Consider the following 57,201-nt stretch of genomic DNA (forward strand, 5'->3'; position numbering starts at 1 on the left):
GACAGCGGCGCGGCGCTGCACAAACTCGACCAGCTGGTGGCGCGCACGCACGCCCTGGCCGCCTGAAACCCGCAGCCCTGAAAGCATCCGCATGAGCGACATCCTGCAAAAAATCTGCGCCGTCAAAGCCGAAGAAGTGGCGGCGGCGCGCAAGAAAATCTCCCTCGAACGCATCCGCGCCGACGCCGAAAGCCGCGTGCTCACGCGCGACTTCGTCGGCGCCCTGCGCGCAAAAACCGCCGCCGGCCAGGCCGCTGTGATTGCCGAAATCAAAAAAGCCAGCCCGAGCAAGGGCGTGATCCGCCAGGGCGAATTCATCCCCGCCGACATCGCGCAAAGCTACGCCGATGGCGACGGCCGCGTCAGCGCCGCCTGCCTCTCGGTGCTCACCGACCGCCAGTTCTTCCAGGGCCAGCCCGACGACCTCAAGCAGGCGCGCGCCAGCTGCAGCCTGCCGGTGCTGCGCAAGGACTTCATGGTCGATGCGTACCAAATCTATGAATCGCGCGCCATGGGGGCCGACTGCATCCTGCTCATCGCCGCCTGCCTGGACGACGCGCAGCTGCACGACTTTGAAGCCATCGCCCGCAGCCTGGACATGGCGGTGCTCGTTGAAGTGCACGACGGCCCCGAGCTCGAACGCGCGCTGCGCCTGCGCACGCCGCTCGTCGGCATCAACAACCGCAACCTGCGCACCTTCGACGTCAGCTTGCAAACCACCCTGGCACTGCGCGCGCAGGTGCCGCCCGAGCGCATTTTGGTGACCGAATCGGGCATTGCCACGCCAGCCGACGTAGCGCAAATGCGCACCGCTGGCATCCAGGCTTTCCTGGTGGGCGAAACCTTGATGCGCGCCCCCGACCCCGGGCTGGCGCTGGCAGAATTGTTCGCCTGACGGGGCCGGGTGGCCCCGTCGCCCCCCCCCTCACCCTTGCGCCCTGTGCCCACTTCGCCCTTGACCCTGGCCCAGCGCAGCGCCCGTGAATGGCGCTGGTGGGCCTTGGTTTTTGTGCTGCTGGGCCTGGTGCTGGCCATGAACCTGTGGCAGTCGCGCCTGCAGGCCGAGCGCAGCGAGCGCGTGCGCCTGGCGCAGCAGGCGCGCACCGTGCACGACAACGTCGCCCTGCAGCTCAAGTCTATCGACCGCACCCTGACGGGCATTCTGGGCCAGCTGCCGCGCTGGCGTGCGCGCGGCGACGAGGGCATACCGCTGAACGAGCGCCTCGATGCCTTTTCCGACGCCATGGTCGGCGTCACCGCGCTCAATTTGGTCGATGCCCAGGGGCGCGTCCTGGCTTCAGACCGGCGAGAGCTGGTGGGCGCAGATTTCAGCCAGCGCCCCTACTTCATCACCGCCCGCCAGATGCAGGGCGAGCACTTGGTCGTCAGCCCACCATTCGAGCCCTTTCCCGACCTGTGGGTGCTCACCCTGGCGCGCACCGTGTCCGGGCCCGATGGTGGTTTTGGCGGCGTGCTCGCAGCCGCGCTCGATGCCGAGGCTTTTCGCACCCTGGTGCAATCGGTGATCTACGCCCCCGACATGCGCGCCGGCCTGGTGCACGCCGACGGCCAGCGCTTCATTGCCCAAGGCGCTGACGCCAGTTTGCCCGGCGGCGCCAACGTGCGCCATGCCGGCTTGCTGTTCGATCGCTTTCGCCGCAGCGGCCTGAGCAGCCAGGTGCTGCAGGGCCAGGGCCTGCCCGGCGGCAAGGAATACATGGCGGCCTACCAGCTGATTGCGCCCGCGCGCCTGGACATGGACAAACCCCTGGTGGCCGCCGTGGTGCGCCAGATGGATGCCATCTTGGCCCCTTGGTACAGCAAAGTGTGGCTGCAAACGGGCTTGTACGGCAGCGCCTTGCTGCTCACGGCCCTGGGGCTGCGCCTGCAGCAGCTGCGCCGGCGCCAGCTGGCGGCGCAGGAGGTGGCCCTGCAAGAGCGCTGGCAGGCGGTGCTCGAAGCCACGGGCCAGGGCGTGTGGGACTACGACTTGCGCACGGAGAAAATCTTTTACTCCCACGTCTGGAAAACCATGCTCGGCTACGACGAGGCCGAAATTGGCGACAGCCTGAGCGAATGGAGCAGCCGCGTGCACCCCGACGACTGGGATCGCGCCGAAAAAGCCTGGCTCGACCACCTGCAAGGGCGCGCGCCGGTGTACGAGTGCCTGCATCGCATCCGCTGCAAAGACGGGCATTACCAGTGGATTTTGGACCGGGGCCGCATCATCGAGCGCGACGCAGCCGGCCAGCCGCTGCGCGTGGTGGGCACCAAAACCGACGTGACCGAACGGCGCCAGCTGCAAGAGCGCCTGGACCATCTGGCAGAGAACGTGCCAGGAATGCTCTACCAGTTCTGCCTCTGGCCCGATGGCCGCACCAGCTTCCCCTACGTCAGCCCGGGGGTGCAGCAAATTTACGGGCACAGCGCCGAGGATTTGCAGCAGAGCGCGCAGGCGGCGTTTGAGCGCATCGTGCCCGAAGACCAAGAGCGCGTTCACGCCAGCGTGATGCAATCGGCCCTTGATTTGAGCCCATGGCGCGACTTGTACCGCGTGCAATTGCCCGAGCGTGGCGAGCGCTGGCTCAGCGGCCAGGCGCAGCCCCAGCGCATTGAGGCTGGCGGCGTGCTCTGGCACGGCTACATCCACGACGTGACCGAGCAGCAGCAGCAAACCCTCAAGCTGCAGGAAACCGAGCGCCTGCTGCAGCACGTGCTGCAAGAAATGCCCCTGGCGCTGTGCATGGTCGATGCCCAGGGGCAGTTTTACTTCCGCAACCGGAAATTTGAGGAAATCTTGGGCTACCCCCATACCCAGCCCCTGACCCTGCTGCAGTGGTGGCAGTCGGTGTACCCCGATGCCGCCTACCGCCAGCAGGTGCTGGTGCGCTGGCAGCAAAGCCTGGAGTACGCCGCCGAGCACGACGGCGTCATCCCGCACCATGAGTACCACATCCACACCTGGAAGGGCGAGGCGCGCACCATGGACATCAGCGGCCTGGTGTTTGGCGGGCACTTCATGGCCATGTTTGAAGACCGCACCGAGCAGCGGGCGCAGCAAGAGGCGCTGCACCGCCTGGCCTATGTGGATGGCCTCACGGGCATTGCCAACCGGCGCCACTTCGATCAGCAACTGCAGGCCGAATGGCGCCGCTGCCGGCGCAATCAGCAGCCGCTGGCGCTGCTGCTGATCGACATCGACCATTTCAAGCAATACAACGACCACTACGGCCACCCCGAGGGCGACGCCTGCCTGCAGGCCGTGGCCAGCACCTTGAAAAACGAGCTGACGCGCTCGCACGACCTGGTGGCGCGCTACGGCGGTGAAGAATTCGTCTGCCTGCTGCCCGAGTCCGACCACGCCGGCGCACTGCACAAATCCCAGCAGCTGCTGCGCAGCGTGCAGGCCCTGGAGCGCGAGCACGTGCAGTCCGGCGCCGCGCCCGTGGTCACCATCAGCGTCGGCCTGGCCTGCCTGGTGCCCAGCGCCGAGAGCAGCCCCGAAGCCCTGCTGGCGCAGGCCGACGCCAGCCTCTACCGCGCCAAGCAAGCCGGGCGCAACCGCGTCGATACAGACGCAGATTTGCTATTAAAACAATAGCTGCTTTCGCTTGCTGGATAAGCGCTAGAGGCATTTTTTATGAATTCTTTATTCGATACGCCTGGTTCCCCGTGTGGGGATTGCCTGCAGCAAGCGCAGCCCCAGGATTGGCCCGTAGCCCCGGGCTGGCAGCCGCTGGTGCAGCATTTTTTTGCCAGCCCCCAGGGGCGGGCGCTGCAGGGTTTTTTGCAGGCGCGCCTGGACGCCGGGGCGGTGGTGTTCCCGCCGCAGCCGCTGCGTGCGCTGGCGCTGACGGCGCCCGAGGCGGTGCGCGTCGTCATCCTCGGGCAAGACCCGTACCACGGGCGCGGCCAGGCGGAGGGGCTGGCGTTTTCTGTGGCCCCGGGCGTGCCGCTGCCGCCGTCGCTGCGCAACATTTTCAAGGAGCGCGAGCGTGACCTGGGCCTGCCGGCGCCGGCGTTCCCGCAGCCCGGAGGCAGCCTGGTGGACTGGGCGCGCCAGGGCTGGCTGCTGCTCAATACCTGCCTGACGGTGGAGGAGGGCCAGCCCGCCAGCCACGCCGGCCAGGGCTGGGAGTGCTTGACCGACGCCGTCATTCGCCACATCGCCCAGGGGCCGCGCCCGGTGGTGTTCATGCTCTGGGGGCGGCACGCCCAGGCCAAGCAGGCGCTGATTGCGGCGGATCGGGGGCATTTGGTGTTGTGCGCCAACCACCCCTCGCCGCTGTCGGCGCTGCGCCCGCCCGTGCCTTTCATGGGCTGCGGTCACTTTGGCCAGGCGCAGGCGTTTATCGACGCGCAGCCATAAAAAAAACGCCTGGCAAAAAGCCTGCCAGGCGTGTGAAAAAAGCAGCCCGCAAGGGGCTGCTGGAGGGGAACGCGGTGCTCAGTGGCCTGATGCGCCGGCGGCGCCGAGGCCGGTTTCCGAGCGCACTTGCTGCGCTGCAAAACCTGCGCGGTCTTGTGCGGCGCGCTTGCTGTTGTCGGTGATCGAGAACAGCCACACGCCGACGAAGCCGATGGTCATGGAGAACAGGGCCGGCGAAGAGTAGGGGAACAGGGCCGAACCAGCGGGGTTGCCAAAGGTCGCTTCCCACACCGAGGGCGAGACGATGGTCAGGCCCACCGAGGAGATCAGGCCCATGAAGCCACCGACCACGGCACCGCGTGTGGTGCAGCCCTTCCACAGGATGGACAGGATCAGCGCCGGGAAGTTGGCCGAGGCGGCAATGGCGAAGGCCAGCGACACCATGAAGGCGATGTTCTGCTTCTCGAACAAGATGCCCAGCACCACGGCGACGGCGCCCAGGGCCAGGGTGGTCATGCGCGAGACCTTCAGCTCAGCGGCGCTGTCGGCCTTGCCGCCCTTGATGACGGTGGCGTACAGGTCGTGCGACACGGCGGAGGCGCCCGACAGCGTCAGGCCGGCGACCACAGCCAGGATGGTGGCAAAGGCCACGGCGGAGATGAAGCCGTAGAAAATGTTGCCGCCCACGCTCTTGGCCACCAGCACCGCAGCCATGTTGGCCGTGCCAGCGCCGCCCTTGATGACGCCCTTGACGGTGTCCGCCATTTCGGGGTTGGTCAGCACCATGGTGATGGCGCCAAAGCCGATGACGAAGATCAGGATGTAGAAGTAGCCGATCCACACCGTGGCCCAGCCCACCGACTTGCGTGCTTCCTTGGCGTTGGGCACGGTGAAGAAGCGCATCAGGATGTGCGGCAGGCCGGCGGTGCCGAACATCAGCGCCATACCAAACGAAATGGCCGAGATCGGGTCCTTGATGAAACCGCCCGGGCCCATGATGGACAGGCCCTTCTTGGCCGCTTCTTCAGGGCTCATGCCGGTGTTGGCGGCGATTTGCGTGCGCACTTCGACACCCTTGGCAAACAGTGCCTCGGGGCTGAAGCCGTAGTTGGCCAGCACCATGAAGGCCATGAAAGTCACGCCCAGCAGCAGCATCACCGCTTTGATGATCTGCACCCAGGTGGTGGCCGTCATGCCGCCGAAGAGCACGTAGACCATCATCAGCGCGCCGACGATGACCACGGCCATCCAGTATTCCAGGCCGAACAGCAGCTTGATGAGCTGGCCGGCGCCAACCATCTGTGCAATCAGGTAGAAGGCCACCACGATGAGCGTGCCCGAGGCCGCGAACATGCGGATGGGCGCCTGGGCGAAGCGGTAGCCGGCCACGTCGGCAAAGGTGAATTTGCCGAGGTTGCGCAGGCGGTCGGCCATCAAGAAGGTGATGATGGGCCAGCCCACGAGAAAGCCGATGGAGTAGATCAGGCCGTCGTAGCCCGAGGCCATCACGGCGGCGGAAATGCCCAGGAAGGAGGCGGCCGACATGTAGTCGCCCGCAATCGCCAGGCCGTTTTGAAAGCCCGTGATGCCGCCGCCGGCGGTGTAGAAGTCAGCGGCGGAGCGGGTTTTGGAGGCGGCCCACTTCGTGATCCACAGCGTGGCGGCCACAAAGATGCCGAACATGACGATGGCCGTCCAGTTGGTTTCCTGCTTGGCGGCCTGGCCGACGTCGCCGCCGGCGGCCTGGGCCACGCCCAGGGCCGCCAGGCCGGCAAGGGCCAGCGCACAGCTGGCAAGGGTTTTGGCGTGCTTCATTTGGTCACGTCCTTCATGATGTCGGCGGTCAGGGCGTCGAACTTGTTGTTGGCAATGCGCACGTAGTACACGGTGATGGCAATGGTGAACAGGATCACGCCCATGCCAATGGGAATACCCAGCGAGGTCACGCCCGCGCCAATGGGTTTGGCCAGAAACGCCTTGTCGAATGCGATCAGTCCGATGTAACCGAAGTACACGATCAACATCAAAATGGTCAGCACCGTACCCAGGGGGGTGCGTTTCGCACGCAGCTCCTGGTACTTCGGATGGCGTTGAATTTTTTCAACTACCGGGTCACTCATGCTTGTCTCCTCTTGCGGGTGGTTTTGCCATGCACCGCCGCTTGCAATGCACGAACGGGCGGATTCTGCGAATGGGTTCTGACCGCCGGCTTACGTGCAGGGATGGGATGTAGATAGGGGTTTTTCCGGGGTATTTGGCGTTTTTTCACATCAAAAAACGCTGCCTAAGGGTTGCTGCGGGGGTTGTAAGCAAGGGGTCAGGCGGCCGTCAGCCGGTGTTGGCAAGGCGTCAGTGCATCGTCAGTGCGCCCTCCGATAGTGGTTTCACCAGCCCCATCGGGGAAATCCATAAGGCCATAAGGAGACATCAGCATGACAGGCAGCGCTGCGCAGGATGCGGGCGGGGGTGGTGCGCCGCGCCCCATGTCGCGCGAGGAGCGCCGGGTGATCCTGGCCTCGTCGCTGGGCACGGTGTTCGAGTGGTACGACTTCTACCTCTACGGCGCCCTGGCCACCATCATTGCCCAGCAGTTTTTTGCCGGGCTCGATGCCACCTCGGCCTTTTTGTTTGCGCTGCTGGCCTTTGCTGCCGGCTTCATCGTGCGCCCCTTTGGTGCCCTGGTGTTTGGCCGCCTGGGCGACATGATCGGGCGCAAGTACACCTTCTTGGTCACCATCCTCATCATGGGGCTGGCGACCTTTATGGTGGGCGTGCTGCCCAATTACGCCAGCATCGGCGTGGCGGCGCCGGTGATCTTGATTGGCCTGCGCCTGCTGCAGGGCCTGGCGCTGGGCGGTGAATACGGCGGCGCCGCCACCTACGTGGCCGAGCACGCGCCCGCTGGCCGGCGCGGCGCCTACACCGCCTGGATCCAGACCACGGCGACCACCGGGTTGTTTTTGTCGCTGCTGGTCATTTTGGGCACACGAACGGCCCTGGGCGAGGCCGCGTTCAACGACTGGGGCTGGCGCCTGCCGTTTTTGCTCTCCATCGTGCTGCTGGCGGTGTCGGTGTGGATTCGGCTCAAGCTGGCGGAATCGCCCGCCTTTCAGCGCATGAAGGCGCGCGGGCGCACCTCGCGCGCGCCCGTGGCCGAAGCTTTTGGCCGCTGGCAAAACCTGAAGGTGGTGCTCATCGCCCTGCTGGGCCTGACGGCGGGGCAGGCCGTGGTGTGGTACACGGGGCAGTTCTATGCGCTGTTCTTTCTCACGCAGCAGCTCAAGGTCGATGCCGTCACGGCCAATGTGTTGATGGCGCTGGCGCTGTGCCTGGGCACGCCGTTTTTTCTGGTGTTTGGCGCGCTCTCGGACAAGGTGGGGCGCAAGCCCCTCATCATGCTCGGCTGCGCCCTGGCGGTGGCAACGTATTTCCCGGCCTTTCAGTGGCTGGCGCAGGCTGCCAACCCCGATCTGGTGGTGGCGCAGGAGCGCAACCGGGTCGTCGTCTGGGCCGACCCGGCGCAGTGCTCGTTCCAGTTCAACCCTACGGACACGGCGCGCTTTACCAGCTCGTGCGACATTGCCAAGCAGGTGCTGGCAGCCCATTCGGTGAGCTACGACAACGAAGCCGCCCCGCCCGGCAGCACGGCCGAGGTCAGAATCGGCAGCCACCGCATTGCCAGCTTCAATGCCCAGGCGGTGGCCGCTGAGCGGCTGTGGGCGCGCGAAACGGCATTTCGCCAAACGGTGGCCGACACCTTGGCGCAGGCGGGCTACCCCACCGAGGCCAACCCGCAGAAGATGAACAAGCCGCTGATCGTGCTCATCCTGGCCTACCTGGTGCTGTTGGTGACCCTGGTGTACGGCCCCATCGCCGCCATGCTGGCCGAGCTGTTCCCGACGCGCATCCGCTACACCTCGATGAGCCTGCCGTACCACATCGGCAACGGCTGGTTTGGCGGGCTGCTGCCGACCATGTCGTTCGCCATCGTGGCGCAGACCGGCAATATGTACAACGGCCTGTGGTACCCCATAGGCGTTGCCGCCATGACCCTGCTGCTGGGCATGGCGCTCCTGCCCGAGACCAAGAACGTCGATATGTACGCCCGCGACTGAGCCGTCATCACACTGCGGCATGTTTGTGGTAGATAAACGTCACTCCCCGCCGCCAAGCCCTGCAGGGCCGGAGCTTGCCCCTAGAATTTGCGTCCAGTAGTTGCATGTGCGTTGTCCGGTCAACCCTGCCAACCTTGCCCCTACGCCTTCTCGATGAATCCCTCCCTACAAGGAAAACACATGCAAAAGAAACACCTCGTGCTGGCCGTGCTGGCCGCCGCTGGCGCTACCTCCGTGATGGCCCAAAGCAGCGTGACGCTGTATGGCCGCGTGAACACCACCGTTGAATACCAAAAGGCCGGCGACGTGAAGACCACCGGCATGTTCAACAACTCTTCCCGCTTTGGCTTCAAGGGCGTGGAAGACCTGGGCGGCGGCCTGAAGGCTGGCTTCCAGCTGGAGTCCGGCTTTGCCTCCGATACCGGCGCCGGCTCTGGCGCTACTGGCCTGACCTTTGGCCGTCAAAGCGAAGTGAACCTGTCGGGCAACTTCGGCATGGTGCGCCTGGGCAATTTCTTCCCCGAGTCGTACTTCGCTACCGCTGACTACATCAGCATGCACAACCACGACACCGGCTCTTCGTCCGACGCCCTGTACTACGATCCCGTGTGGTTCGGCAAGCTGGGCACTGGCAACAAGCTGGCCTACCGCACCCCCAGCTTCGGCGGCTTCACCGCTGAAGGCGCTGTGAGCTTCCACGAGCAACCGTCCGGTGCCGGCGGCAAGTACGGCTACGACCTGGCTGCCAACTACGGCATGGGCCCCCTGGCTCTGGGCGCTGGCTACAGCTACGTCAACAGCAACTACCAACTGGGCCTGCGCGCTGCCTACACCTTCGGCCAATTCACGGTCGGCGCTTACTACCAGCGTAACAAGGACGACAACCAGCTGGTGGCTACCGGTGCTGGCACCCGCAACAATTTCCGTCTGTCCGGCATGTACACCCTGGGCGCTTCGGAGTTCCACGCCAACCTTGGCCACGCCAACAAGTGGAGCAACGTGGCTGATTCCGCCGCTACGCAGTGGACCCTGGGCTACAACTACAACCTGAGCAAGCGCACCAAGGTGTACGGCTACTACACCGCCGTGAACAACAAGGCTGGCAGCGCTATCAACGTTGGCAAGGCCGGCGACGACTTCAGCTCCCTGGCCGTCGGCGTCCGCCACAACTTCTAATCCTTCCCCCGCTGGCATCCCGCCAGCGGCCTGAAGGCCAAAACCCCGCAACCTTTTGGGTCGCGGGGTTTTTTTCTGCCCGTCTGCTGGCAGGGGCGTAGCGCCTAGAATTTTGGCCCCAGCTTTTGCCAGGATGAACTGTATGACCCAGGGAGAGATCCGCATCCACGGTGCGCGCCAGCACAACCTGAAAAACCTCAGCCTGGACATCCGCACCGGCGAGCTGACCGTGGTCACCGGCCCCAGCGGCTCGGGCAAGTCCAGCCTGGTGTTCGACACCCTCTACGCCGAGGGCCAGCGCCGCTACGTGGAGACGTTCAGCGCCTACGCGCGCCAGTTTCTCGACCGCATGGACAAGCCCGCCGTGGACAAGGTCGAAGGCGTGCCGCCGGCGATTGCCATCGACCAGACGAATCCGGTGCGCTCCAGCCGCTCCACCGTGGGCACGATGACGGAGCTCAACGACCACTTGAAGCTCCTGTTTGCCCGCGCCGCGCAGCTCTTTGACCGCCAGACCGCGCTGCCGGTGCGCCACGACTCGCCCGACAGCATCTACGCCGAATTGCAAAGGCGTTGTGCGGCAGAAAATGACCCGCGCATCGTCATCACCTTCGCCGTCGAGCTGCCCGCCAGCGTGACGCCCGCGCAGATGCAGGAATGGTTGTCTGCCAGCGGCTACACCAAGGTGCAGGCCGAGCGGGAGGAGGGTGATCGCAAAATTCTGGATGTGGTGGCCGACCGCTTCCGCCTGGCCAACGCCGAGCGCGAGCGCGCCATCGAGGCCATTGAAACAGCCCTGCAGCGCGGCGGCGGCCGCATGGCGGTGTACCGCTTGCCTGACGATGGCGAAGGCGAGCCCGTGCTATGGAAGTTCTCCACCGGCCTGCATTGCCCGGAGAGCGATGTGCGCTACGCCGAGCCCATCCCCTCGCAGTTCTCCTTCAACTCCGCCGTCGGTGCCTGCGACACCTGCCGGGGCTTTGGCCGGGTGATTGGCGTGGACTGGGGGCTGGTGATCCCCAACGAAAAACTCACGCTCCGGGCCGGCGCCATCAAGGCCATACAGACCCCCGCCTGGCAGGAGATCCAGGACGACCTGATGCGCCATGCCGAAGCCGCCGGCATCCCGCGCGACACTGCCTGGAGCAAGCTCACGCCGGCGCAGCAGCAGTGGGTGATCGAGGGCCAGCCGGACTTCAAAAAAGGCAATTGGAACCAGCAGTGGTATGGCATCCGCCGCTTCTTCGCTTACCTGGAGACCAAGGCGTACAAGATGCACATCCGCGTGCTGCTGTCCAAGTACCGCAGCTATACGCCCTGCCCGGATTGCGGCGGCGCGCGGCTCAAGACCGAGAGCCTGCTGTGGCGCATCGGCACGCGTGAGGACGCCGACGCCGTGCTCTCGCCCGAGCAGCGCTTCCTGCCCCAGGGCACGCTCTGGAGCCGGGCGCAGCTCCAAGCCTTGCCGGGGCTGTGCCTGCACGATGTGATGCTGCTGCCGCTGGACAAATTGCGGCGGTTTTTTGCGGCGCAGCACCCCTCTCCCCAACCCTCTCCCGCAAGGGGAGAGGGGGCAGATTCCCCAGCGCCGCTCGCAGCGGCTGTGGCTCCCCTCCCCCCCCGCAGGGGAGGGGCCGGGGGAGAGGGGGCTGCCACCCCAGCGCCGCTCGCAGCGGCTGTGGCTCCCCTCCCCCCTCGCGGGGGAGGGGCCGGGGGAGAGGGGGCAGACGCCACCACCCAGGCCCTGCGCCTGCTGCATGCCGAAATCACCATCCGCCTGCAGTACCTGTGCGACGTCGGCATTGGCTACCTCACGCTGGACCGGCAAAGCCGCACGCTCTCGGGCGGCGAGGTGCAGCGCATCAACCTGACGACGGCGCTGGGCACCAGCCTGGTCAACACCCTGTTCGTGCTCGACGAGCCCAGCATCGGCCTGCACCCGCGCGACATGCAGCGCATCAACCAGGCCATGCGCCGCCTGGTCGATGCCGGCAACACCCTGGTGGTGGTCGAGCACGACCCGGCGGTGATGCTGTCAGCCGACCGCGTCATCGACATGGGCCCCGGCCCGGGCGAGCGCGGCGGGAGCATCGTGTTCGACGGCACGGTGGCCGAGCTGCGCCGTGCCGACACGCTGACGGGCCAGTACCTGGGCGGGCGCAAGCACATCGGTCTGGGCTACCAAAGGGCGGTGACTGAGGCTACGGTGCGCCTCATCCTCGAAGGCGCGCGCCAGCACAACCTGCGCGGCATCAGCGTGGAGTTTCCGCTGCAGCGCCTGGTGACCGTCACCGGCGTGTCGGGCTCGGGCAAATCCACGCTGGTGCAGGACATCCTCGCGCCCGCGCTCTTGCGCCAGTTTGGCAAAGCGACGGACGCGCCCGGCGCGCACGAGCGCCTGCTGGGCGCGGACCACCTGAGCGACGTGGTGTTCGTCGATCAATCGCCGATTGGTAAAACGGCGCGCTCCAACCCCGTGAGCTACGTCGGCGCGTGGGACAGCATCCGCGAAATATTCGCCACCGCGCCGCTGTCGCGCGAGCGCGGCTACACCGCCGCCAAGTTCAGCTTCAACAGCGGCGACGGGCGCTGCCCCACCTGCGGCGGTTCGGGCTTTGAGCATGTGGAGATGCAGTTTTTGTCGGACGTCTACCTGCGCTGCCCGGACTGCAACGGCCAGCGCTACCGGCCCGAAATCCTGGAGGTGCGCATCGAGCGTGCGGGCCGCTTTTTGAACGTGGCCGAGGTGCTGGCGCTGACGGTGAGCGAGGCCGCCCACCTGTTCGCCAGCGACCGCGAGGTGCTGCGCGCGCTGCAGCCCATCGTCGATGTGGGGCTGGAGTACGTCAAGCTCGGCCAGAGCGTGCCCACGCTCTCGGGCGGCGAGGCGCAGCGGCTCAAGCTCGCCGGGTTCCTGGCCGAAGCCGCCAAATCCGCCAGCAAAAGCCGCCAACCGCTGGCGCGCAAGGGCACGCTGTTCTTGTTCGACGAGCCCACCACCGGCCTGCACTTTGACGACATCGCCAAGCTGATGCGGGCGCTGCGCAAGTTGCTGGACGCGGGGCACTCGCTCATCCTCATCGAGCACAACCTGGATGTCATCGCTGCCTCCGACTGGCTCATCGACCTCGGTCCCGAGGGCGGCGAAGGCGGCGGCCTGCTGGTGGCCGAAGGCCCGCCGCAAGACCTGCGCCAGCACCCCACGTCGCACACCGCCCGTGCGCTGCGCGAGTACGAGCAGGCGTTGGGGCAGGGCGGGCATGGGGTGCAGGAGGCGTCCTTGGCCTATGCCCTGGCCCCCTCTCCCCCGGCCCCTCCCCCGCGAGGGGGGAGGGGAGCTACAGCCGCTGCGGGTGGTGCCTGGGGTATTGCTCCCTCTCCCCTTGCGGGAGAGGGTTGGGGAGAGGGGGATGCACCACAGCTATCAAAACAAGAGCTGCTTGCGCTTGCCCCGCAAGCGCCAGAAGCCAAAAACACCATAGAAATCGTCAACGCCCGCGAGCACAACCTCAAGGCGCTGTCGGTGTCCATCCCGCGCGGGCGGTTCAACGTGATCACCGGCGTCTCCGGCTCGGGCAAGTCCACGCTGGCGTTTGACATCCTGTTCAACGAAGGCCAGCGCCGCTACCTCGAATCGCTCAACGCCTACGCCCGCTCCATCGTGCAACCGGCGGGCCGGCCCGAGGTGGACGCGGTCTATGGCATACCGCCCACGGTGGCCATCGAGCAGCGCCTGTCGCGCGGCGGGCGCAAATCCACGGTGGGCACGACGACTGAGGTCTGGCACTTCCTGCGCCTGTTGTACGTCAAGCTCGGCGTGCAGCACTGCATCCACGACGACGCGAAGGTTGAGCCGCAAAGCGCCGACAGCATCGCCGCGCAGCTCCTCACCCAGTTTCGCGGCCAGCACATCGGGCTGCTCGCGCCCCTGGTCACGCACCGCAAGGGCGTCTATACCGAGCTGGCCGACTGGGCGCGGCCCCGGGGCTATACGCACCTGCGCGTGGATGGCGAATTCCTGCCCTCCACCGGCTTTCCGCGCATCGATCGCTTCAAGGAGCACAGCATCGAGCTGCCGGTGTTCAGCCTCGACGTCTCGCCCGCGCACGAAGCCCTGCTGCGCGAGAAGCTCGCGCTGGCGCTGCAGCTGGGCAAGGGCGTGGTCATGGTGATGAGCGCGCTGGACGGCCTGCAAGATGCGATGGAGCAGGGCCGCAGCACGGCGGGCATCGGCCAGGTACAGGCCTATTCCACCCTGCGCGCCTGCCCGCAGTGCGCCACCAGCTACGCCGCGCTCGACCCGCGCCTGTTCAGCTACAACAGCAAGCACGGCTGGTGCCCGGACTGCGTGGGCACGGGCGTGGCGCTGACCAAGGAACAGCGCAAGCTGCTCGACGACTCGGTGCAGGACGACAAGGAGCGCGGGCGCGAGCAAAGCTTTGCCGAGCCCGAGGTCGAAGACCTGCAAGACACCGCCTGCAAGACCTGCCAGGGCACGCGCCTGAACGCCACCGCCCGCGCCGTGCGCTTTGCCGGGCGCAGCATCACCGAGGTGGCGCAGCTCTCCGTCACCGCGCTGCGCCAGTGGATCGCCGGCCTGCAGCTCACCGGGCGCGAGGCCGACATCGCCCGCGACCTGCTGCCCGAGATCGCCAGTCGGCTGGAGTTTCTGGAGGAAGTCGGCCTGTCCTACCTCACCCTCGACCGGGGCGCGCCCACGCTCTCGGGCGGCGAGGCGCAGCGCATCCGCCTGGCGGCGCAGCTGGGCAGCAACCTGCAGGGCGTGTGCTATGTGCTCGACGAGCCCACCATCGGCCTGCACGCGCGCGATAACCACATCTTGCTCAACGCCCTGCACAAGCTGGGTGACAAAGGCAACACCCTGGTCGTCGTCGAGCACGACGAGGACACCATCCGCCGTGCCGACCACATCATCGACATCGGCCCCAGCGCCGGCCAGCGCGGCGGGCGGCTGGTGGCGCAGGGCAGCGTGGCCGACCTGCAGGCCGCAGCCGATTCGCAAACCGGCCGCTACCTGCTGCACGCCATGCGCCATCCGCTGCAGGCGCGGCGGGCGGTGGGCCCCCTCTCCCCCACCCTCTCCCGCGAGGGGAGAGGGAGCGAAACCGCCGTCGCCCTGCCTCCTGCCCCCCTCCCCCCCGGCGGGGGAGGGGCTGGGGGAGAGGGGGCTTGCGCCACGGGCGCCATGCCTGCGCCCCCCCTCTACCCAGCCCTCTCCCGCGAGGGGAGAGGGAGCGAAACCGCCGTCGCCCTGCCTCTTACCCCCCTCCCCTCCGGCGGGGGAGGGGCTGGGGGAGAGGGGGCTTGCGCCACGGGCGCCATGCCTGCGCCCCCCCTCTCCCCAGCCCTCTCCCGCGAGGGGAGAGGGGGCGAAGCCACCGCCGTCGCCCTGCCTCTTACCCCCCTCCCCCCCGGCGGGGGAGGGGCTGGGGGAGAGGGGGCGGCCCCCCTCGCCTGGCTCACCGTCCACGGTGCACAGCTGCACAACCTGCAACACGTCACCGCCCGCGTGCCGCTGTCGCGCCTGGTGGCCGTCACCGGCGTGTCCGGCTCGGGCAAATCCACGCTGGCGCGTGATGTGCTGCTCGCCAACGTCGCGGCCTGGGTGGCCCAGCGCCAGACCCAGGCCGGGCGCGCGGCGATGGACGCGGGCCACGCTCCGGCGCTGGTCGGCTGCACGGGCCTGTCCGGCTTTGAGACGCTGGACCGCGTGCTCGAAGTCGATCAAACGCCGATCGGCAAAACCCCACGCTCCTGCCCCGCCACCTACATCGGTTTCTGGGACACCATCCGCAAGCTCTACGCCGAAACGCTGGAAGCCAAGGCACGCGGCTACGCGCCGGGGCGCTTCTCCTTCAACACCGGCGCCGGTCGCTGCCCCGGCTGCGAGGGCCAAGGGATGCGCACCGTGGCCATGAGCTTTCTGCCCGACGTGAAAGTGCCTTGTGAGGTCTGCCACGGCGCGCGCTTCAACCCCGAGACGCTGGCCGTCACCTGGCGCGGCAAAAACATCGGCCAGGTGCTGCAAATGCCGGTGGATGAAGCGGTGGAATTCTTCGCCTCCATGCCCAGCATCGCCCACCCGCTGCAGCTCTTGCAGGATGTGGGCCTGGGGTATCTGACGCTCGGCCAGCCCAGCCCCACGCTCAGCGGCGGCGAGGCCCAGCGCATCAAGCTGGTGACGGAACTGACCAAGGTGCGCGACGACGTCGGGCGACGTGGGCAAAAAGCGCCGCACACGCTGTACGTGCTCGACGAGCCCACCGTGGGCCTGCACATGGCCGACGTGCACAAGCTGATCGCCGTGCTGCACCGCCTGGTCGATGGCGGCCACAGCGTGGTCGTCATCGAACACGACCTGGACGTGATCGCCGAGGCCGACTGGGTGCTTGACCTGGGGCCGGAAGGCGGCAGCGGCGGCGGGCGGATTGTGGCGGCGGGCACGCCGGAAGACCTGGTGCGGGCGGGCACGCACACCGGGGTGGCGCTGGCGCCGGTGCTGGCGCGGTAGTGATGGTTGGTGGGTTACTGCAAACAACGAAGAAAATCGGCGGTCTGACCCCTATTTCTTTGGGTTGGCGTTGTTGGAAAAAGAAAAAAAACCATAGCTGCTTGCGCTTGGTGGGTAAGGGTTAGAGGCCGATTTGATGGCAAAGATCAGCCGTTTTTGTCATCCTTGACGCCGCGTAACCAACCTGCGGCACCGTTGCGCGGCCTTTGCGGTAGGTAAAGGCCATTTTTCATGGTGTTTTTGGGCTCAACCCCTTACCCACCAAGCGCAAGCAGCTATTGTTTTTGAATGTTTTGTTCACCCCCCTCTGCTGCGGGTAAGCTGCTGTGCTTCCTACGCCAAGCCAAGCCAAGCCAAGCCAAGCCAAGCCAAGCCAAGCCAAGCCAAGTCAAGCCAAGCACACAGCCCATGAACATCCAACAACTCGAAAACGAACTGTGGGACGCCGCCGACCAGTTGCGCGCCAATTCCAAACTCACCGCCGCCGAATACTCCATGCCCGTGCTGGGGCTGATTTTTCTGCGCCATGCCGACAACCGCTTCAAAGCCTACCTGCCGCAAATCCAGGCCGGCATCCCCGCGCAAGTACCCGCCGCGCAGCGCGAAAACCTCATCCGTCTGGGCTTTACCGGCAAAGCCGCCATCTACCTGCCCGAAGCCGCCCGCTTTGACCGCATCGCCAGCCTGCCCCAGGGCGCGCAGGTGGGCGAAGTCATAGACACCGCCATGGACGCCATCGAGGCGCAATACCCCGTTTTAGCGGGCGCCCTGCCGCGCGGCTACGCAGCGTTTGAACCCGACCTGCTGGCCGAGCTGGTGAAAATTTTTGACCGCCCCGCCATCCAGGCCGCCACGGGCGATGTGTTTGGGCGCATTTACGAATACTTCCTGAACAAATTCGCCATGAGCGGCGCACAGGAAGGCGGCGAGTTTTTCACCCCGCCCTCGCTGGTGCGCATGATCGTCAACGTCATAGAACCCAGCCACGGCACCGTGCTCGACCCCGCCTGCGGCTCAGCCGGGATGTTTGTGCAAACCGGCCACTTCATCGAAGACGTGCGAAACAAAGTGGCCAACGACGCCGTCATCTTCCACGGCCAGGAAAAAAGCGACACCAACACCAAACTCGCCCGCATGAACCTGGTGGTGCACGGCCTGGATGCCAGCAACATCCACCAGGGCAACACCTTTTACGACCAGGTCGAAAAACTGATTGGCCAGTGCGACTTCGTCATGGCCAACCCGCCGTTCAACGTGGATGGCGTCGATACCAAAAAGGTTGAAAGCCAAGTCGATACGGTAGAAAACGGTGGCCGCCTGCCCTTTGGCCTGCCCGGGCTCAACGCCAAAACCGGCGCCATCAGCAACGCCAACAGCCTGTGGATACAGTACTTTTACGCCTACCTCAACGCCACGGGGCGGGCGGGCTTCGTCATGGCCTCCAGCGCCTCCGACGCGGGCAACAAAGACCGCGACATCCGCGAGCAACTGGTCAAAACCGGCCATGTGGACGTGATGGTGGCCATAGGCAACAAATTTTTCTACACCCGCAGCCTGCCCTGCACCCTGTGGTTCTTCGACAAAGGCAAACCCGCCGATGTGCAAGACCAGGTGCTCATGCTCGACGCCCGCAATGTCTATACCGTCGTCTCAGCGCGCTCGCACATCTTCAGCGAGGAGCAACTGGCCAACCTCACGGCCATCGTCTGGCTCTACCGGGGCGAGGACAAAAAATTCCGCGCCCTGGTCGCCCGCTACCAGCAGCAGGTAGGGCAGTGGCTGGGGCACCTGCCCGCACGCATCGCTGCCGACCATGCCGCCGTGCAGGCCCTGGCCGCGCCGCTGGCCGCCTTTGCGAAGGCTGCCACGCTGGCAGAACTCAACGCCGACACCGAGGCCGAGCAGCACATCAGCGCCGCGCAGTGGGATGCCTTCAAAGCCGAACTGACCCAGGCCCAGGCCGAAACCACCACCGCCGCTGAAGTAGAAAAGTTACTCAAAACCTGCAAGGAAACCGAAAGCGCCATTGCCCAGGTGGACGCCAGCCGCCACGCCGCCCAGGTGGCACTGCAAACCACGCTGGAGCAGCTCAGCCCCCAGCTCAAAGCCGCCAGCAAAACCCTGGAGGCGCGGCACAAGCAATGGCTCAAACTGCTGGATGCGGCAGAAAAAAACCTGCGCGCCCGCCAAAGCAAGGCTTGGGACGGCAAAGCCGCCCGCGAAGCCAAACGCGTCCTGCTGGCCGCAGATGCGAAGAAAAACGAAGCCCCCACGGTGCGCGACGAGGTGCTGGAGGCGCTCAAGCAAGCCGCCTACTTCATCGCCCAGGTGCATTGGCTGCACAGCCGCTTTCCAGAAGGCTATTACGCCGATGTGCCCGGCCTGTGCAAAGTCGTCACGCAAGACGACATCGCCGCCAACGACTACTCACTCACCCCCGGCCGCTATGTGGGCGTAGCCCCGGCGCAAGACGACGACGAGGAGGACTTTGCCGAAACCCTGCGGGCGATTCACGAGGAGCTGGCGGAGCTCAATGACAAAGCCGCCGAGCTGGCGGCGCGGATTGCGGGGAATTTGCAGGAGTTGGTGGGATGAGCACCCCCCCCCCAAACCACCCGACCCGCAAACCCGCCGCCGATCTGCTGCGCTCCTCGGCAGCGGAATACCTCACCTTCATTGCCGCCACGGGCGACAACCCGCAGTCGGTGGAAATGCGTTACGAGGACGAGAACATCTGGCTCACCCAAAAAATGATGTCTGCCTTGTACGACGTGACGGTGTCGGCCATCAACCAGCACCTCAAACGCATCTTTGCGGACGCAGAGCTGGAGCCAGCGGCAACCATTAAGAAATACTTAATCGTTCAATCCGAAGGCAGCCGAACCGTCCAGCGCGAGGTCGAGCACTACAACCTGCAAGCCATCATCGCGGTGGGCTTCAAGGTCAATAACGAACGCGCCGTGCAATTTCGCAAGTGGGCGGGGCAGATCGTCAAGGACTACACCATCCAGGGCTGGACGATGGATGTGGAACGCCTGAAAAAAGGCCACCTGTTCAGCGACGCATACTTTGACCGGCAGCTCGAATACATCCGCGAGATTCGCCTATCCGAGCGCAAGTTCTACCAAAAGGTGACGGATTTGTACGCCACCGCCTTCGATTACGACGCCAGTGCGCCAACCACGCGAGCATTCTTCGCCATGGTGCAAAACAAGCTGCATTGGGCCGTACATCGGCACACCGCAGCAGAAGTCATTGTGGCGCGGGCCGATGCCGAGAAAACACACATGGGGCTGACAAACTGGGAAGCCGCACCCCACGGAAAAATCGTCAAATCCGATGTGTTGGTGGCAAAGAACTATCTGGATACGCAAGAGCTGGATTACCTGCAACGCATCGTCAGCATTTATCTGGATTTTGCCGAGTTGCAGGCGGTGCGCAAAATTCCCATGTCCATGCAGGATTGGGCAAAAAGGCTGGATGGATTTCTGGAGTTCAACGGTAGCGAAATCCTCTCCGGCCCGGGCAAAATTTCACACGAACAGGCCAAATTGCATGCTGAAACCGAGTTTGAGAAATACCGCATCGTGCAGGACCGCTTGTTTGTCAGCGATTTTGATCGGCTGCTGATGCGGCTTGAAGGTGGCGAGGGAGGTGGGGAATGAAGGCGTGGATTGCGGGGAATTTGGAAGAGGTGGCGGGATGAGTTGGCGAGAGGTTCAGCTTGGGGATGGCATTCATGTGAAGCATGGTTTTGCCTTCAAGGGTGAATACTTCACTGCGGCTGGTGAGTACATGGTTCTCACGCCAGGAAATTTTCTTGAAAAAGGAGGGTTTCGTGTCCGAGATGGAAAAGAGCGTTTCTATCATGCCGACTTTCCAGAGGAGTACCTGCTTACAGACGGCGATCTGATTGTGGCAATGACTGAGCAGGGAGAAGGCCTGCTTGGTAGCGCGGCGCGGATTCCAGCAGAAGGGAGGTATCTGCACAATCAACGTTTGGGGCTTATTCAGATCACTGACTCGACGTTGCTAGACAAACGGTTTCTGTATTGGGTATTCAATAATGCAGAGGTGCGAGCACAAATTCGGGCATCAGCAACAGGGGCCAAGGTTAAGCACACAGCACCAGAGCGAATCAAAAAAGTTCGCTTGAAAGTACCAGAACTAAGCGAACAGCAGGTAATTGCGTGGGTACTAGATTCCTACGACGACCTTATCGCCACCAACCAGCGCCGTATTGCCTTGCTGGAAGAGGCCGCCCGCCGCCTCTACCGCGAATGGTTTGTGCATCTGCGCTTTCCGGGGCATGAGCAGGTGGCGGTCAAGGATGGGGTGCCGCAGGGGTGGGAAAAACTACCCCTTAGCGAAGTCGCAGAAATCACAATGGGGCAAAGTCCGGAATCAAAACACTACAACACTGATGGTGATGGTTTGCCTTTCCATCAGGGTGTAACAGATTTTGGTAATCGTTATATAAGCCACAAAACTCACACACGACAAGCAACGCGAATTGCTGAAGTTGACGACATTTTGTGCAGTGTTCGGGCGCCAGTTGGTCGCCTTAATATCACACGTGACAAAATAGCCATTGGGCGCGGCTTGTCTGCAATGCGTAGCTGCTCGGGTCATCAATCTTTGCTTTTTTATCAATTGAGCATTTTGTTTTTTGAAGAAGACATGATTGGTGGTGGCGCAATTTTTGCCTCAGTTGGAAAAAAAGAGCTTTTTGGTCAAATCATCCTGCAGCCAAGTGCTGAAATTGCAGAAAAATTTAATCAAATCGCAGCGGAAATAGATGCTCAAATAGAAAATCTTGATTCTCAAAACCGCCAACTCACCCAAGCCCGCGACCTGCTTTTACCCAAACTCATGTCCGGCCAATTGGATGTTTCCGGTATTGCCTTGCCCGAGGAGGTGGCTGTATGAGTCGCAAAGACTACTCCGAAGACCAACTCATCCAAGCCTCCACGGCGCAATTGCTGCACAAAGAGCTGGGCTGGGAGACGGTGTTGGCCCTGGACGAGGGCGGCTTTGGCCCAGGCAGCCTGCTGGGGCGGGCCTCAGACACCGAGGTGGTTTTGACCCGCGATGTGCTGGCCGCGCTGCAGCGCCTGAACCCCGGCCTGCCCGAGGCGGCCTACCAAAGCGCACTGGCGCAGGTGGTGCAGGGCGACATTGCCAAATCGCTGGTGGCGCAAAACCAGGAAAAATACCAACTGCTGCGCGATGGCGTGCCGGTGAAATACCGCGACGCGGCGGGGCGGCTGGTGGACAAGCGCCTGCGGCTGATCGACTTTGATGCGCCCAAAAACAACCGCTACCTGGCCGTGCGCGAGCTGTGGGTGCGTGGCAAGCTGTGGCTGCGCCGCGCCGATGTGGTGGGCTTTGTCAATGGGTTGCCGCTGGTGTTTATTGAGCTCAAGGGCTTTGGCGTGCACATCGACAACGCTTACAAGCAAAACTACAGCGACTATCTGGACACCATCCCGCAGTTGTTTCATTGGAATGCGCTGGTGATTCTCTCCAACGGGCACGACGCGCAATACGGGGCTATCACCTCCAGCAAAGAGCATTTTTACCGCTGGAAGCGCCTGGATGAGGATGCGCCAGAACCTGCCAAAGACCAGCCGCTGCTGCCGATTTTGCTGCGCGGCATGTTGCACCGAGAGCGCCTGCTGGACATGGTGGAGAACTTCACCCTGTTCGACGCCAGCGCGGGCAGCACGCACAAAATCGTGGCCCGCAACCACCAGTATCTGGGCGTGAATCGGGTGATTGACCGGCTGACCTGCACCGACCCCAAAGCGCAAGCCGAGGTGGCCGCCGGGCAGTTGGGCGTGTTCTGGCATACGCAGGGCTCGGGCAAGTCGTATTCCATGGTGTTTTTGACCGAGAAAATTCACCGCAAAATTTCGGCCGCGTGGACTTTTGTGGTGCTGACCGACCGCACCGAGCTCGACGAGCAAATCGCCAGCACCTACACCCACTGCGGCCGCGCCAACAGCAAGACCGACCAGGCCAAGAACGGCGTGGCCCTGCGTGAGATGCTGAGCGCCCAAAACCGCCGCTATGTGTTTGGCCTGATTCAAAAATTCCGCGAGCGGGTGCGCCAGCCTTATTCCGAGCGCGAGGACATCATCGTCATCAGCGACGAGGCGCACCGCAGCCAGTACGGGCGCCTGGCGCTCAATATGCGCAAGGGCCTGCCCAAGGCCAAGTTTTTGGGCTTTACCGGCACGCCGCTGATTGAATGCGGCGAGAAGCAGCTCACGCGCGAGGTGTTTGGCGACTATGTGTCGATTTACGACTTTCAGCGTGCCGTGGCCGATGGCGCCACGCTGCCGCTGTTTTACGAAAGCGCGGGCGAAAAGCTCAAGCTGATTGATCCCGAAGTGAATCGGCGCATCACTGAGCACATCGAGGCGGCCCGGCAGGCGGCCACCGCCAGCGACCCGTGGACGGAAGAAAAAGAGGACAAGATTTACCGCGAGCTTTCGCGCGACTACCCCATTCTGACCGCGCCCAAGCGCCTGAACCAGATTGCCACGCATTTGGTGGAGCATTTTCACCAACGCTGGCAGGTGGTGGACAACGGCGGCGGCAAGGCGCTGCTGGTGTGCCTGGACAAGCTTACCTGCGTGAAGATGCACGATTTGATCGTGGCCAAGTGGCAGGAGAAAACCGCCCAGTTGGATGCCGCCGTGCAGGCCGAAGAAACCTTGTTTGCCAGCCAGGGCAAGCAGCCCACAGCGCTTCTCAAGCAGCGCCGCGCCCAGGTAGAGTGGATGCACCAGACCGAATGCTGCGTGGTGGTGTCGCAAGAGCAGGGCGAGGTGGCGGAGTTTGCCAAGTGGCACAATTTCCGCGATGAGCCTTTGGACATCGCGCCGCACCGCGAAAAAATGGTCAAGCGCAGTCTGGAAAAAGAGTTCAAAAAACCTGAGCACCCGTTTCGCATCGCCATCGTCTGCGCCATGTGGCTGACGGGTTTTGACGTAAAAAGCCTGGCCACGCTCTACCTGGACAAGCCCATGCAGGGCCACACGCTGATGCAGGCCATTGCCCGCGTGAACCGCGTGGGTGGTGGCAAGAAGCACGGCCTCATCATTGATTACAACGGCATGATCAAAAGCCTGCGCAAGGCGCTGGCCACCTTTGCCCAGGGCGACCGCGCAGGCACCGGCAAGGGCGAGGGCGAGGCCGACACGGTGCGCGACGACAGCGAGGCGCTGGCCGAGTACGCCAACACGGTGCAGGCGGCGGTGCAGTTTTTATCGGGCTTGGGCTTCTCTCTGGGCGAACTGGTGGCCGCCGATGGCTTTGACAAGCAAAAGCTGCTGCTGCAAGCCACCGATCTGCTGTGCGCCAGCGCACAGCGGCGCAAGACCTTTACCGTGATGGTGCAGGAGGTGCAGCAGCGCCACCGGGGGCTCTTCCCCAACCCGCGCCTGGCCGAGTGGGCGGGTGAAGAAACCGCCCTGAGCGCCATCTACAGCAAGCTGCAGCAAGCGCGCACCGTGCCCGATGTGAGCGAGCTGCTGCAGGATTTGTACGAGGTGGTGGATACGGCGGTGGCCACGCACAGCCCGGCAGTGCATGAGCCAGCAGTGCGCCATGACCTGTCGAACATCGACTTTGAGCGCCTGCGGGCGGAGTTTGAGACGACGCCTTTCAAGCATGTGGCGACCCTCAATTTGATGGAAAAGATCGAGCAGCGCCTGGCGGCCATGGTGGCCGCCAACCCCACGCGGGTGGATTTGTACGAGCGTTATCAAGCCATCGTGCAGGAGTACAACCAGGACAAGGACGAATCCGTCATCGAAAAGCATATTGACGAGCTCACCAGCCTGGGGCAAGACATCAATGAAGAGGGCCGCCGCTACCTGCGCGAGGGCCTGGAAGATGAAGCCGAGCTGGCCGTGTTCGATCTACTGCAAAAAACCAGCCTGAACCCAAAGGAGCGCCAGGCCATCAAGGCCGTGGCGCAAAGCCTGCTGCCCAAGCTGCGCGATGGCCGCTACACCCTGGAGCGCCTGCGCAGCATGGCCACGGTGCAGGCGCAGATGCAGGAAGAAATCATCAAGCACCTGTACACCCATCTACCCGGCAATATCTACGCCCCCGAGGAGATCGACGTGAAGGCCGGGGCGCTGTTCAGCCATATTTACAGCTCCCGCGTGCATACGGGGGCGCTGGCGTACCACTAAATACACTGCTGCCCCCATGGAACATTCTTCTTCCCGGCTTCTGGCCGACGTGGATGCGCAGCTGGCGCAGTGGCAGGCGCAGGGCTTGCTGCGCCAGCGGCGCACGGTGCAATCGCCCTGCAGCGTGGCGCCGCAGGTGCAAGGCCAGCGGTTGCTGGCCTTTGCCAGCAACGACTATCTGGGCCTGGCCAACCACCCGGCGATTGCCGCCGCCCTGGCCGAGGGTGCGCAGCGCTGGGGTGCGGGCAGCGGCGCCTCGCACGTCGTCAGCGGCCACCTGCAGCCGGTGGCCGAGCTGGAAGAGGCCCTGGCAGCCTTCGTCGGGCGCGCGCAGGCGCTGTTCTTCTCCAGCGGCTACCTGGCCAATCTGGCGGCGCTGCCGGCGCTGCTCGAACGCGGCGACGTCGTCTTTCACGACAAGCTCAACCACGCCTCGCTGATCGACGCCGTGCGCCTGGGCCGCGCGCAGGACTGGCGCTACCCGCACGGCGACATGGCCGCGCTCGAACGCCTGCTGCAGCAGCACCGGGGGCGGCGCGCCATGATCGTCTCGGACGCAGTGTTCAGCATGGACGGCGACGTTGCCCCGCTGCGCCAGCTCTACGCGCTGGCGTGCGCGCACGATGCCTGGCTGGTACTCGACGATGCCCACGGCCTGGGCGTGCTCGGCCCCGGCGGCGCCGGCAGCCTGGCGCAGGCCGGCCTGCCGCCCGATCCGCGCATCGTGCACATCGGCACCCTGGGCAAGGCCGCCGGCGTGGCCGGGGCCTTCGTCGCCGGCGATGCGCGCGTGCTGCAGTGGCTGGTGCAGCGTGCCCGGCCCTATATCTTCACCACCGCCAGCCCGCCGGCCCTGGCCTGCGCGCTGCTTGCGGCCCTGCCCCTGGTGCAGGCGGGCGACGCCCTGCGCGCCCAGTTGCAGGCGCGCATCGCCCAGCTGCGCGCCGGGCTGGCCGGCAGCCCGTGGCGCCTGCTGCCGTCGGACACCGCCATCCAGCCGCTGCTGCTGGGCAGCAACGAGGCGGCGCTGGCGGCCTCGCAGGCGCTGCAGGCCCAGGGCCTGTGGGTGCCCGCCATCCGTCCGCCGACGGTGCCCGTGGGCAGCGCGCGCCTGCGCATCTCGCTCTCGGCGGCGCACAGCGCGGGCGATGTGGCACGCCTGCTGCAGGCGCTGCAGGGCTTGGCGCCATGACGCCGCCCTGCATCGCCCTGCACGGCTGGTGCTTTGGCCCCGGCGTGTGGCAGCCGCTGGCGGCGCTGCGCCCGGGCCTGCAGGCCCTGGCGCTGCCCGGCTACGACGGTGCCCCGGCCCCGGCCCTGCCCCGGCTCGACGCCCTGGCCCAGGCCGTGGCGCAGCGCCTGCCGGCGTCTGGCCCCGTCGATCTGCTGGGCTGGTCGCTCGGGGCGCTGGTGGCGCTGCAGCTGGCGGCCACGCAGCCGCAGCGCGTGCGCCGCCTGGTGCTGCTCGGGGCCACGGCACGTTTTCTTGCGGCCCCCGATCACCCGGGCGTGGCCGAGGCCACGCTGGCCGCCTTTGGCGACGAACTGGTGCGTGACCCGGCGGCCCTGCAGGCGCGTTTTGCCCTGCTCTGCGCCCAGGGCGAGGCCCCGGCCACGGCGCGGGCCCTGGTGCGCCAGCTGCGCTCCCAGGCCAGCGCCCCGGCCCCGGTGCTGGCCGATGGCCTGGCAGTGCTCGCCAGTGCCGATCTGCGCGCGCAGCTGCCAACCATCGGTCAGCCGACGCTGCTGCTGCATGGTGCGCACGATGCCTTGATGCCCGCAGCTGCCGCCCAGGCTGCGGCCCAGGCTTTGCCGCAGGGGCGCTGCCAGACCGTGGTTGGTGCGGGCCATGCCCTGCCGCTGTCGGCGCCCCCGGTGTGCGCGCAGGCGCTGGAGGCGTTTTTGGCATGAGCGCAGTGGTTTTGAAACAGCAGGTGCGCCAGGCGTTTGACGGCGCCGCCCGCAGCTACGACGCGGCCACGCCGGTGCAGCGCGCGGTGGGGCAGGCGCTGCTCGCGGCGCTGCAGGCGCAGCGCCCCGGCTGGCAGCCGCAGCGCCTGCTCGATGCCGGCTGCGGCACCGGCCAGGGCGCGCAGCTGCTGCAGGCCGCGTACCCGGCGGCGCAGTTGCTGCGCCTGGACTTTGCCCCCGCCATGCTGGCGTGCGCCGCGCCCGGGGTGCCGCTGTGCGCCGACCTGGAGGCGCTGCCGCTGGCGCCGGCCTGCATCGACCTGTACTGGAGCAGCATGGCCGTGCAGTGGTGCGACCTGGGCCGGGTGCTGCAGGAGGCGGCGCGCGTGCTGGCCCCCGGTGGCACGCTGGCGCTGTCCACCCTCGGGCCGGCCACTTTTGCCGCGCTCGACCGGGCTTTTGCCCAGGCCGACACGCACCCGCACCGCCTGGGCTTTACCGCCCCTGAGGCGCTGGCGGCGGCGCTGGCGGCGGCCGGCCTGCGCCTGGTGTGGCAGGCGCGGGCGCAGCACAGCGCCTGGTACGCCGATTTGGCCAGCCTGCTGCGCGCCATCAAGACGGCGGGCGCGCACACCGTGCCCGGGCGGCGCAGCGGCCTGCTCGGGCGCCGGGCCTGGCAGCGCGTGCAGGCCGATTACGAGCGCCTGCGCCAGCCCCAGGGGCTGCCGGCGCATTACGACGTGCTCAGCGTCATTGCCTGCCGTGACTGAAGAAAACGCCCGTTGGCAGCCGGTGCTGTGGCACCCACAGGCGCCGCCCAAACCGGCGCTGGGTGCGCTCTGCAACGGCTGCGGCCTGTGCTGCCTGGCCGAGCCTTGCCCGTTGGGGATGCTGCTGTCGCGCCGCCGCCAGGGCCCTTGCGTGGCGCTGCGCTGGAGTGAGGAGGGCCAGCGCTACCTCTGCGCCGCCGTCGCTGATGCGTCCGCCGGCCTGGGCGGGCGCCTGCGCGCGGCCTTGGCGCGGCGCTGGATTGGCGCTGGGGTGGGGTGCGATGCGCAGCTGGAGATTGGGCCCTAAATCAGCTTGCCATGCGGCAGGCTGGCCAGGCGCTTGAACATGCGCCGGCAGTAGCCGCTGACCCACAGGCATTTGTTGAGCTCATCCACCGGCAGCGGGCCGGAGACGACCACCAGGTCGTTGGCCTCGGCCACGGCGCCGGCAGCGCGCAGGCGCCGGCGCTGGTGGTTGGCCCAGGACTGGATGCGCGTCGGGTTGCCGTGCTGGCGCACTTCGCCAGTGAAAAGATCAAATGCAATCGCCACCAGGTCTGTTTTCAGCTTGAAACGCCGCTCGCCGGTGACGGCGCTGGGCGCGTCCTGCATGTCGTACAGGTAGTAGCTGCCGGCTTTGAGCTGGTATTGCATTTGCATGGTGGATCCCTCGGGTGGCGGCAGTCGGGCCGTGAGATCGGGCAACGGGCGGCAAAAGCCGGCTTGTTGCTGTATTTGTCCCCTTCTGGCGCCCTGCTGCGGGTGCCGGGATTGTGGCCTCTGTCAGGGGGGGCAGCAAGCAAACCAGGCGCAGTAGCCGTAACGTTTTGTGATTTGGCGCAGCCCCGGCCTATTCTTTGCGCAGGATGAAGCGCTGCGGCGCAGCGCTGGCGCCCTCGCGCTGCCACTGGCCCCGGATTTCGCGCCCGCAGCTGCCCTCGACCACGTCGCCCAGCCAGGTGGCGCTGATGCGCTGGCCGTCGTCGGATTCCTCCAGCGTCAGCGTGCCGCCGTCCACGTCGCCCGTGAGCTGGCTGCGCTGGCTGCCGCGCTGTACGCTGCCATGCACGCTCTCGGTCAGTTCGGGGTGGGGTGTGAGCTGCAGCTGCAGGCGCTGGCCCAGACCCGGCAGCTCGGCCTGCCAGCGGCCCAGCAGGTGGCGCTGCTGCAGCGCCTGTGCGGCGGGGCAGTCGGCCGCTGTGCTTTTGGGGAGTTTTTCGGCGCTAGCGCTTGCTGGGATTGCGCAAGCAGCTATCAAAACAAGAGTGAATAGGGGCTTCATGGCGGGCAATGAAAAAGCGCCCCGGACTGGGGCGCTGGTGGGTGTTTATGGGTGCCAGTGGGCGGTGGCGGGCTCAGGTGTATTCGGCCAGGGCCTTTTTCATTTTCTTCATGGCCGCCACTTCGATCTGGCGGATGCGCTCGGCGCTGACGCCGTATTCGGCGGCGAGCTCGTGCAGCGTCATGCCGCCGCTGCCGTCGTCGTTCACCTGCAGCCAGCGCTGCTGCACGATGCGGCGGCTGCGCTCGTCGAGGCTGGCCAGGGCGCTGGCGATGCCGTCGGTGGCCAGCAGGTCGCGCTGCTGTGCTTCGAGCATGGCGGTGGGCTCGTGTGCCTTGTCGGCCAGGTAGGCGATGGGGCCAAAGGCTTGCTCGCCGTCGTCGCTCGGGCTGGGGTCGAGCAAGATGTCGCCGCCGGACAGGCGCGTTTCCATCTCGATGACTTCCTCGCGCTTGACGCCCAGCTCCTGCGCCACGCGCTCGATCTCTTGGGGGTTGAGCGTGTCGCGGTGCGTGTCGGCGCCCTGGGCGTCGGCCTTGAAGCCCTGCTTCATCGAGCGCAGGTTGAAGAACAGTTTGCGCTGCGACTTGGTCGTGGCGACCTTGACCATGCGCCAGTTCTTCAGGATGTATTCGTGGATCTCGGCCTTGATCCAGTGCATGGCGTAGCTCACCAGGCGCACGCCCTGGTCGGGGTCGAAGCGCTTGACGGCCTTCATCAGGCCGACGTTGCCTTCCTGGATCAAATCGCCCTGCGGCAGGCCGTAGCCCAGGTACTGGCGCGAGATCGATACCACCAGGCGCAGGTGCGACATCACCAGGCGCCCGGCGGCGTCGAGGTCGTTGTGTTCCTTGAGGCGGCGCGCGTAGTCCTGCTCCTCCTCGGGGGTGAGCAGGGGCAGGCGGTTGACGGCGGAGATATAGGCGTCGAGATTGCCCAGCGCAGGCACCAGCGCCCAGGGGTTGGCGGGCGTGAGGGCCATGCTGGCGTTGCGGGTGGCAAGGGTCATGGTGGCAGTCCTTTTCTCGTCTCAGCGGGCATGTTAGCACTCTCTTGGAGGGAGTGCTAAAGCCAAAGTTCCGCACTGTTGAAGTCGGGGGTGTTGGAACTAAAATCAAGCCCTAGCGCTTGCTGGGTAAGCGTAACTAGCTATCAAAATCATAGTATGCAGAACTTTCCTGAAATCCCGGGCCTGCCGTGGCTGGCGGCGGTCAGCACCACGGTGGGCGATGCCGACGGCGCGCAGCGCCTGGCGCAGGCGCTGCTGGCGGCGCAGCTGGTGGCCTGTGTGCAGGTCGAGCCCATTGCCTCGCATTACCGCTGGCAGGGCGCACTGCAGGCCGAGGATGAATGGCGCCTGCTGTGCAAGACGCTGCCAGCGGCCGTGCCGGCGCTGCTGGCCTGGCTGCAGGCCGAGCACCCCTACAGCCTGCCGCAGCTGGTGGTGCAGCCGCTGCAGGCGAGCGTGGCCTACGCCGACTGGGTGCGTGCGGCGGTGGCGCTGCCTTGATGCTGCCCTGAGGGCGTAGCTCAGGCCGTCAGATCGACGTGCTGCAGCGTGCCGGCGCTGCCGTTTTCGTTCAGGTACACGCTGCTGGCGCGCACCGCGCCCAGGCTGCGGTTGTGGGCGTCGCGCAGGGCGAATTCGCTTTGCCCGGCGGTGAGTGAGAGTGCGCCCACGCCCAGCGCCTGCAGGCTGCGCAGCGTGCCGGGGCCGTCGGCGGTGGGCGTCCAGACGCGCAGCTGCGCAAAGACGCCGTCGCTCTCGTCGATCCAGCCGTTGCCGTCGTCGTCGTAGGCGGCGAGCTCGCTAAAGCCGTTGCCGCTGCCCGGGCCAAAGAGTTCGCTGCCGTTGTCGATCTGGCCGTTGCCGTTGCGGTCGAGTGCTAAAAAGCCCCGGTTGCCCGCCAGCAGGGGGATGTTTTCGGCCTGGCCGTCGCTGTTGAGGTCAAACTCAAACCGCAGGTCTTGCAGCTGCGCTGCCGTGCCGTCGAAGTTGATGACCAGCGGATCGGTCATGGGCGCCTGCGCATCGCCCAGGCGCAGGCTGATGCTGCTTTCCTCGCGGTAGCTGCGCTGCATGAGCAGGGCGACGCTGAAGCGGATCTCGCGCCCATCGGCAGTGCGTACCACGCCGGCGGCAGCGTATTGGGTGGTTTCGCTCTCTTGCACCACATGGTGTTCATCGTAGGCCAGGCCCCAGCCGGCGCTTGGCGGGTTGCTGGCCGCAGGGGAGGCAGCGGGTGCCGTGGTGGCGCTGGGCGTGAGCGCCTGCGCATCGACGATGTGGGCGCGCACGCCGGTCATTTTCTCGATCAGGTCGCTGGCCATGCGCAGCAGCGGCGGCAGTTGGTCGCTGCGGGTGCTGTCGTGGCTGGTGGTGGCTTGGGTGGCCTCGGGCGTGGCCTGCCGTGCCTGCTGCAGCAGGCGTCGCGCCTGGGGGCTGATCTGGGGCTGGTCGCTACGGGCGGTGGTTTCGGGCTGGGTGGGCGCGCGCGCTGGCGGGCGTTGGCCTACCCAGGCTTGCAGCCGGGTGCTGTGGGCCTCGGTGCGGCTGGCGCTGTGCTGGGATTGCCATTGCAAGGCGGAGGATTCAATGCGCATGGGTCACTCCATCGGGATGGGCGGATACCTCGGTATCGGCCCCCCGGCGGCGGGCTTAAATGGAGTCCCTGCTGCGCACCAGGGCTTCAAAGTCGGCCAGCGGCATGGGTTTGCCAAACAGATAGCCCTGGAACTGGCGGCAGCCGTGCGCTTGCAGCAGCTGGTGGTGGGCCTCGGTTTCCACGCCCTCGGCGACCACGCTCAGGCCCAGCTCCTGCGCCAGGGTGATGATGCTGCGCGCAATGGCCACGTCTTTGTGGTCGTGCAACATGCCGCGCACAAAGCCTTGGTCGATTTTTACCTGCGTCAGCGGCAGGCGTTTGAGGTAGCTCAGGCTGGAGTAGCCGGTGCCAAAGTCGTCGAGCGACAGGTGCAGCCCCAGGTTGCGCAGCACCTGCATGAGGGCGATCACGTCGTTGATGTCGTGCAGCAGCAGGCTTTCGGTCAGCTCCAGGGTGATGCTGGTGGGGGCGGCGCCGCTGCTGCGCAGCAGGGCCTGCAGCTTGGCAACGAAGTCGGCCTGGCGAAATTGGCGGGCGCTGACGTTGATGGAGAGCTTGAGGCTGGCCAGTTGCGGATCGTGGCGCCAGTGGCCTTGCTGCGCCAGGGCCTGCTCCAGCACCCACTGGCCCAGGGCCAGGATTTGCCCGGTTTCTTCGGCCAGGGGAATGAACAGCGCGGGCGAGACCATGCCGCGCTCGGGGTGCTGCCAGCGCAGCAGCACTTCGGCGCCGATGATGGCGCCGCTGGCGTTGATTTGCGGCTGGTAGAACAGCACGAATTGCTGCGTGCGCAGGCCCTGGTGGATGTCGGCTTGCAGCTGCAGGCGTTCGTTGACGGCGGTTTGCATCGCCGGGTCAAAAAAGCGCAGGGTGTTGCGCCCCTCCTCTTTGGCGCGGTACATGGCCAGGTCGGCCTGCTGCAGCAGCTCTTCGGTGCTGGTGTGGTTGTCGCGCAGCAGCACTGCGCCCATGCTGGCGCTGCAGTGGTGTTCTTGGCTTGCGAGCTGGTAGGGCTGGCGCAGGGCGTTGAGCAACTCATCGCCCAAGCGGCGCACCTGGGCGGCGGCTTCTACGGCATTGGCGTTCAAGCTGTGCAGCAGCAGCACGAATTCGTCGCCGCCCAGGCGGGCGACGGTGTCTTGTGCCCGTATGCCGCTTTGCAGGCGCTGGGCGACTTGCTGCAGCAGCAGGTCGCCCACGGCGTGGCCCCGGCTGTCGTTGAGGGTTTTGAAGTGGTCCAGGTCCAGGTACAGCAGCGCGGCGCACAGGCCGCTGCGCTGGTGGGCTGCTATGGCCTGCCCGAGCCGGTCGAGCAGCAGGCGGCGGTTGGGCAGGCCGGTGAGGGCGTCGTAGTAGGCGAGGTAGTCGGCGCGCTCTTCGGCCGCCTTGCGGGCCGAGAGGTCGATGTCCAGGCAGTACATCATCAGGGGTTGGCCGGGCGCCGCGATGCCCACATGGCTGGAGAACACATGCACCGGATGGCCGTTTTTGTGATGCAGGCGCAATTCGCCGGCGGGAATGGGTTGGCCGCTGCTGAACAGAGCGCTGGTGGCCTGGCGCACGGGAGTTTGCAGATCGGCGGGGATGATGAGTTCGAGCAGGCTGCGGCCCATGGCCTCGTCGGCGCTGTAGCCGTAGAGCTGCTCGGAGGCGCGGTTCCAGTACTGCACGCGCAGATCAGCGCCGTAGCCCTGCACGGAAATGGCTGGCACCTCGTCGAGCAGGTGGCGAAAGCGTTGTTCAGAGGCGCGCAGGGCGGTTTCGGCGGCGATTTCAGCGCTGCGGTCGCGGGCGATGAAGACCACGGCGGGCTGGCCATCGACCAGGCTGTCGAGCGGCTGGCAGCGGCCCTCAAAGTGGCGCAAGCCCTGCGGGGTGCGCAGTTGGTAGGAAAAATTTTCTACCTGCCGCTGCGCCAGGCTGCGCTGTATTTGGGCAACAAATTGCGCCGCTTCCTCGGGCGGGAAGTAGTCCGACAGGTAATGCCCGACCACGTCGCAGGCGGGCACGGCCAGGTGGTCGTCGTGGTGTGTGAGCACCTCCAGATAGCGGCCCTGGGCATTGAGCAGCAGCACCACATCGGGGATGGAGCGCGTGAGCGCCTGCAGCCGTGCAGCTTTGTCGGCCAGTTGCTGCGCTGTTGCCAGGCGCTCTTGCGCGTCGTGCATCAGGGCGCCGAGCAAAGCGGTGGCGAAGGTAAAGGTCAGCAGGTAGGGCAGGACTTTTTCGGCGTCGAGGGGAATGGCGCCTTCAGGGGCCAGGCCGTAGAGCAGGCCCAGGCCCGCCATGTGCAGCAGCAGCCCGAAGTTGAGCAGCGGCCACAGCCCCACGCCCCACCAGCCGTTGGCGCGCGCCTGGCGGTAGAGCAGGCCGGCGGCGTAGCTGCCAAAAATCATCGCCAGCCCCGCCACCAAGCCGCTGCCGCCCAGGGCCAGGCGTGTGCCGGCGGCGATGGCGGTGGCAATCGTGGCAGGCAGCGGCCCGGCAAACAGGGCCACCATGCTCAGGATGACCGAGCGCGGGTCTATCAGCACCCCGGGTGCGGGCTGCAGCGGCTGCAACATGCCCAGAGCGCAAATGCCGCCAAAGAGCAGGCCGGTTAAAACCCGACCGAGCAAAGGCCGGTGCTGCCAAAAGCGCACCCCCACGCTGTGGACGAAACACAGCGCCAGCAGCAGGGCCAAGCCTCGAATCAATTCCAGCAGCATGGTGCTTTCGGTGATGGTGCAACAGCGGCCATCATGCGGCAAACCACTGGGTGGGTAAAGGGTACAGATTGAAGATGCATCCCCAATCTGGTGTGAAAGTTCCTTGCAGTGTGCTTACGCCAGCAGCGCCTGCGCAAATTCGCGTGCGTTGAAGGTTTCCAGGTCTTGCACGCGCTCGCCAACGCCGATGAAGTACACCGGAATGGGGCGCTCTTGCGCAATCGCCGCCAGCACGCCGCCCTTGGCCGTGCCGTCGAGCTTGGTGACGATCAGGCCGGTGAGCTGCAGCGCATCGTCGAAGGCGCGCACCTGCGCCAGGGCGTTCTGGCCGGTGTTGCCGTCGATCACCAGCAGCACCTCGTGCGGCGCGCTGGCGTCGGCCTTGGTGACCACGCGTTTGATTTTTTGCAGCTCCTGCATCAGGTGCAGCTGGGTGGGCAGGCGCCCGGCGGTATCGACCAGTACCACGTCCTTGCCGCGTGCGCGCCCGGCGCTGACGGCGTCGAAGCTGACGGCGGCCGGGTCGCCGCCTTCCTGGCTCACGATCTCGACCGTGTTGCGCGTGGCCCAGACGCCCAGCTGCTCGCGCGCGGCGGCGCGGAAGGTGTCGGCTGCGGCCAGCAGCACGCTTTGGCCGCTGTCGGCCAGGTGTTTGGTGAGCTTGCCGATGGAGGTCGTCTTGCCGGCGCCGTTCACGCCCGCGACCATGATGACGGTGGGCTGCTGCGCGCCAATGCACAGCGGTTTTTCCAGCGGCCGCAGCAGGTCGGCCAGGGCGTCGGCCAGCAGCGTCTTGACGGCGGCGGGCTCGGTCGCCTTGGCCTCTTTCACGCGGCGCTTCAAGTCCTGCAGCAAATGTTCGGTGGCCTTGACGCCGGTGTCGGCCATCAGCAGGGCTTCTTCCAGCTCCTCGTACAGCGCATCGTCGATCTTGGTGCCGGTGAACACCGTGGCGATGGAGCTGCCGGTTTTGCGCAGGCCGGCTTTGAGGCGCTCCATCCAGCCCTGGCGCGCATGGGCTGTTTCGGGCTTGGCGCTGGGCTCGGGGGCGCCGGGCAGGGCGGCGGCTTCGGGGGCGGCGGGGGCCGGCGCAGGCACTGCAGCACCAGCGGCGGTGCTCGCAGGGGCGGCGGTGGTGGGGGCGTCGCCGGGCAGCGGCGGTTTTTTCTTGAAAAAGCTGAACATTGCGGGGTTCTTAGAATCCAGGGATTCTATGAAAACCGCATACCCCCTCCTGGCCCCTGTGGCCTTGGCCGCTTGGCTGGCGGCCCCTGCAGCCTGGGCGCAGGCCCAGCCCTCGACCTCTGCCGCACCTGCGCCGGTGTCTGCGCCGCTGGTGCAGCACTTCACGCTGCGCAACGGCATGGAGCTGTTCGTGCGCCCGGACCACCGCGCGCCGACAGCGGTGCACATGCTGTGGCTGCGCGTGGGCGCCATGGACGAGGTCGATGGCACCTCGGGCGTGGCGCACGCGCTCGAGCACATGATGTTCAAGGGCTCGAAAAAGCTCGGCGCGGGCGAGTTCTCGCGCCGCGTGGCCGCCCTGGGCGGGCAGGAAAACGCCTTCACCAGCTGGGATTACACCGGCTACTACCAGCAGATTCCGGCGCCGCGCCTGCCCGAGGTGATGCAGCTCGAAGCCGATCGCTTTGCCCACAACCAGTGGCCCGACGCCGAGTTCCGCAAGGAGATCGAGGTCATCAAGGAAGAGCGCCGGATGCGCACCGAGGACAGCCCGCGCGCGCGCCTGATCGAGCAGCTGTACGCCGCCAGCTTCGTCGCTGCGCCCTACCACCGCCCCATCATCGGCTGGATGGGCGACCTCGACGCCCTCACGCCCGACGACGTGCGCCAGTTCCACCAGCGCTGGTACGTGCCCGGCAACGCCGCCGTGGTGGTGGCCGGCGACGTCGAGCCGGCGCAGGTGCGCGCCTGGGCCGAAAAATACTATGGCCGCCTGCCCGTGCGCGCCCTGCCGGCGCGCAAGCCCCGGCCCGAGCCGCTGCAGCAGGGCCTGCGCCGCATCGAGGTCAAGGCGCCGGCCGAGCAGGGCTACGTCGCCCTGGCCTTTCACGTGCCGCGCATCAGCCGCGTGCAGGGCATGGACGCGCAAGACCGCGACGCGCTGGCGCTGCTGGTGCTGTCGGCGGTGTTGAGCGGCTACGACGGCGCGCGCCTGGAGCGCGCCCTGACCCAGGGCGCTGCGCGCGTGGCCGACAGCGCTGACAGCGGCGCCTCGCTGCTGGCGCGCGGGCCCGGCCTGTTCATGCTCACCGGTGTGCCCGCCGCTGGCAAGACGGCAGCCGAGGTGGAGCAGGCGCTGCGCGCCCAGGTGGCGCGCGTGGCCGAAGAGGGCATTACGGAAGAAGAGCTGGCGCGCGTCAAAGTCCAGTGGCAGGCCGAGCAGGTGTACGCCAAGGACTCCGTCATGGGCCAGGCGCAAAGCCTGGGCAGCTACTGGGTGCTGGGCCTGCCCAGCGATGCCGAAGATCAGCTGCTGGCGGCGCTGCGCGCCGTCACGGTGCAGCAGGTGCAGGCCGTGGCAGCCAAATACTTTGGCGACGACCAGCTCACCGTTGCCACCTTGCTGCCCCAGCCCCTGCCCGCTGGCGCCAAAACCGCCCCTGCAGCCGCCGCCCCTGCGGGCCGCGTGCACTGAGAAAGATCCGTTATGACTATGAAAAAGATAGCTGCTCGCGCTTGTCTGGCGTGCGTTACCTGGCTTTTTGGCCTGCAAAATGCGTGGGCGCTGCTGCCCATCGAGCATTGGCAGCAGGACAGCGGCGCCCAGGTCTGGCTGGTGCACAGCCCCGGCATCCCGATGGTGGACGTGCAAATTGCCTTTGACGCTGGCAGCCGGCGCGACCTGCCAGCCCAGGCCGGGCTGGCGCAGGCCGTGGCGCTGATGTCGTCCAAGGGCGTGGCAGAGCAGGGCGCGGCGCCGGCGCTCGACGAAAACCAGCTTGGCGCCGCCTGGGCCGACCTGGGTGCGAGCTTTGGCGCCAGCGCCGGGCGCGACAGCTTTGGCTACGCCCTGCGCACCCTGACCGAGCCCGACCTGCTGGCGCGCGCGACGCAGCTGGCGGCGCGCCAGATTGCAGCGCCGAGCTTCCCCGCCGCCGTGTGGGAGAACGAACGCCAGCGCTGGGGCGCAGCCATCAAAGAGTCCTACACCCGCCCCGGCCCGGTGGCGGCGCGCGCCTTTGCCCAGGCGGTGTACGCCAGCCACCCCTACGGCGCGCGGCCCAGCCCCGAGAGCCTGGCGCAGATCGCCGTGGCCGACATGCAAGGCTTTCATACCCGCTTTGTGCGCCCCTGCCGGGCGCGCATCAGCCTGGTGGGCGCGCTCGATAAAGCGCAGGCCCAGGCCCTGGTGCAGCAGCTGCTCGCCGGCCTGCCCGCTGGTGGCGACTGCCCCGCCCTGCCTGCCGTGGCCGATGCCCCCGATCTGGCGCAGGCGAGCGTGCACCACATACCGTTTGCCGCCGCGCAGGCGCAGGTGCTGATCGGCCAGGTTGGCATCGCGCGCAACGACCCCGATTTTCTGGCCCTGCTGCTGGGCAACCACATCCTGGGTGGCTCGGGCCTGGTCTCGCGCCTGACCGAGGAAGTGCGTGAAAAGCGCGGCCTGAGCTACAGCGTGTACAGCGATTTTTCCACCGGCCTGAACCGGGGCGCCTTCGTCATCGGCCTGCAGACGCGGCCCGACCAGGCGCAGGAGGCGCTGGCCGTGGCGCGGCGCACGCTGGCGCGCTACGTCGCCGAAGGCCCGACCGAGGAGGAGCTGCGCGCGGCCAAGGCCAACCTCATCGGCGGCTTTGCGCTGCGCATCGACAGCAACCAGAAGCTGCTGGCGAACGTCGCCAACATCGCCTGGAACGGCCTGCCGCTGGACTACCTGGAGCACTGGACGCAGCGCCTGCAGGCGCTCACGCGCGAGCAGGTGCGCGCCGCGCTGCAGCGCCACCTGCAGCCCGAGCGCATGGCCACCGTGGTGGTGGGAGGCCAGCCATGAGCCGCCCGCCCGCCAAAGCCGCGCCCGCCCGCCCAGCGGCCCACCGGGGTGCGGGCGAGGTGCGCATCATCGGCGGCCAGTGGAAGCGCCAGCGCCTGACGGTGCCCGAGCGCCCCGGCCTGCGGCCCACGCCCGACCGCGTGCGCGAGACGCTGTTCAACTGGCTGGGCCAGGATTTGACGGGCTGGCGCTGCCTCGATGCCTTTGCCGGTACCGGCGCCTTGGGGCTCGAAGCCGCCTCGCGCGGCGCAGCCGAGGTGCTGCTGGTGGAGCAAGACGCCGGCCTGGCCACCAGCTTGCAGCAGCAGCGCGAGCGCCTGCAGGCCGCCAACGTGCGGGTGCAGCGCGGCGACGGCCTGGCGGCGCTGCAGCGCAGCCCGGCGGCCAGCCTGCACCTGGTGCTGCTCGACCCGCCCTTTGGCCAGGCGGCGCTGTTTGCGCCGGCGCTGGCCGCTGCCGTGCCAGCATTGGCGGCCGACGGTTTTATCTACCTGGAGGCGCCGCAGCGCTGGGACGACGCCGCCCTGGCGGCGCAGGGCCTGCAGCTGTACCGCCACCTCAAGGCCGGGGCGGTGCACGCGCACCTGCTGCAGCGCCTGCCGCTTGCTATCTAATTAATAGCTGCTGGCGCTTGCTGCATAAGCGTTAGTGGCCTTTTTGTCCTGCATATGGAGCTGCCATGGCGCCCGTGATTGCCGTCTACCCCGGCACCTTTGACCCCATCACCCTGGGGCACGAAACCCTGCTGCGCCGCTGCACGGCGCTGTTTGACGAGGTCATCGTCGCCGTGGCGGTGGCGCACCACAAGAAAACCCTGTTCAGCCTGGACGAGCGCCTGGCCCTGGTGCGCGCTGCGCTGCACGATTGCCCGCAGGTGCGGGTGCTGCCGTTCGACGGCCTGGTGACGCACTTTGCCGCCGCCCAGGGCGCGCGCGCCATGGTGCGTGGCCTGCGTTCGGGCACGGATTTTGACTACGAGTACCAGCTCGCTGACATGAACCGCCAGCTTGTGCCCGATGTGGAAACCGTGTTCCTCACGCCCGATGCGCGCTACCAGTCGATCAGCAGCACCCTGGTGCGCGAGATTGCCAAGCTCGGCGGCGCGGTGGAAAAATTTGTCTCGCCGCCCGTGCTGGCACAGCTGCAGGCCAAGTTCAAGGCGTAGCCGCCGGTGCGGGTGGGCTCGTCAGCAGGCTGCGCACCTCGCGCACCTGGGGCGTGGTGCGGGCGATGATCTCGGCGCGCGTCTTGTCGGCGGGCGACTGCACCTGGCCGCGCAGCAGCACCGAACCGTGCAGCGTCTGCACCTCGATCAACGGCGCTGACGGCAGGCGCTCTTGCACCAGCTGTGCCTTGATGCGCGTGGTGATGGCGGCGTCGTCGATGAAGTCCACCTCCTCGTGCGCGGGCAGGGCGCTGGTGCAGGCCGCCAGCAGCAAAAAAATGGGGGTCAGATTCCAATTTCTCCGTCCGGGCATGGCGCTCATCCGCAGCGGGTGCAATGGGGGTCTGACCCCCATTTTTCCAATGTTTCTGATTTGTGCGGGCCGCAGACTTTGCAGTCGGCCTGGCGCGGGCTGCGCAGGCTGCTCCACTGCAGGCTGCGGCCATCGAGCAGCAGCAGGCGCCCGGCCAGGCTCTGGCCAATGCCGGCGATGAGCTTGAGCGCCTCGGCCGCCTGCACCGCGCCGATGATGCCCACCATGGGCGCGAACACGCCCATGGTGGCGCAGGCCACTTCCTCGAACTGCGCCTCGGGGTCGAACAGGCAGGCGTAGCAGGGCGACTGCGCATCGCGCGGGTCGAACACGCTCACCTGGCCATCAAAGCCGATGGCCGCGCCCGCCACCAGCGGCACGCCGTGGCGCACGCAGGCGGCGTTGATGGCCTGGCGCGTGGCGTAGTTGTCGCTGCAGTCGAGCACCACGCTGGCGCCGGGCAGCAGGCGCTCGAGCAGGGCGGCGTCGGCGCGCGCCTGCAGCGCCTGCACCTGCACCCCGGGGTTGAGCGCCTGCACCGCCTGCGCCGCCGAGGCCACCTTGGGCTGGCCCACGCGCGCCGTGCTGTGCGCAATCTGGCGCTGCAGGTTGGTCAGATCGACCACGTCGTCGTCCACCAGGGTCAGGCGGCCAACGCCGGCGGCGCCCAGCAGCAGGGCCACGGGCGAGCCCAGGCCGCCGGCGCCGATCACCAGGGCATGGGCGGCGAGAAAGCGCTCCTGGCCCTCGATGCCGATGTCGTCGAGCAGGATGTGGCGCGAGTAGCGCAGCAGTTGGTCGTCGGTCATGAACAGCCTTGAAGCAAAAAGCCGGGCGGGCGCCCGGCTGGTGGTGGGAAGGAGAGGGTGAGGGCTTATGCCTCTTTCTTATTCCTCTTTCTTTTCTTCCTTGCGCTCGGTCAGGGTCTTGCTGACCTGCACCGGCTCGCCCTTGAGGCGGTGCAGCGCCTGGGTGAGCTGGAAGTCCTTGTCGGTGCCGAACTCGGGCAGCTTGCGGCCAGCCGGGTTCTTCTTGATCTCTTCTTCCAGGCGCTTGCGCGCTTCCTCGCGTGCTTCTTCGCGCGCCTTGTCCTGCTCGGGGCTGAGCTGCTCCTGGCCCTGGCCGGTGCCCAGGTGCTTTTCCAGATCGGCTTCGCGCGTGCGCAGCACGGCATAGACGTCGCCCTCGGCGGTTTCATCGACCATCACGTCGGGCACGATGCCCTTGGCCTGGATGGAGCGGCCGCTGGGCGTGTAGTAGCGCGCGGTGGTGATTTTGATACCGGTGTCCGGGCCCAGCGGGCGCACGGTCTGCACCGAGCCCTTGCCAAAGGTCTGGCTGCCCATGAGGGTGGCGCGCTGGTGGTCCTGCAGCGCACCGGCGACGATCTCGCTGGCCGAGGCCGAGCCTTCGTTGACCAGCACCACCAGCGGCACGCTCTTGAGCGCCGCCGGCAGGCGCTTGAGCGGATCGCCCTGGCCCCGGCGCGTGTAGAAGCTGGGCGTGGCCTTGTAGGTGGCCTTGCTGTCGGCGAGCTGGCCGTTGGTGGAGACGACGGTGACGTTCTCGGGCAGGAAGGCGGCCGAGATGGCGACGGCTGCGTCGAGCAGGCCGCCCGGGTCGTTGCGCAGGTCGAGCACCAGGCCCTTGAGCTTGGGCTCTTGCTGGTAAATCTCTTCGACCTTGCGCACGAAGTCGTCCACCGTGCGCTCCTGGAACTGCGACAGGCGAATCCAGGCGTAGCCGGGCTCTATGACCTTGCCCTTGACGGATTGGGTCTTGATTTCTTCGCGCGTGATGGTCACGGGGAAGGTGCGGTTCTCGTCCTTGCGGAAGATGGTCAGCAGCACCTTGGTGCTGGGCTCGCCGCGCATCCGCTTGACGGCTTCGTTGAGTGTCAGGCCGCGCACGGCGGTGTCGTCGATCTTGGTGATGAGGTCGTTCGTCTTGAGGCCGGCGCGGTAGGCGGGCGAGCCTTCGATGGGCGAGACGATCTTGATGAGCCCGTCTTCCTGCGTGATCTCTATGCCGACGCCGACGAACTTGCCCGTCGTGCCTTCACGGAATTCCTTGAAGGTCTTTTTGTCGAAATACTGCGAATGCGGGTCCAGGCTGGAGACCATGCCGGCAATCGCGTCGGTGATGAGTTTCTTGTCGTCCACCGGCTCGACGTAGTCCGTCTTGATGAGTCCAAAGACGGCCGAGAGCTGCTGGATTTCTTCCAGCGGCAGCGGCGTGACGGTGCCGCGCGCCACGGTTTGCAAAGACACGGTGGTCAGCGCACCGGCGAACACGCCGACCGAGATCCAACCTGCGATTTTCAATTTCTGGCCCATAAAAACACCTGCGTTAGCGCTGCAAACATGCAATATGCATTGGAAGGGGCACGCCGGCCCAGGTTCCCGGCGGGCGTGCCAAAGGCGATCCGGACCTCAGGCTTTGCCTTGCGCGGCCACGGCGGCGGCGGCGCGTGCTGCGGCTTCGGCGTCGCCCAGATAGTAGTGGCGAATGGGTTGGAGGTTCTCGTCGAGCTCATATACCAGCGGAATGCCGTTGGGAATGTTCAGGCCGACGATGTCGTTGTCGGAGATGCCGTCGAGGTACTTGACCAGGGCGCGGATGGAGTTGCCGTGCGCCGCCACCACCACGCGCTGGCCGCTGCGGATCGCCGGGGCGATGGCATCGTTCCAGCACGGCAGCACGCGCGCCACGGTGTCCTGCAGGCATTCGGTCAGCGGCACCTGCGTGGGGGCCAGGGCGGCGTAGCGGCGGTCGCCACGCTCGCTGCGCGCGTCGCCCGCTTCGAGTGCCGGCGGTGGCGTGTCGTAGCTGCGCCGCCACACCAGCACCTGCGCGTCGCCGTACTGGGCTGCCATGTCGGCTTTGTTCAGGCCCTGCAGCGCGCCGTAGTGGCGCTCGTTCAGGCGCCAGTCTTTGCGCACGGGCAGCCAGGTGCAGTCCATCTCGTCGAGCGTGTGCCACAGGGTGCGGATGGCGCGCTTCAAGACGCTGGTAAAGCACAGGTCGAACGCATAGCCCTCGGCCTTGAGCAGACGGCCGGCGTTTTGCGCCTGCTCGACGCCCGTGGGCGTGAGATCGACGTCGGTCCAGCCGGTAAAGCGGTTTTCAAGATTCCAGGTCGATTCGCCGTGGCGGATCAAAACAAGCTTGTACATGGGGAAAAAGCCTCAGGGATAAAGAAATTGGGCGACGCAGGTCAAAACCCGGCATTTTAGAATCGCACGGTTTGCCAACCCCAAGGATTGACGTGAATTTCATCATCGAGAACTGGTATCTGTTCTTTATGGCCCTGGCTTCGGGCGCCATGCTGCTGTGGCCGGTGCTGCGCGGTGGCGCCGGGCTGGGCCTGTCCAGCGCCCAGGCGGTGCAGCTCATCAACCGCGAAAAAGCCGTGGTCATCGACGTCTGCGAGCCCGAGGAATTTGCCGCCGGCCACATTGGCGGCGCCAAGAACGTGCCGCTGGCGCAGCTCGAAGAGCGCCTGCCCGGCCTGGTGAAGAACAAAACCCTGCCGCTGATTTTGGTCTGCGCCAAGGGAATGCGCGCCCAGCGCGCCAGCGCCGTGGCACAAAAGCTCGGTTACGACAAAGCCCAGCCTCTGGCCGGCGGCCTGACCGCCTGGCGCGAGGCCAATCTGCCCGTGGAGAAAGGCTAAGCCATGCAACACGTGACCATGTACACCACCGCCGTCTGCCCGTACTGCACCCGCGCCAAGCAGCTGCTGAAGGCGCGCGGCGTCGAGCACATCGAGGAAGTTCGCATCGACCAGGACCCGGCCGAACGCCAGCGCATGATGGAGCGCACCGGCCGGCGCACCGTGCCGCAGATTTTCATTGGCGAGACCCACGTCGGCGGCTGCGACGACCTGCAGGCGCTCGACGCCAGCGGCGGCCTGCAGCCCCTGCTGCAAGGCTGAGGCCCGGTTGCCAGGCGGCATAATGCGCCGCTGAAGTGCCCGCTGCGGGAGCCACTCCCCGGCGGGCTTTGTTTTATCCACTCCACTGCCCAATCCATACCATGGCCGAGCAAGACACCCCCGTTTTCCAGATTCAGCGCGTTTACCTCAAGGACCTGTCGCTTGAGCAGCCCAACTCGCCCGCCATCTTGCTCGAACAGCAGCAGCCGAGCGTGGACATCCAGCTGGCCGTGCAGGCCGAGAACGTGGCCGACGGCATTTTTGAAATCTGCGTCGTCGCCACCGTGCAGACCAAGATCGAAGACAAGACCGTGTTCCTGGTCGAAGCCAAGCAGGCCGGCATTTTTGAAATCCGCAACGTGCCCGAAGAGCAAATGGGCGCCGTCATCGGCGTTGCCTGCCCGCAAATCATCTACCCCTACCTGCGCGCCAGCGTGGCCGACACCATCACCCGCGCCGGCTTCCCGCCCGTGCACCTGGCGGAAATCAACTTCCAGGCCATGTACGAGCAGCAGCAAGCCGCCCAGGCCGAAGCCGCCAACGCCACGGCGCAGTAAGCCAATTGGGAGGCAAATGGGCCTGATGAGCAGCATGTCTCAGACGCCTTCCCCCTCTGGGGGAAGGTAGGGATGGGGGCTGCTGGCGCACCATGAGCGCTGAAGATGCGCCCCCGCCGCTGGCCCCCACCCCAACCCTCCCCCAGCGGGGGAGGGAGTCAGAAGCACTGAGAGAAGCACTGAGGCGGCTTTCTGCGTAGTAAAAAAGCCTCCAGCCCTTATTCATCAAGCGCTAGCAGCTATGAAAATTGTAGTGATTGGCGCCGGCGCCTGGGGCACGGCGATGGCCCTGAGCGCCGCCGCCCACCCCGGCGGCCACCACGTCACCCTGTGGGCGCGCGACCCGGCCCAGGCCGCCGCTCTGCAGGCCGAGCGTGCCAACGCGCGCTACCTGGCCGGCGTGCATTTCCCCCCCTCCTTACATATTGCTGGCGGTGCCTGGGCGCCGCTGCTCGCTGGCGCCGACCTGCTGGTGCTGGGCACGCCCATGGCGGCGCTGCGCGGCTGGTTGCAGCAGCTCGCAGGCAGCCCCGTGCCCGTGGCCTGGCTGTGCAAAGGTTTTGAGGCCCAGCAAGGCGCGGACGGCCCCGGCCTGCTGGCGCACGAAGTCTGCGCCCAGGTGGCGCCCGGCCTGGTGGCGGGGGCCCTGAGCGGCCCGAGCTTTGCGCTCGAAGTGGCGCGCGGCCAGCCCACCGCCCTGGTGGCCGCGAGCGCGCACGCGCCGCTGCGTGAGCTGCTGGTGCAGGCCTTTCACAGCCCGCAGCTGCGCGTGTACGCCAACGACGACCTGGTGGGCGTCGAAGTCGGCGGCGCCGTCAAGAACGTGCTTGCCATCGCCACCGGCCTGTGCGACGGCCTGCAGCTGGGTCTGAACGCCCGCGCTGCCCTCATCACGCGCGGCCTGGCCGAAATGACGCGCCTGGGCCTGGCCCTGGGCGCGCGCACCGATACCTTCATGGGCCTGTCCGGCCTGGGCGACCTGGTGCTGACGGCCACCGGCGACCTCTCGCGCAACCGCCGCGTCGGCCTGCTGCTGGCGCAGGGCAAAACTCTGGACGAGGCCGTGCAATCGCTCGGCCACGTGGCCGAAGGTGTGTACTGCGCCCGCACCGTGGCGGCGCGCGCACGCGCCCTGGGTGTCGATATGCCCCTGGCGCACGCCGTGGTGCAGCTGCTCGACGGCCAGCTGGCAGCACGCGACGCCGTACACCGCCTGATGGAGCGCGATCCGCGCGGGGAATAAAAAAACCGGACGGCTGTCCGGTTTTTGGCGTGGTGAACGCTGGGTTTAGAAGCGGTAGGTTGCGCCGATGCGGATGACCGGGTACCACTTGTACTTGCTGACCTCGTCATCGAGCTCACGGCGCTCTTTTTGCACGCGGTCATTGCCCCAGTACGCCTGCATTCCAGGGGAGACTTTGTAGTCGGTGCTGTACGCGCCGTAGCTTGCGCCCAGATCGGCAGCAAACGACAGGCCCTTGCCGGCCTGCGGGCCAAAGCCCCAGCCAATGCCCAGGTAGGGGCGCACGTCTTTGGAGCGAATTTCGCCCTCGACCCATTCGCCGGGCAGCACGTCCGAACCAGGCTTGGCAACGCCACGGGCATTGATCTTGTCACGCCCCAGGAACAGGCCGCCCGTCAGGCGGAACTGGCTGGCGACGAAATAGTCGGCGAACAGACCCACCGAGGAAAACTTGAGCTTGCCGTCGTACTTGACGGAGCCGGCGTCAAAGTTGCGGCTGTAGTCCAGGAAGTTGATATCGCCGCGCAGGTTGAAGTTGCTGAAATGGTGCGCGTAGCCAAGGGTCAGGCCCGTGGTGCCGATTTGCCCGTAAGCGGTTTGGGCGCTGGCGGCACCAGCGCCGCACAGTGCAGCCGCAGCGGCCAGAGCAAGAACGAGTTTCTTCATGGTTGGTTCCGATAGGTAATAAGACGTAGCCATTGTCTTGGCTTTCCACATCGTGACAATGCGCTTACACAGGATGTGTATTTTTGGAGTCACAGCGTAAGCCCGGGTTCAGCCGGGTGGGCCTGTGCTGTAGGCAGTCCTGCCAGCAGCATGTCCACCATGCGATCGACATGCTGTGCCAGCGGCAGGCGCTCGAACCAGGGGTCATCGCCCGATGTAATGCGCAGCGCCGTGACGCCGTGCAGCGCTTCCCACAGCAATTGGGCCGCGCAGTCGATAGCGCTTTGTGGCACCACTGGGCCATTGGGGACTTGCAGCAACTGCGTTGCAAGCAGGCGTGCCAGGGCGTAGGCATCTTCGCTGGGGTTGCCGAACTCGATGCTGGAATCGGCCACCGCTGAAGTGGGGCGCAGCTGCATGAACATCAGGCGGTAGGCCTGCGGGTGCGAGACACCAAACGTTGCATATGCCTGGGCTACGCGGCGCAGGGCGTCGCTGGGACTTTGCGCTGCTGCCAGAGCCTGCTGCAAATGGCGTGAGAAGCGCTTGAGGTCGTCGTCCACCGCCTGGGCGATGAGTGCCGCCTTGTCCGGAAACAGGGCATACACCACGGTGGTGGAGACGCCCACCTGCTCGGCCACCGCGCGCATGGTAACGGCGTCGGCGCCGCCTTTGCGCAGTAGTTTGCGCGCGGCGCTGAGCATGTCGCGACGGCGCGACTGCGCCTCCAGGGTGCGGCGGTTGGGGGGTGGGGTAGGGGGGCGAGCCATGGTTTGATTGTGGCGTGTTGTGGGTTTCTTGGTGCCGTCACCATGGTACGAACCCGAAGGGGGTAACTCCCAAATAAAAAACAATGTTTTTTTATGGATCATTGTTTTATGTTGTTTTGTTTTGATCGATGGGGGCTTTGGTGCCCCCCTTTGCTGGCCTGCCTGGTGGGTGCTTTGAGCGCCTGCAGCGCACAGCCACAGCCTGCGGCAGAGGATGTGGCGCGTGCAGTGCAGCTGCGTCCAGCGGCGCCGGCCCTGGCCGAGAAATACGAGCGCTCTTGCATGGTGTGCCACAGCCAGGTGGGGGCGCAGGCGCCGTTGACCGGATTTGCGCCCGATTGGCAGCCTCGTTTGCGCCAGGGCATGGAGCGCATGCTGCAGCACGCTCAGCAGGGCCTGAACGCCATGCCGGCGGGCGGGCAATGCGCCGACTGCAGTCCGGAGGAATTGCGAGCGCTGATCGAATTCATGGCGAAAGGAACGGCCTTGTGATGTCTGCGTCTTTTTCTTCTGCGGCCTGTTCGCGTCGTTTGGTGCTGCGTGTGGGGGCCGGTGCGGCCTTGGCGCCCCTTTTGCCGGTGGTTCAGGCACAGACGCCTGTGACGACGCCCGCGTCTTGGCGCAACTGGTCGGGGCTGCAGCAATGCCAGCCGCAACGTTTTTTCGTTCCTGCCGATGAGGCTGAGCTGGCGCAGGCGCTGCGCAGCGCCCCGGCGCAGCGGCGTCTGCGCTGCGTGGGCGCAGGCCATTCGTTCACGCCGCTGGTGCCGACGGACGATTGGCTGGTGTCGCTCGATCGCCTCTCGGGCGTGGCGCCCGGGGTGGCGGCGCAGACGGTACGGGTGCAGGGCGGTACGCGCCTGGCGGTGCTCTCGCGCCAACTCGATGCCCTGGGCTGGGCGCTGCCCAATTTGCCCGATGTCGATGTGCAAAGCTGGGCCGGGGCCATCAGCACGGCGACGCACGGCACCGGGCGCAACCTGCCGGCGCTGCACGCCCAGGTGCAGGCGCTGCGCCTGGTGACGGCGCGCGGCGACATCCTGGAATGCAGCGCCACCCGCAACCCCGAGCTGCTGGCGGCCGCCAAGGTTTCTCTGGGCAGCCTGGGGGTGATCACCGAGGCGCAGGTGGCGGTGGTGCCGGCGTACAACCTGCACCGGCGCGTGTGGCTCGAACCTGCGCCGCAGCTGCTCGAACGCGCGTCGCAGCTGGCGCAGCAGCACCGCAATTTTGAGTTTTACTACCTGCCGTTTACCGGCTACGCCGCTGCCATTACGCACGACATCGATGACAGCGGCCAGGTGCTGGACGCGCACGCGGCGGATGAAGACGTGCTGCGCGACCTGCGCCTGCTGCGCGACTGGCTGGGCTTTGCTCCCGGGCTGCGGCGCAAGGTGGCGGGCTGGCTGATCGACCCACAGCAGACCGAGGAGGCGCGCAACCGCGCCTGGAAGCTGCTTTCGACCCAGCGCCCGACGCGCTTTAACGAAACCGAATACCACCTGCCGCGCGAGGCTGGTGTTGCCTGCGTGAAAGAGGTGATTGCAGCGCTGGAGCAGCGCAACGACGTGTTCTTCCCGCTCGAATTTCGCTTCGTTGCTGCCGACGATGCCTGGCTCAGCCCGTTCTACCAGCGCCAGAGCTGCTCCATCGCCGTGCACGCTGCCGCTGGCGAGGCGCACGCGTACCTGCTCAGTGAGATCGGGCCGATTTTTCGCCGCCACGGCGGGCGCCCGCACTGGGGCAAGCTGCACGACCTGGGGGCGGCGCAGCTGGCGCAGCTCTACCCGCGCTTTCAGGATTTTGTGCAGCTGCGGCGCGAGCTCGATCCGCAGGGGCGTTTCTTGAACCCGCACCTGCGCCAACTGTTCGGGGAGAAAGCATGAACACCCGCCGCCGCCTGTGGCTTGCCGGCGCGGGCGCCGCCCTGGCCGGCTGGGCGCTGCGCCCGGGGCTGTCGGGCGCACCGCACGATGCGTATTTTTCTACCCTGGCGCAGGCTTTGCGCCAGTCCGGGCGCCGCACCGATGCCAGCACCCCGGTGCTGGTCATCGACCACGACCGGCTGCAGGCCAATGTGCGCCAGGTGCAGGCGCTCAAGGCGCCGGCCCTGCCGCTGCGCGTGGTGGCCAAATCCCTGCCGGCGACGGCGTTGCTGCAGCTGCTGGCGCAGCAGCTGCAAAGCCAGCGCCAGATGGTGTTCAACCTGCCCTACCTGCTGCTGCACGCGGCGCAGTTCCCGACATTCGACCTGCTGCTGGGCAAGCCCTTGCCGGTGGCGGCGGCCGCCGCGTTTTATGCCCAGCGCCCGGCCAACGGCTTTGACCCTGGCCGCCAGCTGCAGTGGCTGATCGACAGCCCGGCGCGCCTGGCCGAGTACCGCCAGCTGGCGCAGGGCCTGGGCCAGCGCCTGCGCGTCAACCTGGAGATCGACGTTGGCCTGCACCGGGGCGGTTTTTCTAGCGCGGCGGCGCTGGATGAGGCACTGGCGCTGCTGCGCACCGAGCCGCTGCTGGAGTTTGCCGGCATGATGGGCTACGACCCGCACGTGACCGAAATCCCCGACCTGCCTGGCGCCCGCGCCAGCGCCGAGGCGCACGCCAAGGCGGTCTACGCCCAGTACCGGGCCCAGGCGGTGGCGGCACTGGGCCTGCCAGCGGCGCAGGCGCCGGGCCTGTGCTGGAACGCTGCCGGTTCGCCCACTTTTCAGCTGCACGACGGCAGCGGCGCGGCCAACGAGGTCAGCGTAGGCTCGGCCTTCGTCAAGCCGGCGGAGTTCGATCTGCCGCACCTGGCTGCGTGCCAGCCGGCCTGCTTCATCGCCACGCCGGTGCTCAAGAGCGGAGCCTTCATGCTGCCCAGCGGCGTGCAGTGGCTTGGCCAGCTGCTCACTGCCTGGGATCGCAACCAGCGCCATGGCGTGTTCCTGTACGGCGGCCAGTGGCGCGCCGACCCGGTCTCGCCCGCCGGGCTGGCCACCAGCGGCCTGTACGGGCTGTCGCCCAACCAGCAGGTGCTGGTGGGCTCGGGCCTGCAGCAGCTGCAGCCGGGCGACACCGTGTTCCTGCGCCCGCACAAGAGCGAGGCCCTGCTGCAGCAGTTTGGCGACATCGTCGTCGTTGCCTCGGGGCAGGTGGTGGCGCACTGGCCCGCCTTCCCCCCCATGCCTTGAACGATCACCACGAAGAAGGAGACACCATGCACACAAGAACCCTTGGCGCGGCGCTGCTCGGCGCCGCCAGCCTGGCGCTGGCGGCCCTGCCGGCGGGCGCGCAAAGCGGCGACAGCCATGCCGCCGACGGCCTGTGGCTGAGCGCGGACCAGGGCGCGATCATCGAATTCAAGGAGTGCAGCGACAGCCCCGGTGCGCTGTGTGGGCAGATCGTCTGGGACAAGGATGCAGGCACGTCCGACGATGCCTGTGGCGTACGCATTGCCAAGCTCAAGAAATGGGACGGCCAGGCCTGGCGTGAGGGCTGGGTGCATGACCCACGCAGCAAGAAAAATTACAAGGGTGTGCTGCGCGCCCAGGGGGAGCGCCTGAACCTGCGCGCCTACATCGGCACGGAAATTTTGGGCGAAACCGAGGAGATGACGCGCACGGCGGCGCGTCCGAACATGTGTCCACAGACGGTAGGCCAGGGAGGCAAAGCATGAAAACGCTCTACACCCTGGGTTTGGCCTTGGTGCTCACCCCTCTGCCTGGACTGGTTCAGGCCCAGGCCAGTGCGGAGCCGGAGATTGCCAGCTACAGCATCGACACCACGCTCAAGATCTCCACCGACCGCAAAACCCGTGGCGTCTCCGACACCCATGGGGAACCTGGGTTGGAGTTAACGGTGGAGGCTGCGCACGAATCGGGTTTGATAGCGCAGTTGCAGCTCGGTAGCGTCAGCCGCGTCAACTACCCCGAGGGCAATAACCTCAATGCCATGCTGGCCCTGGGCTGGCGCGGCGGCAATCCCGAGGGTTGGCACTACGGCTTGGGCGCAGCGCGTGAATGGTTCCCGGGTGCGCGCGTGGACGAGGCCCCTGCCGGCTTTGACGCCAGCTTCACTCCCACGGGCTGGGTTAACACCCGTTTTCATACCAGCTACCTGGTGGCCGAGCTTGGCTGGAGCTATTTGACGGCGCGTTATCTGTACGTGGTGAGTCGGGACTTTCGCGGCGCCAACACGGCCACCGTCTGCGGCAACTACCTGCTGGTCAAGCTACCCAGTGGCGATTTGGGGCCGGCGCTGGACTGCTACGGTAGCGCGATGCAGCACAGCCGGGGCACGCAGCTGCTGGACCTCGACCTGAGCTATCCGCTCAATGGGCAGACCAAGCTGGTGGCGCACCTGGGTTGGCAGCGGGTGCGCAATTTCCGAGGGCTCGACACCATGGACTACCGCCTGGGCCTGGAGCACCAGCGCTGGGGCCTGGTGTGGGGCGCAGAGCTGGCTGGAGCCTCGGTGCGCAACCGTGATTTGTTCATTGCCATCGACACCGATGGCACCATGCGGCAGATGGAAAAGCCGAAGCTGATTCTCACGGTGGCCAAGAAATTTTGAATCTGCGAATGAAAATGGCCGCTAGCGCAATATACAAGCGCGCTAGTAGCTATCAAATTAATAGTAATTCTGTGCTCCACCGGAATGGGTTGCCTATTGAGCACCGCCCCCCAGTAGATGCTGCCGCCAGGGCTCTATGATGGCGGGCTGCCAGCAGCGGACTGCTGCCCTGCTGCCAGCCCCCTTTTTCCGGTTTCTGGTACCTCCCTATGAGCACAACACTGTCCGCCGCTGAACAAGCCTTGCGCGAAGCCGCACTCGAATACCACCGCAGCCCGAGCAAGGGCAAGATTGCTGTCACCCCGACCAAGGCGCTGTCGAACCAGCGCGATTTGTCGCTGGCCTATTCGCCCGGCGTGGCCTACCCCTGCCTCGACATTCAGGCCGACCCGAGCAAGGCGTTTGACTACACCTCGCGCGGCAACCTGGTGGGCGTCATCACCAACGGCACGGCGGTGCTGGGCCTGGGCGACATCGGCCCGCTGGCGGGCAAGCCGGTGATGGAGGGCAAGGGCTGCCTGTTCAAGAAATTTGCCGGCGTGGACGTGTTCGACATCGAGCTCGACGCGCGCGACCCGGACAAGATCATCGAGATCGTCGCTGCACTCGAACCGACGCTCGGCGGCATCAACCTCGAAGACATCAAGGCGCCCGAGTGCTTCTATATCGAGCAGGAGCTCAGCAAGCGCATGAACATCCCGGTGTTCCATGACGACCAGCACGGCACGGCGATTATTTCCAGCGCCGCGCTGCTCAACGGCCTCGAACTCGTGGGCAAGGACATTGGCAGCGTCAAGGTGGCGGTATCGGGCGCCGGTGCGGCGGCGATTGCCTGCGTCGGCGTGATGGTGGGCCTGGGCGTCAAGCGCGAGAACGTCTTCATGGTGGACTCCAAGGGCGTGATCTACGAAGGCCGCCCCGGTGGCTTTGATGCCTCCAAGGCACAGTACGCGCAAAAGACCGAGGCCCGCACCCTGGCCGACGCCGTGGCCGGCGCCGACGTCTTCCTGGGCTGCTCGGCCCCTGGCGTGCTCACGGCCGAGATGGTCAAGACCATGGCCAGCCAGCCCATCATCCTGGCGCTGGCCAACCCCGAGCCCGAGATCCGTCCCGAGCTGGCCAAGGCCGTGCGCCCCGATTGCATCATCGCCACCGGCCGTTCGGACTACCCCAACCAGGTCAACAACGTCCTGTGCTTCCCGTACATCTTCCGGGGTGCGCTCGACTGCGGCGCCACCAAGATCACCGAGGCCATGAAGCTCGCTTGCGTGCGCCAGATCGCCGCCCTGGCCAAGGAGAACATCAGTGAGGAAGTGGCCGCCGCCTACGCCGGCAAGGAGCTGGCGTTTGGGCCGGACTACCTCATCCCCACGCCGTTTGACTCGCGTCTGATCCTGAAAATCGCTCCGGCCGTGGCGCAGGCAGCGATGGACTCGGGCGTGGCGCAGCGCCCGATCGAGGACATGGAGGCGTACAAGGAGCACCTCACGCGCTACGTCTACCAGACGGGCATGTTGATGCGCCCGGTCATCAACGCTGCCAAGGCGCTTCCGGACGCGCACAAGCGCGTTGCCTTTGCCGATGGCGAGGACGAGCGCGCCCTGCGCGCCGCGCAGATTGCTATCGACGACCACATTGCCTGCCCCATTCTGATTGGCCGCCCAGCCGTGATTGCCGCGCGCATTGCCAAGGCCGGCCTGCGCATGGTGCCGGGCAAGGACGTGCAGGTGTGCGATCCCTCGGACGACCCGCGCTTTCGCCAGTACTGGGAGACTTACCACCAGATCATGAAGCGCGATGGCGCCACCGCCGAGGTGGCGAAGGCGGCGGTGCGGCGCTCGAACACCATCATTGCCTCCTTGATGGTGAAGCTCGGCGACGCCGATGCCATGATCTGCGGTCTGGTGGGCACCTACGACACGCACCTGGAGCGCATCCACAATATCCTCGGCCATGTGCCGGGCGTGGCGCAGTACGCGGCGCTCAATGCCCTCATGACCAGCAGCCACGGCCCGTTGTTCATTGCTGACACCTACGTCAACGAAGACCCCAGCGCCGAGGAGCTGGCCGACATCGCCTGGGCCTCGGTGCAGGAGGTGCGCCGCTTTGGCCTGCCGCCCAAGGTGGCCTTCCTGTCGCATTCGAGCTTTGGCTCGTCCAAGAGCGCCTCGGCGCGCAAGATGCGCGCGGCGCGCGATATCTTCGTCGCCCGCCACCCTGAGATCGAGTGCGACGGCGAGCTGCACGGCGACGCTGCGCTCGAGCCGCGCATCCGCGAAACCTACCTGGGCGACTCGACCCTGAGCGGCTCGGCCAACCTGCTGATCTGCCCGAACATCGATTCGGCCAACATCCTCTACAACGTGCTCAAGACCACCACCAGCGGCGGCGTCACCGTCGGCCCCATCCTCATGGGCACCGCCGGCACGGCCTACATCCTGACGCCGGCGGCCACCGTGCGCCGCGTGCTCAACATGACGGCCCTGGCCGTGGCCAGCAGCGCAGCGCGGCGTGCTGCATAAGAGGTAACGCCGACGCAGAAAATGAACACCCCCCTGTCGCAAGGCTGGGGGGGTTTGCTTTCAGGTCAGCGTGCGCGTTGGCGCCGTGCGCGCGTGCGTGGTGTAGAGCGTCAGGCCGGTGAACGCCAGGCCGCCGACGATGTTGCCCAGCACCACGGGGATTTCGTTCCAGATCAGGTAATCCATGATGGAAAAGTTGCCACCCATCATCAGGCCCGAGGGGAACAAAAACATGTTCACCACCGAATGCTCAAAACCCATGGCAAAGAACAGCATGATGGGCATCCACATGGCAATCACCTTGCCGCTGACGGTCGTCGAGATCATGGCGCCGACCACACCGGTGGACACCATCCAGTTGCACAGCACGCCACGCAGGAAGATGGTGCACCAGCCCATCAGCCCGTACTGTGCGTAACCCAGGGTGCGGGCCTCGCCGATGTGGCCGATTTTTTGCCCGATCTCGTTGGGCGCGATGGAAAAGCCATAGGTGAAGATGAAGGCCATCATCGCCGCCACGGTGAGTGCGCCCAGGAAGTTGCCCACGAACACCAGGCCCCAGTTGCGTGCAATGCCACCCAGGGTCACGCCCGGACGTTTGTCCAGCCAGGCCAGGGGCGTGAGCATGAATACGCCGGTCAGCAGGTCAAAACCCAGCAGGTAGAGCATGCACACGCCCACCGGGAACAGCATGGCGCCAATCAGGGCTGAGCCACTCATGACGGTGGCCGTGACGGCAAACACCGCCGCCAGCGCCAGGATGGCGCCGGCCATGAAGGCGCGGATCAGCGTGTCGCGCGTGGACATATAAATCTTGGCTTCGCCGGTATCGACCATCTTGGTGACGAATTCGGCGGGGGAGAGGTAGGCCATGGTGCAAGCTCCTGGGGCTAAAAACAAAGACGCAGGGCTTTACGCAAGGGCCGTGCCAGGGCTGTGCTCGGGGTCGCTCCTGGGGCTCAGGCGCCTGCCAGGTGGGCGGGAAGGTGCGGCTGTGCGCCATGCTGGTGCAGACGGGCACATTGGCTGTGCATGGCGGTGTTTTTGGGTAAAAAAACACCTCAAACGCTTGTCAATAAAGCGTGAGTAGCTATAAAAATAATAGCAATTTAAACGGCAATTTAAACGGCAATTTAAACGGCAATTTGAACTAAAACTGTATCCCCAACCGCAGGTAGTACGCTGCGCCGTTGTAGCCAAACGGTGCGTACTGTGAGTAGCGGATGGGCTTGCCTGCACCTGTGATGGCGTCGTCGGTCTCGCCCCATGCCTCGGGCTTGGTGTTGAGTACGTTGGTGCCGCCCAGGGTCAGGGTGGTGTGCGTGTTGATCTGGTAGCGCCATTGCAAATCCAGCGTCCAGCGGGCGGCGAAGGTCACAGGCGTGTAGCCATAGGTGCTGGCGTAACTGCCGTAGCGGCTCACGTTCGCCGCGAGTGTGTGGCGGGGGGTGCTGTACGCAGTCCAGAGTTTGAAGGCGCTGCTCGGTTGGCCCGATTCCATCGTTACCCGGGTGTACGGGTCGAGGATCAGGTCCGTCATGTCCACCCCCAGCACGGCGGGCGCGCGGTTGACCTGGGTGATGCGCGTGCGCGCGTGCTGCCAGCCGGCGCTCAGGTGCCAGCGCCGGCCCTGGGGCAGGTCGTGCTGGTAGTCCAGGCGCAGGTCTACGCCGCGCGTGCGCGTGCCCACAGCGTTGGTGAAGTAGGTGGCGCCGTCCACATGCTGCTGCTGCAAGATGGCCTGGGCCTGTGGGCTGAGTTGGGCCAGGTTCCAGCCGGCGATGTAGCCCGTGGGCATGATGCGGTCGCGGATGTCGGTGATGAAGGTGTCGGCGCTGGCCGTGAGGTTGTGCGTGGGCCGCCAGACCGTGCCCAGGGTGAAATGCTGCGAGGTTTCGGACTTGAGGTCGGCAGCGCCCAGGGCGCGGGCCACAGGGTGATCGACTCCGTAGTGGCCAAACTGCAGGATCTCGGCGCCATCGCGCACCATGGAGGTCGAGGTGTAGTTGGTTTGCGCCAGCGATGGCGCACGAAAGCCGCTGCTGATGCTGGTGCGCAGCAGCCAAGTGGGCGTGGGCTGCAGGCGCAGGGCCAGCTTGCCGTTGACGGTTGGGCCAAAGTCGCTGTAGTGCTCGGCGCGGGTGGCCGCGTTGAGCGTGAGGGTGGGCGCCAGCGCGTATTTCAGATCCAGGTACAGGGCGTGGCTGCTGCGCTGGGCGCTGACGGCATTGTCGGGTGCAAAGCCGCCAAAGCCCTGCGCCCCGGCGTACCAGGGTGAATCGGGCCCGAGCAGGTAGGAGGCCGGCTCACCGGCGCGGATGCGGTAGCGCTCGCGCCGGTATTCGTAGCCGCCGGCGAGCAGGTGCGGCCCGAAGGCGCGGCTGAAATCGGCGTTGAGGCTGTGCTGGGCCACGGCGGTGGCGCCGCTGTCGAATGTGGTGGGGGTGCTCAGGCCGAGCGAGCGGTTGAGCGAATTGGCAACATAGAAGTGAAAGTCGTTGCCGCCGCCGGTGTAGGCCAGGTTCCATTGTGTGCCGTCGGCCCAGCGGCCCTTGGCGCCCAGGGTGGCCGAAAGATCAGAGATGCGCGGTTCGATACGTGGCAAAAAGCCCTGGGGATAGAGGGCGGGCAGGTTGCGCTCGTCGCCTGCCGGGCGAAAGAAAGCGCCGGCGCTGCTGTGGCGGCGGCTGACCTGGCCGTGGGTGTAGAGCGTGGTGTCGCCCCGGGGGACTTCAGCGTTCCAGGCCAGCAGTGCGTCTTGCGTGTCGGCGTCGCCAAAGTGCAGGTTGGTGCGCCCGCCGTCTTGCGGATCGGGCTCGGCGCGGTTGGTGGCGCCCCGATCGCGCAGCTCGGCCGTGAGGTTGATAAAGCCATCGCCTGCCAACGGGCGGGTGTAAAAGACGCTGGCCTGGCGCTGCAGGCCATCGCCCGCCGTGGTTTGCCCCAGGTGCAGTTGCGCTTGGCTGGTGTGGCCGTAGCCTTTGAGCACGATGTTGAGAATGCCGGCGATGGCGTCCGAGCCGTACTGCGCTGCCGCGCCGTCGCGCAGCACCTCCACGCGCTCGACCGCCAGCAGGGGAATGGCGTCCAGATCCACCCCCGTACTGCCCCGGCCTATGGTGCCGTTCATGTGCAAGAGCGCGCCTTGGTGCTGGCGTTTGCCGTTGACCAGCACCAGCACCTGGTCGGGGTTGAGCGCACGCAGGGTGAAGGGCGGCGCGTGGTCGGTGCCGTCGGCAATCGAGGGGCGCGGGTGGTTCATGCCCGGCACCAGCGCGGCCAGGGCCTGGGTGAGCTGCAGGGGGCCCACCGATTGCAGTTGCTCGGCGGTGTACACGTCGATGGGCACAAGGGCGTCGGGCGCGTTGTGCGCGCCGTCGCGCGAGCCGACGTCGGCCTGCGGCGGGGTTTGCACGCGCACCAGCTCGTCGAGCGGTAGCGCGTACAGGTCGTGTGTGGGTGCATCGGCCCAGGCAGCGTGGCAGAGCGCGCCAAGGGACAGGAGGCTCAGGAGTCGCTTCATGGCTGGCCTCCCCGCAGCACCGTGGCAATGGACAACAGGGGCGCTGCAATGTGCAGGCCGGTTTTGACGGCAGCGTCGTAATTGATCTTGATCTGCACCTGCTGCGCAACGAAGTTGATCTGGATGATTCCGCCTTGCTCGGCAAAGCCTTTGGCGTCGCTCACGCTCAAGATGCCGTGCTCTTGTGCATAGGCAATGGCGGCCTGGCGGGTGGCAACCGTGGGCATGGCGATAAAAAGCATGTCCGGCTGGCCCACC

46 protein-coding genes and 2 pseudogenes (2 of these 48 only partly in view) are annotated in these 57,201 nt (G+C 66.2%); 31 read left to right on the forward strand and 17 right to left on the reverse strand.

What is annotated here, in order from left to right:
* The 4 genes in view from trpD to G7045_RS02455 are tightly spaced (at most 45 nt apart) and all read left to right on the forward strand, a layout consistent with a single transcriptional unit that may run on beyond the window.
* Positions 1-66, forward strand: the final stretch of a protein-coding gene (gene trpD, locus G7045_RS02440) for an anthranilate phosphoribosyltransferase (RefSeq protein WP_166156800.1). 969 nt of this gene lie to the left of the window's left edge; 66 of the gene's 1,035 nt are visible here — the last part of the coding sequence; the start codon falls outside the window, past its left edge; its stop codon occupies positions 64-66.
* A 25-nt stretch (positions 67-91) separates the two neighbouring features.
* Positions 92-895 (forward strand): indole-3-glycerol phosphate synthase TrpC, encoded by an 804-nt coding sequence (gene trpC / locus G7045_RS02445; RefSeq protein WP_166156803.1) that lies wholly within the window; start codon positions 92-94, stop codon positions 893-895.
* Positions 896-940: 45 nt separating this feature from the next.
* On the forward strand, positions 941-3,601 hold the full coding sequence (locus G7045_RS02450) for a diguanylate cyclase domain-containing protein (RefSeq protein WP_166156806.1): 2,661 nt from the start codon (positions 941-943) through the stop codon (positions 3,599-3,601).
* A 39-nt stretch (positions 3,602-3,640) separates the two neighbouring features.
* Positions 3,641-4,369, forward strand: coding sequence for a uracil-DNA glycosylase (locus G7045_RS02455; protein WP_166156809.1), 729 nt, complete (start codon positions 3,641-3,643; stop codon positions 4,367-4,369).
* A gap of 78 nt (positions 4,370-4,447) precedes the next feature.
* On the opposite strand, the gene G7045_RS02460 is transcribed toward G7045_RS02455, so the two are convergent.
* Together G7045_RS02460 and G7045_RS02465 are read right to left on the reverse strand one after the other, a co-directional pair.
* The gene (locus tag G7045_RS02460) at positions 4,448-6,184 is read right to left on the reverse strand and encodes a cation acetate symporter (protein ID WP_166156812.1); all 1,737 of its coding nucleotides are present in this window, start codon (positions 6,182-6,184) and stop codon (positions 4,448-4,450) included.
* A complete protein-coding gene (locus tag G7045_RS02465) occupies positions 6,181-6,489 on the reverse strand; it encodes a DUF485 domain-containing protein (RefSeq protein ID WP_166156815.1) in 309 nt (102 codons plus the stop codon). The genes G7045_RS02460 and G7045_RS02465 overlap by 4 nt, the downstream gene beginning before the upstream one ends.
* 312 nt (positions 6,490-6,801) lie before the next feature.
* Here G7045_RS02465 and G7045_RS02470 point away from each other — a divergent pair, with 312 nt between their 5' ends.
* The 12 genes and pseudogenes from G7045_RS02470 to G7045_RS02520 all read left to right on the forward strand — a co-directional run bounded on the left by G7045_RS02470 (position 6,802) and on the right by G7045_RS02520 (position 27,390).
* Positions 6,802-8,484 (forward strand): MFS transporter, encoded by a 1,683-nt coding sequence (locus G7045_RS02470; RefSeq protein WP_166156818.1) that lies wholly within the window; start codon positions 6,802-6,804, stop codon positions 8,482-8,484.
* 180 nt (positions 8,485-8,664) lie between these two features.
* On the forward strand, positions 8,665-9,660 hold the full coding sequence (locus tag G7045_RS02475) for a porin (protein WP_166156822.1): 996 nt from the start codon (positions 8,665-8,667) through the stop codon (positions 9,658-9,660).
* A 142-nt stretch (positions 9,661-9,802) separates the two neighbouring features.
* A pseudogene (locus tag G7045_RS14875) lies at positions 9,803-12,911 on the forward strand (excinuclease ABC subunit UvrA); the annotation flags it as partial.
* A gap of 221 nt (positions 12,912-13,132) precedes the next feature.
* Positions 13,133-16,192, forward strand: a pseudogene (locus G7045_RS14880) (excinuclease ABC subunit UvrA); the annotation flags it as partial.
* A gap of 408 nt (positions 16,193-16,600) precedes the next feature.
* Positions 16,601-18,787: a class I SAM-dependent DNA methyltransferase gene (locus tag G7045_RS02485; RefSeq protein WP_166156828.1), complete on the forward strand. Its 2,187-nt coding sequence runs from the start codon at positions 16,601-16,603 to the stop codon at positions 18,785-18,787.
* Entirely contained in the window at positions 18,784-19,857 is a 1,074-nt protein-coding gene (locus tag G7045_RS02490) for a virulence RhuM family protein (protein ID WP_166156831.1), read from the forward strand. The genes G7045_RS02485 and G7045_RS02490 overlap by 4 nt, the downstream gene beginning before the upstream one ends.
* A gap of 37 nt (positions 19,858-19,894) precedes the next feature.
* Entirely contained in the window at positions 19,895-21,121 is a 1,227-nt protein-coding gene (locus G7045_RS02495) for a restriction endonuclease subunit S (RefSeq protein WP_166156834.1), read from the forward strand.
* Positions 21,118-24,402 carry a type I restriction endonuclease subunit R gene (locus G7045_RS02500; protein WP_166156837.1) on the forward strand — a complete coding sequence of 1,095 codons (3,285 nt, stop codon included), beginning with the start codon at positions 21,118-21,120 and terminating at the stop codon, positions 24,400-24,402. The genes G7045_RS02495 and G7045_RS02500 overlap by 4 nt, the downstream gene beginning before the upstream one ends.
* Positions 24,403-24,418: 16 nt before the next feature.
* Positions 24,419-25,594: an 8-amino-7-oxononanoate synthase gene (gene bioF / locus G7045_RS02505; protein WP_166156839.1), complete on the forward strand. Its 1,176-nt coding sequence runs from the start codon at positions 24,419-24,421 to the stop codon at positions 25,592-25,594.
* Positions 25,591-26,313, forward strand: coding sequence for an alpha/beta fold hydrolase (locus G7045_RS02510; RefSeq protein WP_166156842.1), 723 nt, complete (start codon positions 25,591-25,593; stop codon positions 26,311-26,313). The genes bioF and G7045_RS02510 overlap by 4 nt, the downstream gene beginning before the upstream one ends.
* A complete protein-coding gene (locus G7045_RS02515; protein ID WP_166156845.1) occupies positions 26,310-27,083 on the forward strand; it encodes a methyltransferase domain-containing protein in 774 nt (257 codons plus the stop codon). The genes G7045_RS02510 and G7045_RS02515 overlap by 4 nt, the downstream gene beginning before the upstream one ends.
* On the forward strand, positions 27,076-27,390 hold the full coding sequence (locus tag G7045_RS02520) for a hypothetical protein (RefSeq protein WP_166156848.1): 315 nt from the start codon (positions 27,076-27,078) through the stop codon (positions 27,388-27,390). Before G7045_RS02515 ends, G7045_RS02520 begins: the two co-directional genes overlap by 8 nt.
* Here G7045_RS02520 and G7045_RS02525 read toward each other — a convergent pair.
* From G7045_RS02525 to rpoH, 3 genes are all read right to left on the reverse strand, one after another.
* Entirely contained in the window at positions 27,387-27,743 is a 357-nt protein-coding gene (locus tag G7045_RS02525; RefSeq protein WP_166156851.1) for a hypothetical protein, read from the reverse strand. The two genes, G7045_RS02520 and G7045_RS02525, sit on opposite strands and share 4 nt — an antisense overlap.
* Positions 27,744-27,933: 190 nt before the next feature.
* Complete coding sequence (locus G7045_RS02530; RefSeq protein ID WP_166156854.1) at positions 27,934-28,365, reverse strand: hypothetical protein; 432 nt, start codon at positions 28,363-28,365, stop codon at positions 27,934-27,936.
* A gap of 73 nt (positions 28,366-28,438) precedes the next feature.
* Entirely contained in the window at positions 28,439-29,374 is a 936-nt protein-coding gene (gene rpoH / locus G7045_RS02535; protein ID WP_166156857.1) for an RNA polymerase sigma factor RpoH, read from the reverse strand.
* A gap of 156 nt (positions 29,375-29,530) precedes the next feature.
* On the opposite strand from rpoH, the gene cutA reads away from it, so the two are divergent.
* Positions 29,531-29,875, forward strand: coding sequence for a divalent-cation tolerance protein CutA (cutA, locus tag G7045_RS02540; RefSeq protein WP_166156860.1), 345 nt, complete (start codon positions 29,531-29,533; stop codon positions 29,873-29,875).
* Between the two features lie 20 nt (positions 29,876-29,895).
* Here cutA and G7045_RS02545 read toward each other — a convergent pair whose 3' ends face one another.
* From G7045_RS02545 to ftsY, 3 genes are all read right to left on the reverse strand, one after another.
* A complete protein-coding gene (locus tag G7045_RS02545) occupies positions 29,896-30,969 on the reverse strand; it encodes a hypothetical protein (RefSeq protein ID WP_166156863.1) in 1,074 nt (357 codons plus the stop codon).
* Between the two features lie 55 nt (positions 30,970-31,024).
* The gene (locus tag G7045_RS02550) at positions 31,025-33,679 is read right to left on the reverse strand and encodes an EAL domain-containing protein (protein ID WP_166156866.1); all 2,655 of its coding nucleotides are present in this window, start codon (positions 33,677-33,679) and stop codon (positions 31,025-31,027) included.
* Positions 33,680-33,793: 114 nt separating this feature from the next.
* Positions 33,794-34,864, reverse strand: coding sequence for a signal recognition particle-docking protein FtsY (gene ftsY, locus G7045_RS02555; RefSeq protein ID WP_166156869.1), 1,071 nt, complete (start codon positions 34,862-34,864; stop codon positions 33,794-33,796).
* A gap of 28 nt (positions 34,865-34,892) precedes the next feature.
* Between ftsY and G7045_RS02560 the strand changes: the two genes are divergently transcribed.
* The 4 genes from G7045_RS02560 (at position 34,893) to coaD (ending at position 38,859) form a co-directional block, all read left to right on the forward strand.
* Positions 34,893-36,338 carry a pitrilysin family protein gene (locus G7045_RS02560; protein WP_166156872.1) on the forward strand — a complete coding sequence of 482 codons (1,446 nt, stop codon included), beginning with the start codon at positions 34,893-34,895 and terminating at the stop codon, positions 36,336-36,338.
* Between the two features lie 12 nt (positions 36,339-36,350).
* Complete coding sequence (locus tag G7045_RS02565; protein WP_370521695.1) at positions 36,351-37,694, forward strand: M16 family metallopeptidase; 1,344 nt, start codon at positions 36,351-36,353, stop codon at positions 37,692-37,694.
* Positions 37,691-38,308 carry a 16S rRNA (guanine(966)-N(2))-methyltransferase RsmD gene (gene rsmD / locus G7045_RS02570; RefSeq protein WP_166156875.1) on the forward strand — a complete coding sequence of 206 codons (618 nt, stop codon included), beginning with the start codon at positions 37,691-37,693 and terminating at the stop codon, positions 38,306-38,308. The genes G7045_RS02565 and rsmD overlap by 4 nt, the downstream gene beginning before the upstream one ends.
* Positions 38,309-38,373: 65 nt before the next feature.
* Entirely contained in the window at positions 38,374-38,859 is a 486-nt protein-coding gene (gene coaD / locus G7045_RS02575) for a pantetheine-phosphate adenylyltransferase (RefSeq protein ID WP_166156878.1), read from the forward strand.
* Here coaD and G7045_RS02580 read toward each other — a convergent pair.
* The 4 genes from G7045_RS02580 to gpmA all read right to left on the reverse strand — a co-directional run bounded on the left by G7045_RS02580 (position 38,849) and on the right by gpmA (position 42,348).
* Entirely contained in the window at positions 38,849-39,181 is a 333-nt protein-coding gene (locus G7045_RS02580) for a BON domain-containing protein (RefSeq protein WP_166156881.1), read from the reverse strand. The genes coaD and G7045_RS02580 overlap by 11 nt on opposite strands.
* Entirely contained in the window at positions 39,178-39,981 is an 804-nt protein-coding gene (locus tag G7045_RS02585) for a HesA/MoeB/ThiF family protein (protein ID WP_166156884.1), read from the reverse strand. The genes G7045_RS02580 and G7045_RS02585 overlap by 4 nt, the downstream gene beginning before the upstream one ends.
* 78 nt (positions 39,982-40,059) lie before the next feature.
* On the reverse strand, positions 40,060-41,508 hold the full coding sequence (locus G7045_RS02590) for a S41 family peptidase (protein WP_166156887.1): 1,449 nt from the start codon (positions 41,506-41,508) through the stop codon (positions 40,060-40,062).
* A 96-nt stretch (positions 41,509-41,604) separates the two neighbouring features.
* On the reverse strand, positions 41,605-42,348 hold the full coding sequence (gpmA, locus tag G7045_RS02595; RefSeq protein WP_166156890.1) for a 2,3-diphosphoglycerate-dependent phosphoglycerate mutase: 744 nt from the start codon (positions 42,346-42,348) through the stop codon (positions 41,605-41,607).
* 92 nt (positions 42,349-42,440) lie between these two features.
* Here gpmA and G7045_RS02600 point away from each other — a divergent pair, with 92 nt between their 5' ends.
* The 4 genes from G7045_RS02600 (at position 42,441) to G7045_RS02615 (ending at position 44,909) form a co-directional block, all read left to right on the forward strand.
* Complete coding sequence (locus G7045_RS02600; RefSeq protein ID WP_166156892.1) at positions 42,441-42,848, forward strand: rhodanese-like domain-containing protein; 408 nt, start codon at positions 42,441-42,443, stop codon at positions 42,846-42,848.
* A 3-nt stretch (positions 42,849-42,851) separates the two neighbouring features.
* On the forward strand, positions 42,852-43,109 hold the full coding sequence (gene grxC, locus G7045_RS02605; RefSeq protein ID WP_166156895.1) for a glutaredoxin 3: 258 nt from the start codon (positions 42,852-42,854) through the stop codon (positions 43,107-43,109).
* A 101-nt stretch (positions 43,110-43,210) separates the two neighbouring features.
* Positions 43,211-43,666, forward strand: coding sequence for a protein-export chaperone SecB (gene secB / locus G7045_RS02610; protein ID WP_166156898.1), 456 nt, complete (start codon positions 43,211-43,213; stop codon positions 43,664-43,666).
* A gap of 241 nt (positions 43,667-43,907) precedes the next feature.
* Positions 43,908-44,909 carry an NAD(P)H-dependent glycerol-3-phosphate dehydrogenase gene (locus G7045_RS02615; RefSeq protein ID WP_166156901.1) on the forward strand — a complete coding sequence of 334 codons (1,002 nt, stop codon included), beginning with the start codon at positions 43,908-43,910 and terminating at the stop codon, positions 44,907-44,909.
* A 45-nt stretch (positions 44,910-44,954) separates the two neighbouring features.
* Here G7045_RS02615 and G7045_RS02620 read toward each other — a convergent pair whose 3' ends face one another.
* Positions 44,955-45,575, reverse strand: coding sequence for a hypothetical protein (locus tag G7045_RS02620; protein ID WP_166156904.1), 621 nt, complete (start codon positions 45,573-45,575; stop codon positions 44,955-44,957).
* Positions 45,576-45,664: 89 nt separating this feature from the next.
* Positions 45,665-46,345, reverse strand: coding sequence for a TetR/AcrR family transcriptional regulator (locus G7045_RS02625; protein WP_166156907.1), 681 nt, complete (start codon positions 46,343-46,345; stop codon positions 45,665-45,667).
* 165 nt (positions 46,346-46,510) lie between these two features.
* Between G7045_RS02625 and G7045_RS02630 the strand changes: the two genes are divergently transcribed.
* The 6 genes from G7045_RS02630 (at position 46,511) to G7045_RS02655 (ending at position 53,420) form a co-directional block, all read left to right on the forward strand.
* Entirely contained in the window at positions 46,511-46,837 is a 327-nt protein-coding gene (locus G7045_RS02630; protein ID WP_166156910.1) for a cytochrome c5 family protein, read from the forward strand.
* On the forward strand, positions 46,837-48,231 hold the full coding sequence (locus tag G7045_RS02635) for a D-arabinono-1,4-lactone oxidase (RefSeq protein WP_166156913.1): 1,395 nt from the start codon (positions 46,837-46,839) through the stop codon (positions 48,229-48,231). The genes G7045_RS02630 and G7045_RS02635 overlap by 1 nt, the downstream gene beginning before the upstream one ends.
* Positions 48,228-49,517 carry an alanine racemase gene (locus G7045_RS02640; RefSeq protein WP_166156916.1) on the forward strand — a complete coding sequence of 430 codons (1,290 nt, stop codon included), beginning with the start codon at positions 48,228-48,230 and terminating at the stop codon, positions 49,515-49,517. Before G7045_RS02635 ends, G7045_RS02640 begins: the two co-directional genes overlap by 4 nt.
* A 26-nt stretch (positions 49,518-49,543) precedes the next feature.
* Complete coding sequence (locus G7045_RS02645) at positions 49,544-50,002, forward strand: DUF2147 domain-containing protein (protein WP_166156919.1); 459 nt, start codon at positions 49,544-49,546, stop codon at positions 50,000-50,002.
* Positions 49,999-50,898: a TorF family putative porin gene (locus G7045_RS02650; RefSeq protein WP_166156922.1), complete on the forward strand. Its 900-nt coding sequence runs from the start codon at positions 49,999-50,001 to the stop codon at positions 50,896-50,898. Before G7045_RS02645 ends, G7045_RS02650 begins: the two co-directional genes overlap by 4 nt.
* 209 nt (positions 50,899-51,107) lie before the next feature.
* The gene (locus G7045_RS02655; RefSeq protein WP_166156925.1) at positions 51,108-53,420 is read left to right on the forward strand and encodes an NADP-dependent malic enzyme; all 2,313 of its coding nucleotides are present in this window, start codon (positions 51,108-51,110) and stop codon (positions 53,418-53,420) included.
* Positions 53,421-53,480: 60 nt separating this feature from the next.
* Here G7045_RS02655 and G7045_RS02660 read toward each other — a convergent pair whose 3' ends face one another.
* From G7045_RS02660 to G7045_RS02670, 3 genes are all read right to left on the reverse strand, one after another.
* Complete coding sequence (locus G7045_RS02660; RefSeq protein WP_166156928.1) at positions 53,481-54,293, reverse strand: formate/nitrite transporter family protein; 813 nt, start codon at positions 54,291-54,293, stop codon at positions 53,481-53,483.
* A gap of 277 nt (positions 54,294-54,570) precedes the next feature.
* Positions 54,571-56,943, reverse strand: coding sequence for a TonB-dependent siderophore receptor (locus G7045_RS02665; RefSeq protein WP_166156931.1), 2,373 nt, complete (start codon positions 56,941-56,943; stop codon positions 54,571-54,573).
* A protein-coding gene (locus G7045_RS02670) for a YfiR family protein (RefSeq protein ID WP_166156934.1) crosses the window boundary here: on the reverse strand, positions 56,940-57,201 show its 3' end. Its footprint extends 278 nt past the window's final position; only the last 262 of its 540 coding nucleotides appear in the window; its start codon lies beyond the right edge, outside the window; the stop codon is at positions 56,940-56,942. Before G7045_RS02670 ends, G7045_RS02665 begins: the two co-directional genes overlap by 4 nt.

This window comes from Acidovorax sp. HDW3, from assembly GCF_011303755.1.
GTDB lineage: Bacteria > Pseudomonadota > Gammaproteobacteria > Burkholderiales > Burkholderiaceae_C > Paenacidovorax.

Excerpts from the sequence above, each read along its gene's own strand:
- trpC (WP_166156803.1), top strand. The coding sequence starts at position 92 with ATGAGCGACATCCTGCAAAAAATCTGCGCCGTCAAAGCCGAAGAAGTG.
- G7045_RS02455 (WP_166156809.1), top strand. The coding sequence starts at position 3,641 with ATGAATTCTTTATTCGATACGCCTGGTTCCCCGTGTGGGGATTGCCTG.
- G7045_RS02460 (WP_166156812.1), bottom strand. The coding sequence starts at position 6,184 with ATGAAGCACGCCAAAACCCTTGCCAGCTGTGCGCTGGCCCTTGCCGGC.
- G7045_RS02465 (WP_166156815.1), bottom strand. The coding sequence starts at position 6,489 with ATGAGTGACCCGGTAGTTGAAAAAATTCAACGCCATCCGAAGTACCAG.
- G7045_RS02470 (WP_166156818.1), top strand. The coding sequence starts at position 6,802 with ATGACAGGCAGCGCTGCGCAGGATGCGGGCGGGGGTGGTGCGCCGCGC.
- G7045_RS02475 (WP_166156822.1), top strand. The coding sequence starts at position 8,665 with ATGCAAAAGAAACACCTCGTGCTGGCCGTGCTGGCCGCCGCTGGCGCT.
- G7045_RS02485 (WP_166156828.1), top strand. The coding sequence starts at position 16,601 with ATGAACATCCAACAACTCGAAAACGAACTGTGGGACGCCGCCGACCAG.
- G7045_RS02490 (WP_166156831.1), top strand. The coding sequence starts at position 18,784 with ATGAGCACCCCCCCCCCAAACCACCCGACCCGCAAACCCGCCGCCGAT.
- G7045_RS02495 (WP_166156834.1), top strand. The coding sequence starts at position 19,895 with ATGAGTTGGCGAGAGGTTCAGCTTGGGGATGGCATTCATGTGAAGCAT.
- G7045_RS02500 (WP_166156837.1), top strand. The coding sequence starts at position 21,118 with ATGAGTCGCAAAGACTACTCCGAAGACCAACTCATCCAAGCCTCCACG.
- bioF (WP_166156839.1), top strand. The coding sequence starts at position 24,419 with ATGGAACATTCTTCTTCCCGGCTTCTGGCCGACGTGGATGCGCAGCTG.
- G7045_RS02510 (WP_166156842.1), top strand. The coding sequence starts at position 25,591 with ATGACGCCGCCCTGCATCGCCCTGCACGGCTGGTGCTTTGGCCCCGGC.
- G7045_RS02515 (WP_166156845.1), top strand. The coding sequence starts at position 26,310 with ATGAGCGCAGTGGTTTTGAAACAGCAGGTGCGCCAGGCGTTTGACGGC.
- G7045_RS02525 (WP_166156851.1), bottom strand. The coding sequence starts at position 27,743 with ATGCAAATGCAATACCAGCTCAAAGCCGGCAGCTACTACCTGTACGAC.
- G7045_RS02530 (WP_166156854.1), bottom strand. The coding sequence starts at position 28,365 with ATGAAGCCCCTATTCACTCTTGTTTTGATAGCTGCTTGCGCAATCCCA.
- rpoH (WP_166156857.1), bottom strand. The coding sequence starts at position 29,374 with ATGACCCTTGCCACCCGCAACGCCAGCATGGCCCTCACGCCCGCCAAC.
- cutA (WP_166156860.1), top strand. The coding sequence starts at position 29,531 with ATGCAGAACTTTCCTGAAATCCCGGGCCTGCCGTGGCTGGCGGCGGTC.
- G7045_RS02545 (WP_166156863.1), bottom strand. The coding sequence starts at position 30,969 with ATGCGCATTGAATCCTCCGCCTTGCAATGGCAATCCCAGCACAGCGCC.
- G7045_RS02550 (WP_166156866.1), bottom strand. The coding sequence starts at position 33,679 with ATGCTGCTGGAATTGATTCGAGGCTTGGCCCTGCTGCTGGCGCTGTGT.
- ftsY (WP_166156869.1), bottom strand. The coding sequence starts at position 34,864 with ATGTTCAGCTTTTTCAAGAAAAAACCGCCGCTGCCCGGCGACGCCCCC.
- G7045_RS02560 (WP_166156872.1), top strand. The coding sequence starts at position 34,893 with ATGAAAACCGCATACCCCCTCCTGGCCCCTGTGGCCTTGGCCGCTTGG.
- G7045_RS02565 (WP_370521695.1), top strand. The coding sequence starts at position 36,351 with ATGACTATGAAAAAGATAGCTGCTCGCGCTTGTCTGGCGTGCGTTACC.
- rsmD (WP_166156875.1), top strand. The coding sequence starts at position 37,691 with ATGAGCCGCCCGCCCGCCAAAGCCGCGCCCGCCCGCCCAGCGGCCCAC.
- coaD (WP_166156878.1), top strand. The coding sequence starts at position 38,374 with ATGGCGCCCGTGATTGCCGTCTACCCCGGCACCTTTGACCCCATCACC.
- G7045_RS02580 (WP_166156881.1), bottom strand. The coding sequence starts at position 39,181 with ATGAGCGCCATGCCCGGACGGAGAAATTGGAATCTGACCCCCATTTTT.
- G7045_RS02585 (WP_166156884.1), bottom strand. The coding sequence starts at position 39,981 with ATGACCGACGACCAACTGCTGCGCTACTCGCGCCACATCCTGCTCGAC.
- G7045_RS02590 (WP_166156887.1), bottom strand. The coding sequence starts at position 41,508 with ATGGGCCAGAAATTGAAAATCGCAGGTTGGATCTCGGTCGGCGTGTTC.
- gpmA (WP_166156890.1), bottom strand. The coding sequence starts at position 42,348 with ATGTACAAGCTTGTTTTGATCCGCCACGGCGAATCGACCTGGAATCTT.
- grxC (WP_166156895.1), top strand. The coding sequence starts at position 42,852 with ATGCAACACGTGACCATGTACACCACCGCCGTCTGCCCGTACTGCACC.
- secB (WP_166156898.1), top strand. The coding sequence starts at position 43,211 with ATGGCCGAGCAAGACACCCCCGTTTTCCAGATTCAGCGCGTTTACCTC.
- G7045_RS02615 (WP_166156901.1), top strand. The coding sequence starts at position 43,908 with ATGAAAATTGTAGTGATTGGCGCCGGCGCCTGGGGCACGGCGATGGCC.
- G7045_RS02620 (WP_166156904.1), bottom strand. The coding sequence starts at position 45,575 with ATGAAGAAACTCGTTCTTGCTCTGGCCGCTGCGGCTGCACTGTGCGGC.
- G7045_RS02625 (WP_166156907.1), bottom strand. The coding sequence starts at position 46,345 with ATGGCTCGCCCCCCTACCCCACCCCCCAACCGCCGCACCCTGGAGGCG.
- G7045_RS02635 (WP_166156913.1), top strand. The coding sequence starts at position 46,837 with ATGTCTGCGTCTTTTTCTTCTGCGGCCTGTTCGCGTCGTTTGGTGCTG.
- G7045_RS02640 (WP_166156916.1), top strand. The coding sequence starts at position 48,228 with ATGAACACCCGCCGCCGCCTGTGGCTTGCCGGCGCGGGCGCCGCCCTG.
- G7045_RS02645 (WP_166156919.1), top strand. The coding sequence starts at position 49,544 with ATGCACACAAGAACCCTTGGCGCGGCGCTGCTCGGCGCCGCCAGCCTG.
- G7045_RS02650 (WP_166156922.1), top strand. The coding sequence starts at position 49,999 with ATGAAAACGCTCTACACCCTGGGTTTGGCCTTGGTGCTCACCCCTCTG.
- G7045_RS02655 (WP_166156925.1), top strand. The coding sequence starts at position 51,108 with ATGAGCACAACACTGTCCGCCGCTGAACAAGCCTTGCGCGAAGCCGCA.
- G7045_RS02660 (WP_166156928.1), bottom strand. The coding sequence starts at position 54,293 with ATGGCCTACCTCTCCCCCGCCGAATTCGTCACCAAGATGGTCGATACC.
- G7045_RS02665 (WP_166156931.1), bottom strand. The coding sequence starts at position 56,943 with ATGAAGCGACTCCTGAGCCTCCTGTCCCTTGGCGCGCTCTGCCACGCT.